Origin of the sequence: Brevundimonas sp. (assembly GCF_046295775.1) — a bacterium.
Lineage (GTDB): Bacteria > Pseudomonadota > Alphaproteobacteria > Caulobacterales > Caulobacteraceae > Brevundimonas.
This window is the reverse complement of record NZ_JBKBML010000005.1, coordinates 55,694-111,109: the sequence shown is the minus strand read 5'-3', so window position 1 is coordinate 111,109 and position 55,416 is coordinate 55,694. Positions and strand designations below refer to the sequence as shown.

The 55,416-nt window shown below is 67.5% G+C and carries 51 protein-coding genes, 1 tRNA gene and 1 riboswitch (2 of these 53 only partly in view); of the genes, 23 read left to right on the top strand and 29 right to left on the bottom strand.

The genetic code is table 11. The annotated features are described in order from the left end of the window. The 4 genes from ACK4I0_RS05115 to ACK4I0_RS05100 form a co-directional block, all read left to right on the top strand. Positions 1 to 1,881, top strand: the 3' portion of a protein-coding gene (locus ACK4I0_RS05115) for a capsular polysaccharide biosynthesis protein (protein WP_409608642.1). 189 nt of this gene lie to the left of the window's left edge; the window shows 1,881 of its 2,070 coding nt (coding positions 190-2,070); its start codon lies beyond the left edge, outside the window; the stop codon is at positions 1,879 to 1,881. Between the two features lie 34 nt (positions 1,882 to 1,915). Beyond that, complete coding sequence (locus tag ACK4I0_RS05110) at positions 1,916 to 3,061, top strand: beta-ketoacyl-ACP synthase III (protein WP_409608640.1); 1,146 nt, start codon at positions 1,916 to 1,918, stop codon at positions 3,059 to 3,061. A gap of 93 nt (positions 3,062 to 3,154) precedes the next feature. Beyond that, positions 3,155 to 3,439, top strand: a complete 285-nt coding sequence (locus ACK4I0_RS05105; RefSeq protein ID WP_409608638.1) for a hypothetical protein — start codon at positions 3,155 to 3,157, stop codon at positions 3,437 to 3,439. Positions 3,440 to 3,481: 42 nt separating this feature from the next. Continuing rightward, positions 3,482 to 4,627, top strand: coding sequence for an acyltransferase family protein (locus tag ACK4I0_RS05100; protein ID WP_409608636.1), 1,146 nt, complete (start codon positions 3,482 to 3,484; stop codon positions 4,625 to 4,627). Here ACK4I0_RS05100 and ACK4I0_RS05095 read toward each other — a convergent pair. From ACK4I0_RS05095 to flgB, 4 genes are read right to left on the bottom strand one after another with little or no spacing between them, the layout of a single operon-like run. Further along, the gene (locus ACK4I0_RS05095) at positions 4,624 to 5,001 is read right to left on the bottom strand and encodes a VOC family protein (protein ID WP_409608634.1); all 378 of its coding nucleotides are present in this window, start codon (positions 4,999 to 5,001) and stop codon (positions 4,624 to 4,626) included. The genes ACK4I0_RS05100 and ACK4I0_RS05095 overlap by 4 nt on opposite strands. 57 nt (positions 5,002 to 5,058) lie before the next feature. Continuing rightward, complete coding sequence (gene fliE / locus ACK4I0_RS05090; protein WP_409608632.1) at positions 5,059 to 5,364, bottom strand: flagellar hook-basal body complex protein FliE; 306 nt, start codon at positions 5,362 to 5,364, stop codon at positions 5,059 to 5,061. An 11-nt stretch (positions 5,365 to 5,375) separates the two neighbouring features. Continuing rightward, on the bottom strand, positions 5,376 to 5,795 hold the full coding sequence (flgC, locus tag ACK4I0_RS05085) for a flagellar basal body rod protein FlgC (protein ID WP_371682901.1): 420 nt from the start codon (positions 5,793 to 5,795) through the stop codon (positions 5,376 to 5,378). 13 nt (positions 5,796 to 5,808) lie between these two features. Further along, on the bottom strand, positions 5,809 to 6,213 hold the full coding sequence (gene flgB / locus ACK4I0_RS05080) for a flagellar basal body rod protein FlgB (protein ID WP_135064244.1): 405 nt from the start codon (positions 6,211 to 6,213) through the stop codon (positions 5,809 to 5,811). Positions 6,214 to 6,353: 140 nt separating this feature from the next. Between flgB and ACK4I0_RS05075 the strand changes: the two genes are divergently transcribed. The 3 genes from ACK4I0_RS05075 (at position 6,354) to ACK4I0_RS05065 (ending at position 7,841) form a co-directional block, all read left to right on the top strand. Continuing rightward, positions 6,354 to 6,629, top strand: a complete 276-nt coding sequence (locus ACK4I0_RS05075; protein WP_409608629.1) for a FliO/MopB family protein — start codon at positions 6,354 to 6,356, stop codon at positions 6,627 to 6,629. After that, on the top strand, positions 6,626 to 7,447 hold the full coding sequence (gene fliP, locus ACK4I0_RS05070) for a flagellar type III secretion system pore protein FliP (protein WP_409608627.1): 822 nt from the start codon (positions 6,626 to 6,628) through the stop codon (positions 7,445 to 7,447). Before ACK4I0_RS05075 ends, fliP begins: the two co-directional genes overlap by 4 nt. A 115-nt stretch (positions 7,448 to 7,562) precedes the next feature. After that, positions 7,563 to 7,841: an HU family DNA-binding protein gene (locus ACK4I0_RS05065; protein WP_409608625.1), complete on the top strand. Its 279-nt coding sequence runs from the start codon at positions 7,563 to 7,565 to the stop codon at positions 7,839 to 7,841. A 21-nt stretch (positions 7,842 to 7,862) separates the two neighbouring features. Here ACK4I0_RS05065 and ACK4I0_RS05060 read toward each other — a convergent pair whose 3' ends face one another. Then, the gene (locus tag ACK4I0_RS05060) at positions 7,863 to 10,733 is read right to left on the bottom strand and encodes a hypothetical protein (protein WP_409608623.1); all 2,871 of its coding nucleotides are present in this window, start codon (positions 10,731 to 10,733) and stop codon (positions 7,863 to 7,865) included. Positions 10,734 to 10,899: 166 nt separating this feature from the next. Between ACK4I0_RS05060 and ACK4I0_RS05055 the strand changes: the two genes are divergently transcribed. The 3 genes from ACK4I0_RS05055 (at position 10,900) to ACK4I0_RS05045 (ending at position 12,824) form a co-directional block, all read left to right on the top strand. Further along, on the top strand, positions 10,900 to 11,364 hold the full coding sequence (locus ACK4I0_RS05055) for a DUF983 domain-containing protein (RefSeq protein ID WP_409608621.1): 465 nt from the start codon (positions 10,900 to 10,902) through the stop codon (positions 11,362 to 11,364). Positions 11,365 to 11,413: 49 nt separating this feature from the next. After that, positions 11,414 to 12,154 carry a hypothetical protein gene (locus ACK4I0_RS05050; RefSeq protein ID WP_409608619.1) on the top strand — a complete coding sequence of 247 codons (741 nt, stop codon included), beginning with the start codon at positions 11,414 to 11,416 and terminating at the stop codon, positions 12,152 to 12,154. A 322-nt stretch (positions 12,155 to 12,476) separates the two neighbouring features. Continuing rightward, positions 12,477 to 12,824 (top strand): hypothetical protein, encoded by a 348-nt coding sequence (locus tag ACK4I0_RS05045; RefSeq protein WP_409608617.1) that lies wholly within the window; start codon positions 12,477 to 12,479, stop codon positions 12,822 to 12,824. Positions 12,825 to 12,886: 62 nt separating this feature from the next. Here the strand turns inward: ACK4I0_RS05045 and rpoC are convergent, their stop codons facing one another. Both rpoC and rpoB read right to left on the bottom strand, forming a co-directional pair. Then, positions 12,887 to 17,083: a DNA-directed RNA polymerase subunit beta' gene (rpoC, locus tag ACK4I0_RS05040; protein WP_409608615.1), complete on the bottom strand. Its 4,197-nt coding sequence runs from the start codon at positions 17,081 to 17,083 to the stop codon at positions 12,887 to 12,889. Positions 17,084 to 17,179: 96 nt separating this feature from the next. Next, a complete protein-coding gene (gene rpoB / locus ACK4I0_RS05035; RefSeq protein ID WP_409608613.1) occupies positions 17,180 to 21,295 on the bottom strand; it encodes a DNA-directed RNA polymerase subunit beta in 4,116 nt (1,371 codons plus the stop codon). Positions 21,296 to 21,627: 332 nt separating this feature from the next. Here rpoB and ACK4I0_RS05030 point away from each other — a divergent pair, with 332 nt between their 5' ends. The 4 genes from ACK4I0_RS05030 (at position 21,628) to ACK4I0_RS05015 (ending at position 27,180) form a co-directional block, all read left to right on the top strand. Continuing rightward, on the top strand, positions 21,628 to 22,167 hold the full coding sequence (locus ACK4I0_RS05030) for an FKBP-type peptidyl-prolyl cis-trans isomerase (RefSeq protein ID WP_409608611.1): 540 nt from the start codon (positions 21,628 to 21,630) through the stop codon (positions 22,165 to 22,167). Between the two features lie 88 nt (positions 22,168 to 22,255). Continuing rightward, positions 22,256 to 24,199, top strand: a complete 1,944-nt coding sequence (locus ACK4I0_RS05025) for a M61 family metallopeptidase (protein WP_409608609.1) — start codon at positions 22,256 to 22,258, stop codon at positions 24,197 to 24,199. Positions 24,200 to 24,285: 86 nt separating this feature from the next. After that, positions 24,286 to 26,268, top strand: a complete 1,983-nt coding sequence (locus ACK4I0_RS05020) for a M61 family metallopeptidase (RefSeq protein ID WP_409608607.1) — start codon at positions 24,286 to 24,288, stop codon at positions 26,266 to 26,268. 12 nt (positions 26,269 to 26,280) lie between these two features. Further along, positions 26,281 to 27,180: an alpha/beta hydrolase family esterase gene (locus ACK4I0_RS05015; protein WP_409608605.1), complete on the top strand. Its 900-nt coding sequence runs from the start codon at positions 26,281 to 26,283 to the stop codon at positions 27,178 to 27,180. A 14-nt stretch (positions 27,181 to 27,194) separates the two neighbouring features. Here the strand turns inward: ACK4I0_RS05015 and ACK4I0_RS05010 are convergent, their stop codons facing one another. From ACK4I0_RS05010 to ACK4I0_RS04945, 14 genes are all read right to left on the bottom strand, one after another. After that, positions 27,195 to 27,878 carry a type 1 glutamine amidotransferase domain-containing protein gene (locus ACK4I0_RS05010; protein WP_409608603.1) on the bottom strand — a complete coding sequence of 228 codons (684 nt, stop codon included), beginning with the start codon at positions 27,876 to 27,878 and terminating at the stop codon, positions 27,195 to 27,197. Between the two features lie 130 nt (positions 27,879 to 28,008). Continuing rightward, positions 28,009 to 28,392, bottom strand: a complete 384-nt coding sequence (rplL, locus tag ACK4I0_RS05005) for a 50S ribosomal protein L7/L12 (protein ID WP_409608601.1) — start codon at positions 28,390 to 28,392, stop codon at positions 28,009 to 28,011. A gap of 59 nt (positions 28,393 to 28,451) precedes the next feature. Further along, positions 28,452 to 28,967: a 50S ribosomal protein L10 gene (gene rplJ / locus ACK4I0_RS05000; protein ID WP_409608599.1), complete on the bottom strand. Its 516-nt coding sequence runs from the start codon at positions 28,965 to 28,967 to the stop codon at positions 28,452 to 28,454. 303 nt (positions 28,968 to 29,270) lie between these two features. Then, positions 29,271 to 29,777, bottom strand: coding sequence for a DUF2059 domain-containing protein (locus ACK4I0_RS04995; protein ID WP_409608597.1), 507 nt, complete (start codon positions 29,775 to 29,777; stop codon positions 29,271 to 29,273). A 69-nt stretch (positions 29,778 to 29,846) separates the two neighbouring features. Further along, positions 29,847 to 30,920, bottom strand: a complete 1,074-nt coding sequence (locus tag ACK4I0_RS04990) for an AI-2E family transporter (RefSeq protein ID WP_409608595.1) — start codon at positions 30,918 to 30,920, stop codon at positions 29,847 to 29,849. 62 nt (positions 30,921 to 30,982) lie between these two features. Next, entirely contained in the window at positions 30,983 to 31,531 is a 549-nt protein-coding gene (locus ACK4I0_RS04985; protein WP_409608593.1) for an NADPH-dependent FMN reductase, read from the bottom strand. A 92-nt stretch (positions 31,532 to 31,623) separates the two neighbouring features. Beyond that, positions 31,624 to 32,313 carry a 50S ribosomal protein L1 gene (gene rplA / locus ACK4I0_RS04980; RefSeq protein WP_409608591.1) on the bottom strand — a complete coding sequence of 230 codons (690 nt, stop codon included), beginning with the start codon at positions 32,311 to 32,313 and terminating at the stop codon, positions 31,624 to 31,626. 4 nt (positions 32,314 to 32,317) lie between these two features. Then, entirely contained in the window at positions 32,318 to 32,749 is a 432-nt protein-coding gene (gene rplK / locus ACK4I0_RS04975) for a 50S ribosomal protein L11 (protein ID WP_135064384.1), read from the bottom strand. Between the two features lie 180 nt (positions 32,750 to 32,929). Then, positions 32,930 to 33,508 (bottom strand): transcription termination/antitermination protein NusG, encoded by a 579-nt coding sequence (nusG, locus tag ACK4I0_RS04970; RefSeq protein ID WP_409608589.1) that lies wholly within the window; start codon positions 33,506 to 33,508, stop codon positions 32,930 to 32,932. Between the two features lie 15 nt (positions 33,509 to 33,523). Next, positions 33,524 to 33,820: a preprotein translocase subunit SecE gene (gene secE / locus ACK4I0_RS04965; RefSeq protein WP_409608587.1), complete on the bottom strand. Its 297-nt coding sequence runs from the start codon at positions 33,818 to 33,820 to the stop codon at positions 33,524 to 33,526. 70 nt (positions 33,821 to 33,890) lie between these two features. Beyond that, positions 33,891 to 33,966, bottom strand: a tRNA-Trp gene (locus tag ACK4I0_RS04960). An 87-nt stretch (positions 33,967 to 34,053) separates the two neighbouring features. After that, entirely contained in the window at positions 34,054 to 35,388 is a 1,335-nt protein-coding gene (locus ACK4I0_RS04955) for a hemolysin family protein (protein WP_409608585.1), read from the bottom strand. Positions 35,389 to 35,483: 95 nt separating this feature from the next. Continuing rightward, entirely contained in the window at positions 35,484 to 35,612 is a 129-nt protein-coding gene (locus tag ACK4I0_RS04950) for a hypothetical protein (protein ID WP_409608583.1), read from the bottom strand. Between the two features lie 139 nt (positions 35,613 to 35,751). Further along, a complete protein-coding gene (locus ACK4I0_RS04945; protein WP_409608581.1) occupies positions 35,752 to 36,789 on the bottom strand; it encodes an alpha/beta hydrolase in 1,038 nt (345 codons plus the stop codon). Between the two features lie 115 nt (positions 36,790 to 36,904). Further along, positions 36,905 to 37,001: riboswitch (glycine riboswitch) on the top strand. Positions 37,002 to 37,147: 146 nt separating this feature from the next. On the opposite strand from ACK4I0_RS04945, the gene gcvT reads away from it, so the two are divergent. The 5 genes from gcvT to ACK4I0_RS04920 all read left to right on the top strand — a co-directional run bounded on the left by gcvT (position 37,148) and on the right by ACK4I0_RS04920 (position 42,728). Further along, on the top strand, positions 37,148 to 38,263 hold the full coding sequence (gene gcvT / locus ACK4I0_RS04940; protein ID WP_409608579.1) for a glycine cleavage system aminomethyltransferase GcvT: 1,116 nt from the start codon (positions 37,148 to 37,150) through the stop codon (positions 38,261 to 38,263). Between the two features lie 11 nt (positions 38,264 to 38,274). Then, the gene (gene gcvH, locus ACK4I0_RS04935) at positions 38,275 to 38,640 is read left to right on the top strand and encodes a glycine cleavage system protein GcvH (protein ID WP_409608577.1); all 366 of its coding nucleotides are present in this window, start codon (positions 38,275 to 38,277) and stop codon (positions 38,638 to 38,640) included. A gap of 107 nt (positions 38,641 to 38,747) precedes the next feature. Continuing rightward, entirely contained in the window at positions 38,748 to 40,094 is a 1,347-nt protein-coding gene (gene gcvPA, locus ACK4I0_RS04930) for an aminomethyl-transferring glycine dehydrogenase subunit GcvPA (protein ID WP_409608575.1), read from the top strand. A 14-nt stretch (positions 40,095 to 40,108) separates the two neighbouring features. Next, complete coding sequence (gcvPB, locus tag ACK4I0_RS04925; RefSeq protein WP_409608573.1) at positions 40,109 to 41,677, top strand: aminomethyl-transferring glycine dehydrogenase subunit GcvPB; 1,569 nt, start codon at positions 40,109 to 40,111, stop codon at positions 41,675 to 41,677. Positions 41,678 to 41,804: 127 nt separating this feature from the next. Continuing rightward, the gene (locus tag ACK4I0_RS04920) at positions 41,805 to 42,728 is read left to right on the top strand and encodes an SDR family oxidoreductase (protein ID WP_409608571.1); all 924 of its coding nucleotides are present in this window, start codon (positions 41,805 to 41,807) and stop codon (positions 42,726 to 42,728) included. A 60-nt stretch (positions 42,729 to 42,788) separates the two neighbouring features. Here the strand turns inward: ACK4I0_RS04920 and ACK4I0_RS04915 are convergent, their stop codons facing one another. Next, the gene (locus ACK4I0_RS04915) at positions 42,789 to 45,650 is read right to left on the bottom strand and encodes a M16 family metallopeptidase (protein ID WP_409608569.1); all 2,862 of its coding nucleotides are present in this window, start codon (positions 45,648 to 45,650) and stop codon (positions 42,789 to 42,791) included. A 233-nt stretch (positions 45,651 to 45,883) separates the two neighbouring features. Here ACK4I0_RS04915 and ACK4I0_RS04910 point away from each other — a divergent pair, with 233 nt between their 5' ends. Both ACK4I0_RS04910 and ACK4I0_RS04905 read left to right on the top strand, forming a co-directional pair. Continuing rightward, entirely contained in the window at positions 45,884 to 46,297 is a 414-nt protein-coding gene (locus ACK4I0_RS04910; protein ID WP_409608567.1) for a hypothetical protein, read from the top strand. 138 nt (positions 46,298 to 46,435) lie between these two features. Then, entirely contained in the window at positions 46,436 to 46,906 is a 471-nt protein-coding gene (locus ACK4I0_RS04905) for a DUF6789 family protein (protein ID WP_409608565.1), read from the top strand. Between the two features lie 71 nt (positions 46,907 to 46,977). Here ACK4I0_RS04905 and ACK4I0_RS04900 read toward each other — a convergent pair whose 3' ends face one another. The 5 genes from ACK4I0_RS04900 to ACK4I0_RS04880 all read right to left on the bottom strand — a co-directional run bounded on the left by ACK4I0_RS04900 (position 46,978) and on the right by ACK4I0_RS04880 (position 49,671). After that, positions 46,978 to 47,493: a F0F1 ATP synthase subunit B gene (locus tag ACK4I0_RS04900; protein WP_409608563.1), complete on the bottom strand. Its 516-nt coding sequence runs from the start codon at positions 47,491 to 47,493 to the stop codon at positions 46,978 to 46,980. Then, a complete protein-coding gene (locus tag ACK4I0_RS04895) occupies positions 47,493 to 48,125 on the bottom strand; it encodes a hypothetical protein (protein WP_409608561.1) in 633 nt (210 codons plus the stop codon). Before ACK4I0_RS04895 ends, ACK4I0_RS04900 begins: the two co-directional genes overlap by 1 nt. A gap of 82 nt (positions 48,126 to 48,207) precedes the next feature. Continuing rightward, entirely contained in the window at positions 48,208 to 48,432 is a 225-nt protein-coding gene (locus tag ACK4I0_RS04890) for a F0F1 ATP synthase subunit C (RefSeq protein ID WP_135064578.1), read from the bottom strand. Positions 48,433 to 48,496: 64 nt separating this feature from the next. After that, entirely contained in the window at positions 48,497 to 49,261 is a 765-nt protein-coding gene (locus ACK4I0_RS04885) for a F0F1 ATP synthase subunit A (RefSeq protein WP_409608559.1), read from the bottom strand. Between the two features lie 59 nt (positions 49,262 to 49,320). Continuing rightward, on the bottom strand, positions 49,321 to 49,671 hold the full coding sequence (locus ACK4I0_RS04880) for an AtpZ/AtpI family protein (protein ID WP_135064572.1): 351 nt from the start codon (positions 49,669 to 49,671) through the stop codon (positions 49,321 to 49,323). 194 nt (positions 49,672 to 49,865) lie between these two features. Between ACK4I0_RS04880 and ispH the strand changes: the two genes are divergently transcribed. Both ispH and ppdK read left to right on the top strand, forming a co-directional pair. Beyond that, positions 49,866 to 50,837 carry a 4-hydroxy-3-methylbut-2-enyl diphosphate reductase gene (gene ispH / locus ACK4I0_RS04875; RefSeq protein WP_409608557.1) on the top strand — a complete coding sequence of 324 codons (972 nt, stop codon included), beginning with the start codon at positions 49,866 to 49,868 and terminating at the stop codon, positions 50,835 to 50,837. A gap of 145 nt (positions 50,838 to 50,982) precedes the next feature. Then, entirely contained in the window at positions 50,983 to 53,673 is a 2,691-nt protein-coding gene (gene ppdK, locus ACK4I0_RS04870; RefSeq protein ID WP_409608555.1) for a pyruvate, phosphate dikinase, read from the top strand. Here ppdK and ACK4I0_RS04865 read toward each other — a convergent pair. Together ACK4I0_RS04865 and ACK4I0_RS04860 are read right to left on the bottom strand one after the other, a co-directional pair. After that, the gene (locus ACK4I0_RS04865) at positions 53,670 to 55,217 is read right to left on the bottom strand and encodes an alpha-amylase family glycosyl hydrolase (protein WP_409608553.1); all 1,548 of its coding nucleotides are present in this window, start codon (positions 55,215 to 55,217) and stop codon (positions 53,670 to 53,672) included. The two genes, ppdK and ACK4I0_RS04865, sit on opposite strands and share 4 nt — an antisense overlap. A gap of 4 nt (positions 55,218 to 55,221) precedes the next feature. Next, positions 55,222 to 55,416: the 3' portion of a SemiSWEET family sugar transporter gene (locus ACK4I0_RS04860; RefSeq protein WP_409608551.1), read on the bottom strand. The gene runs 87 nt beyond the window's last position; only the last 195 of its 282 coding nucleotides appear in the window; its start codon lies off the right edge, out of view; it ends in the stop codon at positions 55,222 to 55,224.

The following is a 55,416-nucleotide window of genomic DNA, read 5'->3' as shown; positions in this document are numbered from 1 at the left end:
GCGGCGTCTCGCGGCCTGCCCTATGTGGCGCTGGAAGACGGCCTGATCCGTTCCATTGGATTGGGCGAGGCTGGCGCGGCGACCCTCAGCGTCCTGCCCGACGACCTGGGCGTCTATTACGACGCGACGCGCCCTTCGCGCATGGAGGAGGCCATCGCCTCAGGCCCCGACTGGTGCGATGCGGACATGCACGCGCGGTCGCGCATCCTGATCGACCGGCTGGTGGCGTCGGATCTGTCCAAGACCAATATGGGCGGCCCGCTGGATCGGTCTATCCTGAAGCCCGGACGGCGCGTTCTGATCGTCGATCAGACCCTGGGCGACGCCTCGATCGCCAACGGCCTAGCGGGGTCCGACAGCTTTGTCGCCATGGTCGAGACCGCACGGCGCGAGGAGCCGGACGCTCAGCTGATCGTCAAACGCCATCCGGCGGTGGCGGCGGGCAAAAAGCGCGGGTGCATTCCCGACCGCCTGCTGGACGGCCTGACCGTCATCGACGCCGACGTGCGCCCCGCCGATCTTTTGGCGGAGGTGGACGCGGTCTGGTGCGTGACCAGCGGCCTGGGGTTCGAGGCCCTGCTGCGCGGCCTGCCGGTGCGCTGCTTCGGCGCGCCCTTCTATGCCGGATGGGGCCTGACCACGGACGCCAAGCCCATCGCCCGACGCGGGACGGCGCGCGATATCGAGACTGTGGCCGCCGCCGCCCTGATCCGCCTGCCGCGCTATGTCGATCCGGTGACCGGAGAGCGTTGCGAGCCCGAGCAGGCGCTGGATCGGCTGATCGCCTTGGACGGGCGGGCGCGTCGGCTGGAGGGCTTCTGGGCCGGTGTGGGTTTCGCCCCGGCCAAGCGTCCGGCGATCCGTCGCCTGCTGAACGGACCGCGCACCGACCTGCGCTATTACTGGCGCGCCTCGGCGGCGGTGAAGGCCGCTCAGGACCACGCCGGCCGTCTGGTCTGGTGGGCCGGCAAGGAGAGCGAGAGGACGCGCCAGGCCGCCGCCGCCTTCGATGGCCCGACCGTGCGGATCGAGGATGGTTTCATCCGCTCGCGAGGCCTGGGGTCCGACTTCTTCGGCGCCCTGTCCGTCGCCCTGGACGATCAGGGGGTATATTACGATCCGTCGCGGCCCAGCCGGCTGGAAAGCCTGATCGCGGCCGGGGAGCCGGCGCCCGAGCGTCTGGCCCGCGCCGCGCGCCTACGCGCCCGCGTGGTCGACGCCGGCCTGTCCAAATACAATCTGAAGGGCGACGGCGCGCCCGCCGACTGGCCGACCGATCGCGAACGCCTGCTGGTCGTCGGCCAGGTCGAAAACGACCGCTCGATCCTGCTGGGCTGCGAGCCGGACATCCGCACCAACTCCGCCCTCGTCCAGGCCGCGCGGCGCGATCATCCCGACGCCTTCCTGATCTGGCGCAACCACCCCGACGTGCTGGCGGGCAACCGCCCGGGCCTGCTGGACGCCTCGGCCATGTCCGAGGTGGACGCCGTGGCCGACGGGCTGGACATCGTCGACTGCCTGAACGCCTGCGACAGGCTGGCGACCTTGACCTCACTGTCCGGCTTCGAGGCCCTGCTGCGGGGCAAGCGGGTCAGCGTCTATGGCCGGCCTTTCTACGCGGGCTGGGGCCTGACTGAGGATCAGCTGGACTTCCCGCGCCGGGGCCGCGCCGCCAGCCTGGACGCCCTCGTGAACGCCGCCCTGATCGACTACCCGATCTATGTCACGCCGGATGGTTGGCCGTGCGAGGCCGAGGACTTGGTCGAGGCCCTGATCGCGGCGCGCGACCGCCCCCTGCCGCCGCCGCCGCGCGGCCGCGTGCGCCGTTGGTGGCGCGGGTTGATGGCGAGCCTCGACCGGACCCCGCCGCCGTCCTATTGAGAGGGTTCGCCATCGAAATGGACAGAGCGCCCGCGTGACCCAAACTCAGCCTCAGGCTCAAACTCGAGCCGTGATCGCCGCCACCGGCCTGTTCACGCCGGAACAATCCATATCCAACGCCGAACTGGTGGCCGCCTACAACGCTTGGGCCGAGCGCTGGAACGCGGCCAACGCCGACGCCATCGCGGCGGGCGAGGCCGAGGCCAAGACGCCGTCCTCGGTCGAGTTCATCGAAAAGGCCTCGGGCATCAAGCGCCGCTTCGTCATGGACAAGGCGGGCGTCATCGACCCCGAGCGCATGGCCCCGAACCTGCCGGAACGCTCCAACGACGAGTTGTCAGTCCTGGCCGAGATGGCGGTGAAGGCCGCGCGTCAGGCGATCGAGGCCTGGGGCAAGCCGGTCAGCGAGATCGGCGCGGTCCTGTGCGCGGCGTCCAACATGCAGCGCCCCTACCCCGCCATGGCGATCGAGGTGCAGCAGGCCCTGGGCATCGACGGTTTCGCCTTCGACATGAACGTGGCCTGCTCGTCGGCCACCTTCGGCATCAAGACGGCCGCGGACTTCATCGCCTCTGGCTCGGTCAAGGCGGTGCTGATGGTCAATCCCGAGATCTGCTCGGCCCACCTGAACTTCACCGACCGCGACAGCCACTTCATCTTCGGCGACGTGGCGACCGCCGTCATCGTCGAGGCCGAGGATCAGGCCGGACCGGGCGGCTGGACGGTGCTGGGCACGCGGCTGAAGACGGTGTTCTCCAACAACATCCGCAACAATTTCGGCTTTTTGAACAACGCCGCGCCCGAGGGCATCGGGGCGCCGGACAAGATGTTCGTTCAGCAGGGCCGCAAGGTCTTCAAGGACGTGGTGCCCATGGTCGCCGAGATGATCGTCGATCACGCCCGCGACCTGGACATCGAAGCCCCGTCGCTGAAGCGGCTGTGGCTGCACCAGGCCAACATCAACATGAACGAGCTGATCGGCAAGAAGGTGCTGGGCCGCGAGCCGACGCCGCAAGAGAACGTCATCATCCTGGACGACTACGCCAACACCTCGTCGGCCGGGTCGATCATCGCCTTCCACCTGCACCAGGACGGCTTCGAGCCGGGCGACAAGGGCCTGATCTGCAGCTTCGGCGCCGGCTATTCGGCCGGAACGGTGTTCGTCGAAAAGCGAGCCTGATCAGAACTTTCCCTCGAATCAGTCTGCGGGCTTGCACTTTTCTACTTATTTTGCGACGCCTTTCGCGTCTGTCGAGAACGAGGGGTTTCCCGAATGACTCTGACGCACGATCAAGGCCAGAAGGGCCCCTGGAGCAGCAGCCCCGCGCTCGACCCTCTGGCTCGAGACGTCGCGACGGTGCTGAAAAGCATGGGAGGTTCGGCGCATCAGACCGTCGTGGTGGACTGCGTGGCCGCCATGAAGCGCCAGCGCGGTGAATCGATCACCCAGGATCTGGCGGCCCGGATCGTCGAAGTCTTCGAACGCTATCGCGACCTGTTCTTCCGCCCCTTTGGCGAAGGCTCCCAACGCTGGGCACTCGCGCCAGGCGTCGCCTGACGGCCCAAAGATTGCGACGCCTCCTGCGAAGGAGCCGTCGTCATGGCCTGGAGCGCGATTTCGTCCCGGAATGAACCACCGCCGATCATGCGCGGCGGCTGGCTGGACGCGCTGCGCTTCATCGTGGCCTCGCTGATCATCCTGCACCACTTCCAGGCAGCCGGGCCGCACGCCCTGGCCGAGACCATCCACCCGGTGTTCGAGCGCGGCGGCTTTCTGCTGACCAACTTCTTCCTGATCGATTCCGGCTATGTGCTGATGCGCGTCTATGGCGCGGCGGTCGGTCAGGGCCGACTGTCGCCCACTGACTTCTTCCTGAAGCGCGCGCTGCGAGTCTGGCCGGCCCACTTGATCATGGGGCTTAGCCTCGTGGCGCTGGTGATGCTCGGCACGGCCGTGGGCGCCCCGCCGCGCAATCCGGAGTGGTTCGCCTGGGATCAGCTGCCGGCGCAGCTGGCCCTGGTCCAGTCCTTCGGCGTGCATGGCGGCCTGGGCTGGAACGCGCCCAGTTGGTCCATCTCGGCGCTGATCGGCTGCTACCTGGCCTTCCCCTGGATCCTGCGCGGCTTGATGCGCCTGGGCCCCTGGGCGGTGCTGGGCCTCGGCGTCGGGGTCTATCTGCTGGCCAATCAGATCACTTGGGCGCTGTTCGACCTGCCTGTCTATCAGATGCCGCTCAGGCTGGGGTTCTGGCGCGCTCTGCCTCTGTTCTTCCTGGGCATGTGCCTGGCCGGGTTCGCCCAGAGGGTCTGGATCGCGCCGCGGCTGGCCGGCTGGGCCGGGATCGCCGCCGCCACGGGTCTCGCAATCGCGCAGTATTTCGACAAGAACGCCCTGATTTCGCTTGTCTGGATCAGCCTCATCATCCTGGCTGCGGGCGCCGTTCCGGTCAAAAAGCCGTCGCGCCTGATCGAGCTCTCGGCCGTGGTCTCGTTCTCGATGTTCATCACCAATGAGGTGGTCCGGATCGCCTGGTTCGGCGCCACCAACGTGGCCGTCGCGCGGCTCTCGCTGTCGGAGCCCGTGCAATGGGCGCTTTGGGGCGCGGGCGTGGCTTCAGCCTTCGTGTTCGCCTTCGCCTTCCACTACGTGATCGACCAGCCGCTTCAGAACCGGATCAAGGGCTGGCTGAAGCGCGAGGGCCGCGCCGTGCGTGTGCGTCAGCCGCTGGTCTCGCTCGAAGGCTAGTCGCCGCTGTTAAGGTGCAGGATGTTGCCGTCCGGATCCTTGAACCAGGCCATCCGGAACTCGCCGGAACGATGCAGTCCGTCGGCAAAGTCCACGCCGTCCAGGTCGTAGTGTTCGAAACTGACGCCCTTGCCGCGCAGGTCGGCGACGATCGCCTCGATCTCCTCGCCGACCCCCCAGACCACCGCATTGGCCCGATTGGTCCCGGCTTCGTCCGATCGATAGACCACCAGATGCGTGCCTCCGGTGGCGAAGGAAAGCACCTCGCCCATGTCGTCGGCCACGGTCAGACCAAGGGTCTGTTCATAGAAGCGGCGGGCGCGATCAAGGTCGGCGACGGCGATGATGGCCGAAGAGTTGCGGTCCTTCAGCATGACAGGCCTCGGTTGCAGTCAGCTGGCAAACCGGCTGGCCTGAACGCAGTTCCCGCCTCAGATCGGCATGCGCATGATTTCCTGGTAGGCCTGGATCACCTGGTCGCGCACGGCCATGACCGTCTCCAGCGACGCCTCGGCCGAGGAGATGGCGGTGACGACGTCGATCAGACTGCCCTGCCCCTGGATCGACTGAGCCATCTGGGTCTCCGCGCCGCGCGTGGCCTGGGTCACGTCGCCCATGACGCTGGACAGCATCTGCGAGAAATCCGGCCCCGAAGCCGGCGGCGCGGCGTTCGTCGCGGACGGCAGGGCGCCGCCCTGAACCGCCGCATAGGCCTTGGCCGCCATCATCGGATTCATGGCCTAGCTCCTCAGCGCTTCAGTATGTCGAGGGTGCGGGTCTCCATCGACCGCGCCGTCTCGATGACGTTCAGATTGGCCTCATAGGCGCGCTGCGCCTCGCGCATGTCCATCGCCTCGACCAGGGTGTCGACGTTGGGCCGCTGGACATAACCCTCGGCGTTGGCGGCCGGGTGCGACGGGTCGTACTCAACCCGGAACGGGCGCATGTCGGGCCGCACCTGGGCCAGGGTGACGCCGGTCACGCCGTCGATCTCGCGGGCCTGGAACACAGGCACCTGGCGACGATAGGGCTGGCCGTCGGCGGTCGGGGCGGTCGATTGGGCGTTGGCGATGTTTTCGGCGATCACGCGCATGCGGGATTGCTGGGCCTTGAGCGCCGAAGCGGCCACGGCCATGGCGTTGTTTCTCGGCGGAACCGGATCAGGCATGGCTCAGTCCTTCTCAGCGACCGGGGGGCTTGGCGGCCATGCGGATCATCTGCATGGACTTCTGGTAGAAGCCGATGGCGGCGTCATAGGCCATGCGGCTCTCGGCCATCTTGAGCATCTGCTCTTCGACCACGACCGAATTGCCGTCCAGCGTCGTCTCGGAATCCGGCGCATCCGACGCGGTGAAGCGCGTCACCGGCCCGGGCGGCGAGATGTGGGCGGCCGAGGTCCGCGTCATGCGAAGCCCCCCGCCCTCGGCCATCGCCCGCGCGAAATCGGTCGGCGCCTTGAGATCGCGCGCCACATAGCCCGGGGTGTCGGAGTTGGCGACGTTCTGGGCCACCACGCGCTGGCGCTCGTCCAGCCAGCCCAGGCGGCCCTTGATCTGTTGCAGCAGCGGCAGGTCGGCGACGCCCATGGTTCGCTCCGGCGAATCTCAACCTTCGATTCTCACTGGGTCGAAAATGCCGGGTGCATGGTAAACGCGCCGTTAAGGATGTTGAGACAGTCTGGCCTGGTCGGCGGCCTCACAGTGAGGCCCTGCGGCACGGGGCCTTCATGAACTTCCTCGATCTCGCCCGCGCGGTGTTCGGCCTGGCCATCACCCTGGGCATCATTGGCCTGGCCGCCTGGGCGGCCCGCCGCTATGCGCCCCAACTGATGGCCAGGCTGCAGGCCGACCGCGGCGCCCGGCGCATGCAGGTCGTCGAAACCCTGGTGCTGGACCCCGCGCGCCGCCTCGTTCTGGTGCGCGTCGATGACGAGGAACGCCTGATTCTCTTGGGCGAGGGCAAGGAGCTGATCGAGCCCCGCAGCCCTGGAGCGCCGCGATGAAGCCGGCCCGCGACGGCCTGCTCAAAATGCCTTCGCGCGCCGAACTGAAGCGCGCGGCCGTCCTGTCGCTGATCACCACCCTTCTCTGCCTCGTGTGGCCGCTCGGCGCCCTGGCGCAGGACGTGGCGTCGTCTGGATCCGCCATCAACATCGACCTGGGCACCGGCGCGGGACTGACCGAACGGGTTATCCAGCTGGTCGGGCTGATGACGGTGCTCAGCCTGGCGCCGTCGATCGTCATCATGACGACCAGCTTCGTGCGGATCGTCGTGGTGCTGTCGCTGCTGCGCACCGCCCTGGGCATGCAGCAGTCGCCGCCGAACGCCGTGCTGGTGTCGCTGGCGCTGTTCCTGTCGGCCATCGTGATGGCCCCGACCTGGCAGGACGCCTATGATTCGGGCATCCGCCCCCTGCTGGATCAGCAGATGGAGCTGCCTCAGGCCTTCGATGCGGCCTCCGAGCCCGTAAAGACCTTCATGCTGTCCCAGGTGGACCGCTCCGACCTCGCCCTGTTCACCCGCCTGAGCCAGATCGAGGCGCCCCAGAACGCCCAGGACCTGCCCCTTCGCGTGGTCACCCCGGCCTTCATGATCAGCGAGTTGAAGCGGGCCTTCACGATAGGATTTCTCCTTTTCGTTCCGTTCCTTGTGATCGATCTGGTGGTCGCCAGCGTGCTCATGTCCATGGGCATGATGATGCTGCCGCCAGTCATTGTTTCACTGCCGTTCAAGTTGATCTTCTTCGTGCTGGTGGACGGCTGGCGACTGGTCGCTGGGAGCCTGGTCGAGAGCTTTCAGCGGGCCTCCGGATCGGGCTGAATCCCCAGCCTCAAAGGCTTTCCTCGGCGCCGCGTCTTGCCAAGACCCCCGAAAAGCGTGTTGATCCCCAGGTCATCGCCCGGGAATCGGGCGACCTATTCGGGAAACGACCCTCATGACCACTCAAGCCGAACTGATCGCCGCCGTCGCCAAGGACACCGGTGTGTCGCAAGCCGACGCCGGCAAGGTTCTGACCTCCATCGTCGAGAACATCCACGCCTCGCTCAAGTCGGGCGGCGACGTGCGCATCTCGAACCTGGGCGTGTTCGACACCGCCGACCGCGCCGCTCGCGAAGGCCGCAACCCGGCCACGGGCGCGACCATCAAGATCGCCGCCTCCAAGGCCGTGCGCTTCCGCGTGTCGAAGCCGCTGAAGGACGCCGTGAACGGCTAAGCCAGTTCACGAAACGATGGATCAGGCGGCGGCCGGCCCAGCGGCCGGCGTCGCCTGGTCAGCCTGTTGACGGGCGGGGGCCGCAGGACGGTCCCCGCCCGTTTTCTGTCTGAGGTCCACCTTCATCGCCGTAACCCAGCCGGTGAAGGTGTCGGCGCTGGACGCCAGAGCGGCGTAGTCCTGAGCCTGGGCCAGCTCTCCGCCATCCAAGGCAATGCGCAGGGCGGTCGCCTGACGCGCGCCGCCAACCAGCCCCTGATAGTTACGCGACAGGCGCGACAGGCCGGCGGAATCGCCCGCCAGCGAATAGGCGACGCCGGCGCGGATCAGCCGGCTCTCTTCCTCGGGCGTCAACGGCGTGGCCGCATCGCGCCAGCGGTCGCCCAGCAGGCCGTCATACAGCCCCGCCGCGCCCGGCCATTGCTGCTGCTTCCAGGCGATGTCGGCCCGCACGGCGCGCGCAGCGGGGCTCTGATCGCGATCCAGCACCTCCAGCGCGTGCTCATAACGCCCAAGATCCGACAGGGCCCGCGCCTCCAGCGCGCGCCGCTGCAGGTTCATCGCCGTAGGCAGCAGGGTGGTGCGCGAGCTCCAGATGGCCTGCAGCGCCTGCTCGGGCTGGCGGTTCATCAAATAGACGGTGGCCAGATCGGTCGCGACCTGCGCCTTGGCGACCCCCTCCAGGCGATTGTCGACCTGATACTTCAAAAGCTCCGCCGCCTGGCCCAGCAGGTCCACGTCCACCAGCCGGCGCGCCAGCCGGCGCACCATGTCGTCGCCATCCGCGCCGACCGGCGTCAGTTCGCGGAAATCATAGAACAGGCCCAGCGCCTGGATCGGCTGCAGGCCGTCGGCGCCGCCGTCCAAGAACAGGGCCCGGAAGGCGTTGGACAGGTCGGCCTGTATCTCCACCGCGCCCGGCAGCTGCGCCATGCGCTTGCCGGCCCCGCGCAGGGCGTCCAGCGCCTCGCGGTAGCGTCCCTGAGACAGATAGATGTCGCCCAGTGAGCGGATCACGGCCAGTTCGGTGGCGTCGCCCCGCCAGCGCCACTTGAGCTGCTCCAGCTCGCCGGCGGCGGCGTCAGGCTTCATCTCGCCGCGCGCCATCTGAAGCTTGATGACGCCCAGCCGCGCGGGCGTGGCCACGCCGTCCAGCGGCGCGCGGGCGACAGCCTTGTAGACCGCCAGGGCGCGATCGCCCTGCCCTTCCAGCTCGAACAGGCGGGCCTGCACCAGACGCGCGGTCAGTTGGTCAGCCGCAGGGGCCGGCTGGCTGAAGCTGAAGGCGAGCAGCGCCCGCGCAGCCGGCAGGTCGCCAGTCTCAAGCGCCGCCAGGGCGTGCGCAGCGCCGAAGCGAGCCTTCCAAACGGCCGGGAAGGCGTCGATGGCTGGCGCGCCGGCGGCGAAGGCCTGACGCGCCTCGGCGAACCGGCCCTGTTCGGCGGCGATATAGCCGCGCCAGACCTGTGTGGCCGCGTCCCCCGACAGGGCGCCGACCGCGAAATCCGCCTGCGCCTCGTCAAGACGCCCGATAGCCACGCGCGCCGCGCCCCGCAGGCCGCGCAGCTCTGGCTCGCCCTGCATCGCCGGATTTTGCTTGGCCAGGGCGTTCAGCACGCCGACAGCCTCGAAGCCCAGCCCCGAACCGACCAGGAAGCGTGCGAAGGCCAGCCGCGCCTCCGCAGGCGCGCGCACATCATCGCCGGCGCGTTCGCTCTCCTGCATCGCCGCCTGTTGGAGACGAGCGTAGCGGCTCATGAAGCCCTCGTCGCCGACGTCGCTCCACTCGCTCAAGATCAAAGCCGGGCGCGGCGCGCGGCGCGGTGCATCGACCTCGACGGCCCGCTCCAGGGCGGCGCTGGGCGCCGACAGGTTGAGCCCGCGCGGACGCCCGATCGTCACCAGATCGCCGTCGGGCTGGATCGTCAGATCGTCAGTCAACGTCTCGACGGCCAGGCCCTGGGCCGTCGGCAGCAGGGTCAGATCGATCAGTTGCCGCCGCGCGGCGAAGCCCTTGCCGGGCGCCAGGGCCGTGACCGCCGCGAACCGGTCGCCGGCCAGCGGATCGGTCAGCCAGATCGTCTTGGTCGCGCCGGCCATGCGAGCCACCAGAGCCACCCGCGCCCCGTCGTCTCGACCGACATCGACGCCCGTCGAAGCCGCGCCACCCACGCCGCTGCGCGGACCGCCCAGGGTCACAGTCCAGCGTCCGCCTTCGCTCGACGCCTCGACCGCCACATCTTCCGGCGCGGCGATTCGCAGAACCGTATAGTCAGGCCCCGCCGCCCATCGCGCATCACTGGCCGGGCCCAGCGCGCGCGCGCCGGCCATGTCAAGCCGCGCGGCGGCGTCGAACACGATCCAGACGGCCTCGCCGCGACGGAAGACCGCTGCGCCCACCGGCGCGGCCCACTGGAAGTTCAAGACCGCCTTGTCGTCCGAAACCTCGGCGCGCACGGGCACGACAGCCGACTGCACGGCAGCCCGAGCGGGCGCAGCGCCTGCGCTTTCGTAAAGGTTCAGCCAGACCGCGCCGTCGGCCGAGCCCCAGCGAGCGCCCGCCCCTTCAGCCAGGCTGATGACCAGTTCGACGCCGCCGGCCGTCGGGCGCGTCTGCACCGACGCGACGCCGGCGGGCGGATCGACGCGCAGGCGCGAAACATCCGGCGCGGCAGTCGTTCCGATTCGGACAATGACCTGATCGCCGTCCTGCCGCACGCGCGCGCGCGAGCCGACGACGCCGCCGAACTCGACCCGCGTGAACTCGGCGTTGGCCCCGATGCGGATGGCGACGGGATCAAGAGAGGCCGCGCCGCTTTCGGGTCCCCGCACGGCCTGGGCCAGCGGCGCCAGCGGCGTGAACACGACGGCGCCCGCGGCCGCGGCGGCCACGGTCGTCTTCAGAACGCGCTTTCTGGCCAATGCCCCGGACATGCCCGCCGACCCTGCCCGACGCCGCCTTTCATCGCGGTTAACGGTTGGTGAGCTCGGCGATCGGCCGCTTGCATTCCCTGGTTCAGAGGCCGACATCCATGCGACCGCGTCAGGACCTCATCCCATGGCTTCCGATCCCGAATATCCTCGCCTCAGCACCTGGTCGACGGGGCTGCGCTGCCGCTGCCCGCGTTGCGGCAAGGGTCCGCTGCTGCATCGCTATCTGAAGATCCGCGACCACTGCCCCGAGTGCGGCCTGGACTATGGCTTCGCCGAACCGGCGGACGGTCCGGCCTTCTTCGGCATGTCGATCGTCGGCGTCGTCGGCATGATGGCCTTCATGGCGTTTGAGTTCACGGTCCAGCCGCCGATCTGGGTGCATATGGTGGTGACCCTGCCCCTGCTGGCGCTGAGCTGCCTGGCGGTGCTGCCGCCGCTCAAGGGCTGGCTGGTGGCCGAACAGTATGTCCACAAGGCCGCTCCGCCCGAGTTCGAGAGCCTGGGGCGCCACGGCGAGGGATACGGTTGGAAGGGGCAGGCCGAACGTGCGGCGCGGCGCGCGCGCAAGGACGAAACGCCCAGCGCCTGAAAGTCGCCATGCTTTCCCGCTCAGCTTGCAGCCAGCCTAGGGAGGGCGGATGGCGGCGGCACGGCGCGCGATCGACCAGGGAAGGGGCGCGGCCGTCATCACGGCCTCGGCGTTGTCCCACGCCCTTCTCATCGCACTTCTGGTGTGGCGTGCGGGCCAGGAGGCGATCCTGCCGCCGCTGGTTCAGCCGCCCGCCATCCTGATCGAGATCGAGCCCAGGCCGCTGATCCGGGAGGAGACACCTCGACCGCGGCTCGCCCCGCCTCAACCCACGCCCGCCACGCGGCCGGCGGTGTCGGGCCTGGCGAACCCCATTGCGCCGCCGCGCCCGCGCGAAGATGAGGACGAGCGCCCCAGCGCGCCCGCGCCGCGTCAGGCCGCCTCGGCGCCCGCCGGGACGCCGGCCCCGGCCGCGGACGACGCTTGGCGACTCCGTCCCGAAACGACCGGCCAGGCCGTCGCTCGATCCCTGAGAACCAGTCCGATCGGCTGCGCCAATCCCAGCCGGCTGAACAGCGTCGAACAGGCTGTGTGCGCCGAGCGGCTGGGCGAGGCCGCCGACCGCGCCGCGCCCATCACCGGCAGCGGCAACGCCGCGCGCGACGCCCGCTTCGCCAGAGACGGCGCCGCCGCCCTGGCCGCATACGAATCGCGCCGCCGTCCGGCGTCGGGCGGGGTGGGCGTCAGCGGCATGGCGCCAGACTGTCCCGGAGGCAATCTGCGGGGCACCTGCGCCGGTGCCCATCTTCCTGGCCACTATCAGTTGGATGAAAGCAATCCGCGCCGGTGAGTTCGCGCGCATCAGGCCTCGCCTGGGCGCAGTCGCCCTGGTCGTTCTGGTGCATCTGGCCGTGCTGGGGCCGATGGCCTGGCGTGTCGCTACGCCCTCCAGGTCTCCGCTTCCGCCCGTCATGCAAATCGAGTTGGAGCCCCGCCCTCGCCGAGCCATCGAAAAACCACGGGTCGCAGTTGCGCCCGCTGGCTCAAGCCATCTGGCTCCGGCTGTGCCTCAAACATCCCGCCCGATTAGCCCGGAGGCGCTAAAGGCCGGGCCCGCCTACCCTCTGCCGTCGGACCAAACGCCCGCCGCGACAGGCCCGGACCACGCCGCTGTGGCTCGCGGTCTGGCCGGCCTGTTCGGCTGCCGCGACCGCAGCCGCCTGACGCCGGAGCAGCGTGACCGCTGCGATGCGCGTCTGGCCGCCCGGGCCGATGGGCCGCCGATACGCGACCCAGACGCCGACGCGCGCTTCATGGCCGACGGGCGGCGCGCCCTGTCCGCCCATGCGGCGCAGCGAGAGCCGCTGGCTGGGGGCGTCGGCGTCATGGGGCCCGCCGACTGTGTCGGCTCAAACCTCGGGACCGGATGCGCCGGCGCCCACCTGCCCTCGGCGCCGGGCGTCGACATGCGCCAAGGCGCGACGACCAATATCCGCCAGCGCAGCAACAAGCTGGACTGAGGCGCAGCAAAAAGGGCGGCGCCTTTCGACGCCGCCCCTTCAGTCAGGTCGTCCGAAACCGATCAGCCTTCCGACTTCTCCAGCTCCAGAGCCAGGTCCGCCGGCAGTTCCTCGACCGCGTCTTCACGGGCCTGGGTCAGTTCGGCGTCACGCTCGTTGGCGATCTTCTGCATCGAGCGCAGGTAGGCGCCGGTGCCGGCCGGAATCAGACGACCGACGATGACGTTCTCCTTCAGGCCTTCCAGCGTGTCCTTCTTGCCGTTGACCGAAGCGTCGGTGAGGACGCGGGTGGTCTCTTGGAAGGACGCCGCCGAGATGAAGCTGCGGGTCTGCAGCGAGGCCTTGGTGATGCCGAGCAGGACGGGCTGGGTGATGGCCGGACGGCCGCCACGCTTCTCGACCTTCTCGTTCTCGGCCACGGCCTCGGCCACCTCGACCGTGTCGCCACGGATCAGGGTGGTTTCGCCCGAGTCGATGATCTCGACCTTCTGCAGCATCTGACGGACGATCACCTCGATGTGCTTGTCGTTGATCGGCACACCCTGCAGTCGGTAGACCTCCTGCACTTCGTTCACCAGGTATTCGGCCAGCGCCTCGACGCCCTGAATGCGCAGCAAATCGTGCGGATCGGGGTTGCCGTCGATGATGTAGTCGCCCTTCTGGATCAGATCGCCGTCGTGGACGGAGATGTGCTTGCCCTTGGGGATCAGGAACTCGACCGGTTCCGCCTGGTTGCCGTCGGCATCCGGCTCCGGCGTGATCTTGATGCGACGCTTGTTCTTGTAGTCGCGACCAAATTCGACGCGGCCATCCATCTCGGCGATGACTGCGCAGTCCTTCGGACGACGCGCTTCGAACAGTTCGGCGACGCGCGGCAGACCGCCGGTGATGTCGCGGGTCTTGGCGCCTTCGGTCGGAACGCGGGCGATGATCTCACCCGGCTTGACCTCGTCACCGTTCGACACGGACAGAACCGCGCCCACCGGCAGCAGGTAACGGGCGTCGGAGCCCGAGGCCAGCTTGGCGTAGGCGTCGCCCAAGGTGACGCCCATGGCCGGACGCAGGTCCGAACCGCGTGGGCTGGCGCGCCAGTCGCTGACGACGCGCTGGGCGATGCCGGTGGCCTCGTCGGTCTCTTCCTTGACGGACAGACCCTCGACCAGATCCTCGAAACGGACCACGCCGCCGACTTCGGTCAGGATCGGCGTGGTGTAGGGGTCCCACTCCGCCAGACGCTGGCCCTTCTTGACCTCGGCGCCCTCGGCGACACGGATGCGCGCACCATAGGGAGCCTTGTGGGTCTCGCGGTCCTTGCCGTCCACGACCACGGTCACGACGACGTTGCGGCTCATGGCCACCAGATCGCCGTGGGCGGCCTTGACGGTCGGGCCGACGATCTTGATCACGCCGGCGTTCGTCGCTTCGAAGAAGGAGGTCTCGGCCACCTGGGCGGTGCCGCCGATGTGGAAGGTCCGCATCGTCAGCTGGGTGCCCGGCTCGCCGATCGACTGAGCCGCGATGACGCCGACGGCTTCGCCGATGTTCACCTGAGTGCCGCGCGCCAGATCACGGCCGTAGCACATGGCGCAGATGCCGGCTTCCGCCTCACAGGTCAGACCCGAGCGGACCTTGACCGACTGAACGCCGGCCGAGTCCAGAACCTCGATCTCTTCTTCCTGCAGATAGGTGTCCGCCGGGAACAGGACGGTGTCGCCGCCCGGCTCCTTGATGTCCTCGGCCGCGTAACGGCCCAGGACGCGTTGGCCCAGCGAGACCAGGACATCACCGCCCTCGACCACCGCGCGCAGAGTGATGCCGCGCGTGGAGCCGCAGTCTTCCTCGGTGACGATCGAATCCTGCGCCACGTCCACCAGACGACGGGTCAGGTAACCCGAGTTGGCGGTCTTCAGCGCGGTGTCGGCCAGGCCCTTGCGGGCGCCGTGGGTGGAGTTGAAGTACTCAAGGACGGTCAGGCCTTCCTTGAAGTTCGACACGATCGGCGTCTCGATGATTTCGCCCGAGGGCTTGGCCATCAGGCCGCGCATGCCGCCCAGTTGCTTCATCTGCGCCTGCGAGCCGCGGGCGCCGGAGTTGGCCATCATGAACACCGAGTTGACGTCGGGAGCCTGTCCCTCGATCAGCACGCGCGGTTGCGCGATCTCGGCCATCATGGCGTCGGCGATCCGGTCCGTCGCCTTGGCCCAGGCGTCGACCACCTTGTTGTACTTCTCGCCCTTGGTGATCAGGCCGTCGGCGTACTGTTGCTCGTACTCTTCGACCTGAGTGCGGGTCTCGGCGACGAAGGTCACCTTCTTGGCCGGAATGACGATGTCGTCCTTGCCGAACGAAATGCCCGCCTTGGCCGCCTCGCGGAAGCCCAGGCCCATCATCTGGTCGGCGAAGATCACCGTCGCCTTCTGACCGCAGTGGCGATAGACCACGTCGATCAGGTTGCCGATTTCCTTCTTGGTCAGGTTCTTCTCGAGCAGGCGATAGCCGACGTTCGGGTTTTTGGGCAGCAGGGCGCCCAGCTTCATCCGGCCCGGGGTCGTATCAATGACCTTGGTGACCAGTTCGCCCGACGAATCCATCTCGGTCCAGCGAGCCTTGATGCGGGTGTGCAGGCTGACCACGCCGGCGTCGAGCGCGGCGTCGATCTCGCCGATGTTGGCGAACAGCTTGCCCTCGCCCGGCTCGCCGTCCTTGACCAGCGACAGGTAGTAAAGACCCAGGACGATGTCCTGCGACGGCACGATGATCGGCTTGCCGTTGGCGGGCGACAGGATGTTGTTGGTCGACATCATCAGCACGCGCGCTTCCAGCTGGGCCTCAAGGCTCAGCGGGACGTGCACGGCCATCTGGTCACCGTCGAAGTCGGCGTTGAACGCGGCGCAGACCAGCGGGTGCAGCTGGATGGCCTTACCCTCGATCAGCTTGGGCTCGAACGCCTGGATGCCGAGGCGGTGAAGCGTCGGCGCCCGGTTCAGCATGACCGGGTGCTCGCGGATCACCTCTTCCAGGATATCCCAGACCTGAGGCTGCTCGCGCTCGACCATGCGCTTGGACTGTTTGACAGTGCCCGACAGGCCCTTGGCGTCGAGGCGCGCATAGATGAACGGCTTGAACAGCTCCAGCGCCATCTTCTTTGGCAGGCCGCACTCGTGCAGCTTCAGCTCGGGGCCGACCACGATGACCGAACGGCCCGAATAGTCGACGCGCTTGCCCAGCAGGTTTTGACGGAAGCGGCCCTGCTTGCCCTTCAGCATGTCGGCCAGCGACTTGAGCGGACGCTTGTTGGCGCCGGTGATGACCCGGCCGCGACGGCCGTTGTCGAACAGGGCGTCGACCGATTCCTGCAGCATCCGCTTTTCGTTGCGGATGATGATGTCGGGCGCGCGCAGCTCCATCAGCCGCTTCAGGCGGTTGTTGCGGTTGATGACGCGGCGATACAGGTCGTTAAGGTCCGAGGTTGCGAAGCGGCCGCCGTCCAGCGGCACCAGCGGGCGCAGTTCCGGCGGGATCACCGGCACGACCGTCAGGATCATCCACTCGGGCTTGTTGCCGCTTTCAAGGAAGGCCTCGATCAGCTTCAGGCGCTTGGAAGCCTTCTTGGCCTTCATTTCCGAGGGGCTGTCGGCCAGTTCGGCGCGGTGCTTCTCGGCCTCGGCGTTCAGGTCGATGCCCATGAGCAGGTTGCGCACGGCCTCGGCGCCGATCTCGGCGGTGAAGCCGTCATCGCCGAACTCTTCCTGATAGCGATAGAACTCGTCCTCGGTCAGCAGCTGGTTCTGCTTCAGCGGGGTCAGGCCCGGCTCGGTGACGATGTAGTTTTCGAAGTAGAGCACGCGCTCCACGTCCTTCAGCGCCATGTCCAGCATCAGCGAGATGCGCGACGGCAGCGACTTCAGGAACCAGATGTGGGCGACCGGGGCGGCCAGTTCGATGTGGCCCATCCGCTCGCGGCGAACGCGGGCCAAGGTGACCTCCACGCCGCACTTCTCGCAGATGATGCCCTTATATTTCATGCGCTTGTACTTGCCGCACAGGCATTCGTAATCCTTGGTCGGGCCAAAGATACGGGCGCAGAAAAGGCCGTCACGCTCGGGCTTGAACGTGCGGTAGTTGATGGTTTCCGGCTTCTTGATCTCGCCGAACGACCACGACCGGATCTTCTCGGGCGCAGCCAGAGCAATGCGGATCTGGTCGAAGGTCGGAGCGACCGGGACCGGGTTGAAGATGTTCAGGACTTCCTGGTTCATCTTGGTTCCTTCTGCGGCAGACGCCGCGCAAATCATTCAGAGAGGCGAACAGGCGGACCGCCCTCCCCGCCTTCGCGGAGAGGGCCTTGATCCAACTCAGCTGTTCTCCAGCTCCACGTTCAGGCCCAGCGAGCGCATTTCCTTGACGAGCACGTTGAAGCTCTCGGGAATGCCCGCCTCGAAGCTGTCGTCGCCGCGGACGATCGCTTCGTAGACCTTGGTGCGGCCCGCCACGTCGTCGGACTTCACCGTCAGCATCTCCTGCAGGGTGTAGGCCGCGCCGTAGGCTTCCAGCGCCCACACCTCCATCTCGCCGAAGCGTTGTCCGCCGAACTGCGCCTTGCCGCCCAGCGGCTGCTGGGTGACCAGCGAATAGGGGCCGATCGAGCGGGCGTGGATCTTGTCGTCCACCAGGTGGTGCAGCTTCAGCATGTAGATGTAGCCGACGGTGACCGGACGCTTGAACTGCTCGCCGGTCTGGCCGTCGAACAGGATCGACTGGCCCGAACGGTCCAGCCCGGCCGAGGCCAGCAGGTCCTCGATGTCCGAAATGTGCGCGCCGTCGAACACCGGGGTGGCGAACGGAACGCCCTTGGACAGGTTGCGGGCCAGCTCGACCAGGTCGTCCTCATCGTCGGGCAACGGGGTGTCCGCGCCGTAGATTTCGGTCAGCCGCTCGACCAGGGCCTGCTTCTGCCCGCCGTGCTGCCAAGCCTCCATCAGGTTCTGGATCTGCTTGCCCAGACCGGCCGAGGCCCAGCCGAGGTGGGTTTCGAAGATCTGGCCGATGTTCATGCGCGAGGGCACGCCCAGCGGGTTCAGAACCACGTCGACCGAAGTGCCGTCCTCCAGGTGCGGCATGTCCTCGATCGGAAGGATCTTGGAGATGACGCCCTTGTTGCCGTGACGGCCGGCCATCTTGTCGCCGGGCTGAAGCTTGCGCTTCACGGCCACGAAGACCTTGACCATCTTCATCACGCCGGGGGGCAGTTCGTCGCCGCGCTGCAGCTTCTCGACCTTGTCCTCGAAGCGGCGGTCGAGCGCCTTGCGGGCGTCCTCGAACTGCTTCTTCATGGCCTCGAGCTCGCCCATGGCCTTTTCGTCGTCGAGCGCGATCTGCCACCACAGGCCGCGCGACAGCTCGCCCAGCTTCTCTTCGGTGACTTCGCCGCGGCCCAGGCCCTTGGGACCCGACACGGCGGTCTTGCCCAGAACCAGCGGCTTCAGGCGGCTGTAGACGTTGCGCTCAAGGATCTTGAGCTCGTCGTCGCGGTCCTTGCCCAGACGCTCGATCTCCGACCGCTCGATGGCGACCGCGCGCTCGTCCTTGTCGACGCCGTGACGGTTGAACACGCGCACGTCGACGATGGTGCCAGCCACGCCGGGCGGCAGGCGCAGCGAGGTGTCGCGCACGTCCGAAGCCTTTTCGCCGAAGATGGCGCGCAGCAGCTTTTCTTCCGGCGTCATCGGGCTTTCGCCCTTGGGCGTGACCTTGCCGCACAGGATGTCGCCCGGCTGGACCTCGGCGCCGATCGCCACGATCCCGGCCTCGTCGAGGTTGCGCAGGGCTTCCTCGCCGACGTTGGGGATGTCGCGGGTGATCTCTTCCGGCCCCAGCTTGGTGTCGCGGGCCATGACTTCGAACTCCTCGATGTGGATCGAGGTGAAGACGTCGTCGCGCACGATGCGCTCGGAAATCAGGATCGAGTCTTCGAAGTTGTAGCCGTTCCAAGGCATGAAGGCGACGAGGGCGTTGCGGCCCAGGGCCAGTTCGCCCAGGTCGGTCGACGGGCCATCGGCGATGACGTCGCCGGCCTTCACCTGATCGCCCACGCGCACGATCGGGCGCTGGTTGATGCAGGTCGACTGGTTGGAGCGCTGGAACTTCGACAGGCGGTAGATGTCGACGCCCGAACGGCCGGCGTCCAGGTCGCCGGTGGCGCGCACGACGATGCGGGTGCCGTCGATCTGCTCGACCACGCCTTCACGACGAGCCACGACCACGGCGCCGGAATCGACGGCCACGACCGCTTCCATGCCGGTGCCGACCAGCGGCGCGTCGGCTTGCACCAGCGGCACGGCCTGACGCTGCATGTTGGCGCCCATCAGCGCGCGGTTGGCGTCATCGTTTTCCAGGAACGGGATCAGGGCCGCGGCGACCGAAACGACCTGCTTCGGCGACACGTCCATCATGTCGACCGCATCCTTGTTCAGGAGCTGCGAGTCGCCGTTGATCCGGCCGGGGACCAAGTCTTCGACGATCTGGCCGGCGTTCAGTTCGATGTTGGCCTGGGCGATCGTGTACTTCGCCTCTTCCATGGCCGAGATGTAGACCACCTCGTCCTGGGCCTGCCCGTCCTTCACGCGACGGTACGGGCTCTCGATGAAGCCGTACTTGTTGACGCGCGCGTGGGTGGCCAGCGAGTTGATCAGGCCGATGTTCGGGCCTTCCGGCGTTTCGATCGGGCAGATGCGGCCGTAGTGCGTCGGGTGCACGTCGCGCACCTCGAAGCCGGCGCGCTCGCGCGTCAGACCGCCCGGGCCAAGCGCCGAGAGGCGACGCTTGTGGGTGATTTCCGACAGCGGGTTCGTCTGGTCCATGAACTGCGACAGCTGCGACGAACCAAAGAACTCGCGCACGGCCGCGGCGGCCGGCTTGGCGTTGATCAGATCGTGCGGCATGACCGTGTCGATATCGACCGAGCTCATGCGCTCCTTGATGGCGCGCTCCATGCGCAGCAGGCCGACGCGGTACTGGTTTTCCAGCAGTTCGCCGACCGAACGCACGCGGCGGTTACCCAGGTTGTCGATGTCGTCGATCTCGCCGCGACCGTCCTTCAGGCCCACCAGGATCTGCAGCACCTTCAGCACGTCGTCCTTGCGCAGGACGCGGATCTCGTCAGAGACCTCGGGGGTTTCCAGACGCATGTTCATCTTGACCCGACCGACGGCCGACAGGTCGTAGCGCTCGCTGTCGAAGAACAGCGAGTTGAACATGGCTTCGGCGGCTTCCGGGGTCGGGGGCTCGCCCGGACGCATGACGCGGTAGATGTCGAACAGCGCGTCCTCGCGGTTCGTCGCCTTGTCGATGCGCAGGGTGTTGCGCATGTAGGCGCCGACCGTGACGTGGTCGATGTCCAGCACGTCGATGGTGGTGAAGCCGTTCTCTTCCAGCAGCTCGATCGTGGCCTGGTCCAGCTCATCGCCCGCCTCGGCGAAGATCTCGCCAGTCTGCATGTTGACCGCGTCTGCGGCCAGATACTTGGTCAGCAGGGCGTCAGCCGCCAGCGACAGCGCCTTCAGGCCGCCGTCAGCCAGCTTCTTGGCCTGACGGGCGCTGATCTTGGTTCCCGCCGGCGCGACCACTTCGCCGGTGTCGGCGTCGACCAGGTCGAACTCGGGTTTAACCCCGCGCCAGCGCTCGGGCTTGTAGGGCGTGACCCAGCCTTCGCCGCGCTTCTCGTAGGGGACGGTCTCGTAGAAGGTCTTGAGGATCTCTTCGCCGTCCATGCCCAGGGCCGACAGGAAGGCGGTGGCCGGCAGCTTGCGACGACGGTCGATGCGGACGTAGACGATGTCCTTGGCGTCGAACTCGAAGTCGAGCCACGAGCCGCGGTACGGGATCACGCGGGCGGCGAACAGCAGCTTGCCCGAGGCGTGGGTCTTGCCCTTGTCGTGGTCGAAGAAGACGCCCGGCGAACGGTGCATCTGCGAGACGATGACGCGCTCGGTGCCGTTGACGATGAAGGTGCCCTTGTCCGTCATGAGCGGGATGTCGCCCATGTAGACGTCCTGCTCCTTGATGTCCTTGACCGAACGGGCGCCCGTTTCTTCCTCGGTTTCGAACACGATCAGGCGCAGCTTGACCTTCAGCGGCGCGGCATAGGTCATGTCGCGCTGGATGCATTCTTCGACGTCGTACTTGGGCTCCTCGAACTCGTAGGAGACGTATTCCAGAACGGCGCGTTCGTTGAAGTCCTTGATCGGGAACACCGACTTGAAGACGGCCTCGATACCCTCGTCCGTGCGCTGGCCCGGACGGCCGTCGCGCTGCAGGAACTGTTCGTAGGACGCGCGCTGAACCTCGATCAGGTTCGGCATCTGCACCGCCTCGGGGATGCGGCCGAACGAATAGCGGATGCGCTTTTTGCCGGTGAACGAGGTGGCGGAGGCGATCTTACCCAGGGCGAGACCGTCGTTGGACTTGGCCATTCTGTTTTCCCATCGGCGGCGCAGGCCGCCTTCAAATGCAGCAGCCACGGGCCTGCCGACCGGCAAGTCCGTGACCATCGGTTTCGGCGTCCACCCTCGATCCGATCCGGATCAGGACGCCTGAAATCATTGAAGCTCCTGGGAAAGGAGCCAGCGCCTTCGCTCGGTCGGAGGGCGACAAACCGAGCCTCGGCGCTTGCGCGCGAATTCCATGGAATCTGCGGGAGGCGCATATATACGCCGATCTCCGGCGAAATAAAGGCCCCGCCGCCGGGATTGTCGCGCCCGAAATCGAGCGTGACAGCGACCGGCGGCATGATAAGCGTGACGGCATGATCCGTCGCCTGGCCCCCCTCGCTCTCGTCCTCCCGCTGGCTGCCTGCGGCCACACGCCCGTGACCTATTCGGAGACGGTGATCGCCGCCGAGCGGGCCGCCGCCGCCGTGGCCACGCCCGGCACTCAGGAGGGCTGGGAGGCCGGCAACCGTGCCTATCTGGACTGGAACGGCGCGCGCCGCGGCTGGACTACCACTGAAAGCGGGCTGCAGTATCGCCGCGTGGGCCGCGACCAGCCCAACGCCCCCCAACCCGCCGAAACCGACACCGTGCGCGTCCACTATCGCGGCAGCTTCATCGACGGGCGCGAGTTCGACAGCTCCTATTCCCGCAACGAACCCACCAGCTTCCCGCTGAACCGCGTGATCAAGGGCTGGACCGAGGGCGTGGCCTTGATGCGCGAAGGCGAGACGTTCGAGTTCGTCATCCCCCCCGACCTCGCCTACGGCCAGCGCTGGGTCGGCGGCGACAAGATCCCGCCCGGCTCGACCCTGCGCTTCACCGTCGAACTGCTGGACGTCAATCTCGAACCTTGACGACGCTGCGGCGGGTTGACGCAGGGCGTCAGGCGCTGTGATCTGCGGCCGCCGCGCCGACGCGGCGCGTTCTGCCGAAAGCCCGTCCATGAAGCGTCTCGCCCTGGCCGCCTGCGCCGCCGCCGTTCTGCTGCCTCTCGGCGCGCCCGCCCTCGCCCAGGTCGCCGCGCCGGCCCTGCCGGTCGCCCTGGTCCCGATCCCCGCGCCGCGCGACGCGCCCTACCCCGGCGTCATCGGCATCGACGTGGACGCGACCGACATCGGCCGCCGCATCGTCTCGGTGCGCCAGACCATTCCCGTCGCCGGACCCGGTCCGCTGGTTCTGTTGTATCCTCAATGGATCCCCGGCAATCACGGCCCCGTCGGCCCGGTCGATGACATCGGCGGCCTGACTTTCACGGCCAACGGCCAGCGGCTGGAGTGGGTGCGCAACACCCTGCAGCCCTGGGCCTTCCAGATCACCGTCCCCGCCGGCGTCGGCCAGGTCGACGTCGCCTTCCAGTGGCTGACGCCCCTCGACGGGGCCCAAGGCCGCGTTGTGGTCACGCCAGACATGCTGAACATCCAGTGGGAGAAGGCGCTGCTTTATCCGGCGGGCTATTACAGCCGCCAGATCACATTCAAGCCGACGCTGCGCCTACCGGAGAGCTGGAACTACGGCACGGCGCTGGACACCGAGGGCTTTCAGAACGGGGTGGCCACCTTCGCACCCATCACCCTCGAGCATTTCGCCGACAGCCCGCTGTTCGCCGGGCGGCACTATCGCCAGGTCGATCTCGATCCGAACGGCCGCTCGCCGGTGCGGCTGAACATCGTCGCCGACGAGGCCGCAATGCTGGCGATCGACGACGCGCATCTGGCCCAGCACCGCGAACTGGTCCGCCAGGCCGACCGCCTGTTCGGCGCGCGCCATTTCAACCACTACGACTTCCTGCTGGCCGTGTCGGATCGTCTGGGCGGGATCGGGCTGGAGCATCAACGCTCGTCCGAGAACAGCGTCGACACCAAATACTTCACCGACCGAGAGGCCACCCTGGTCGACCGCGACTTGCTGGGCCACGAATACGTCCACAGCTGGAACGGCAAGTGGCGCCGTCCGGCGGACCAGCTGACGCCCACGCTGAACGACCCGGCGCAGAACTCCCTGCTGTGGGTCTATGAGGGCCAGACGCAGTACTGGGGCCTGGTCCTGACGGCGCGGGCCGGTCTGATGTCCAAACAGCAGGCGCTGGACGTGCTGGCCATGACGGCGGCGACCTATCTGAACCCGCCGGGTCGCCAATGGCGCGCCCTGCAGGACACGACCAACGATCCGATCATCGCCCAGCGCCGGCCCCAGCCCTGGCCCAGCCAGCAGCGCAGCGAGGACTACTATCGCGAAGGCTCGCTGATCTGGCTGGACGCCGACACCCTGATCCGCGAGCGGTCGGGCGGGCGGCGCTCGCTGGACGATTTCGCCAAGGGCTTCTTCGGGGTCGAGGACGGGAACTGGGATCCCGCGCCCTATACGTTCGAGGACGTGACCGGCGTGCTCAATACAGTCGAGCGCAACGACTGGGCCGCCTTCCTGCGGACCCGCTTGGACGCGGTCGGCCCGCAGTCGCAAGGTCCGCTGGCCGGCATCGAACGCGGCGGCTACCGCCTGGTCTTCGCCGAGACGCCCTCGGACTACATGAAGACGCTGTACGGCGAGCTGGGACGGCACGACTTCATCTATTCGCTGGGCCTGATGACGAACGCCCAGAACCGCATCACCTCGGTCGTCTGGGGCGGGCCGGCCTTCGAGCAGGGCCTGACGCCGGGCTGGGAGATCGTCGCCATCGGCGGCCGCGCCGCCACCCCGGCTGGCCTGGCCGCCGCCATCACGGCCGCCAAGGGCGCGACCCAGCCGATCGAGCTGATCATGAAGAACGGCAGCGAGTTCCGCACCGTGCGCTTCGACTACCATGACGGCCTGCGCTACCCGCGGCTGGAGCGCATCCCCGGCACGCCGGACCGGCTGGGCGACATCCTGGCGCCGCGTCGGCGCTAGACGCGGATCAGGGGAAACGCGGGCTTGGCGTTTCCCCGTCAGCCGCTAGGGTTGGGCAAATCCTGCTTTCAGACCCTCGAGGCCTCATGACGTCTGCCCTGCGCGCCGCTCCGCTTGCCCTGCTCATGCTGACCGCGGCGCCCGCCGCCTTCGCTCAGGACTGGAGCGGCCCCCAGGCGCCGACCGCGCCTACGGCCCAGAACACGCCGCTGGCCCTGCCCCGCGCCCTGCCGCCGATCCCCGAGCCGACGGCCGAGACCTATCCCGGCGTGATCCGCTACGAGGTCGACGCCACCGACGTCGAGCGCAAGATCGTGCGCGTGCGCCAGACCATCCCGGTCGCCGCCGGGCCGCTGGTTCTGCTGTATCCGAAATTCCTGCCCGGCAACCACGCCGCGACCGGTCCGATCCAGCTGCTGTCGGGCGTGACCGCGACGGGCGGCGGCCAGCGCATCGAATGGCTGCGCGACACCATCGACCCCTACGCCTTCCACTTCGACATTCCGCAGGGCGTGTCCGAAATCCAGGTCGAGTTCCAGTGGCTGACCCAGCCCGACAACTCGACCTGGCGCGTGGTCATGACGCCCGAGATGCTGAACCTGCAGTGGGAAAAGGCGCTGCTCTATCCAGCCGGCTATCGTTCGACCGGCATCACCTTCCAGCCCTCGATCCAGCTGCCCGAAGGCTGGAGCTATGGCGTGGCGATGGACACCGTCAGCTTCGAGAACGGGCTGGCGACCTTTGCGTCGACGGACCTCTACACCCTTATCGACAGTCCTCTGTTCGGCGGCGCCCACTACCGCCGTGTGGACATCGACCCGCGCGGCTCGGACATCCATATGCACATCGTGGCCGACGAGGCCCGGCACATCGCGCCTACGGCCGAGCAGCTGGGCTGGTTCGAGAACATGGTCACCCAGGCCGACCGGCTATTCGGCGCGCGTCCCTTCGACCGCTACGAGTTCCTGGTGGGAATGACCTCTCGCATGGGCGGCATCGGGCTCGAGCACCATCGCTCGTCCGAGAACACGGTGCCGACCGACTTCTTCTCCAACTGGGGCCGCAGCCTGGGCAGCGTCGGCCTGCTGCCGCACGAGTTCGTGCACGCCTGGAACGGCAAGCGCAGCCGGCCCGTCGATGAGCTGACCGCCAACCACAACATCCCGACCCAGAACACCCTGATGTGGGTCTATGAGGGCCAGACCGAATACTGGGGCGACGTCCTGACGGCGCGCGCCGGCCTGGCGTCGAAAGACGACATCCTGACCAGCTTCGCCGAGATCGCGGCCTTCTATGACAACCAGCCCGGCCGCGAATGGCGCGCGTTGCAGGACACCAACAACCACAATCTGCTCGGCTATCGCACCAGCAATCCGTACGCCTCGTGGATGCGCGGGACGGGCGACTACTACCGCGAGGCCCTGCTGATCTGGCTGGACGCCGACACCCTGATCCGTGAGCAGACGGGCGGGCGGCGCTCGCTGGACGACTTCGCCAAGGGCTTCTTCGGCGGCGACGACGGCTCCTGGGCGCCGCGCGGTTATACGTTCGAGGATGTGGTGACGGCCCTGAACGCGGTCCATCCGCACGACTGGGCGGCCTTCCTGCGCCAGCGGCTGGACGCCGTCGGCCCCGACGCCCGCGCGCCGCTGGATGGTCTGGAGCGCGGTGGCTACCGGCTGACCTACACCGACGAACTGACCGCGGCCGAGAAGCGCATTCAGTCCGGCTGGGCCAATGACTTCCAGTATTCGCTGGGCTTCACCCTGTCGGGCGCGTCGAACCGGCTGTCGGGCATCCGCTGGGGCGGCCGCGCGTTCGAGGCGGACATCGGGCCGGGCTGGGACCTGGTCGCCGTCAACGACCGCGCTGCCTCCGCCCAGGTGCTGCGCGAGGCGGTCACCGCCGCCAAGGGGACCGACCGGCCGATCAGCCTGCTGATCCGAAACGGCGACCGCTACCGCACCGTGGTCTTCGACTACCACGACGGCCTGCGCTACCCACGCCTGGAGCGGATCCCCGGCGCGCCGGACCGCCTGGGCGATATCCTGACGCCGCGCCGGCGCTAGGTGAGGTCAAGCATGGCCCGCCTGCTCTCGCTTCTCGTCGCCGCCCTGACTCTGGCATGGGCGCCGGCCGCCTTCGCCGCCTGCGGGCCGGGTCAGCCGGGCAGCACCTTCCGCTTTCCGGTCGCGGACACGGGACGGTCGCTGGTCGTGCATCTGCCGCGTGGGCTGGACGCCGCCCGTCCCACCCCGCTGGTGTTTGTCCTGCACGGCAGCGGCGGGACTGGCGAGGCAATCCTTCGGGACTCTCGCCTCGCGGACACGGCGGACCGGCACGGCTTCATCGTCGTCGCGCCAGACGCCGGCATACCGGTCGAGCGGGGCTTTGTGTGGAACATCCCCGGCGTGCCGACCATCACCGGCGAGGTTCCCGGCGCCGCCGACGCCGACGACGTCGCCTATCTGACGTCGGCCATCGACGCCCTGGCGACCCAGGGCTGCGTCGATCCCGCGCGTGTCTATGTCACCGGCCTGTCGGGCGGCGGACGCATGGCGTCCTGGCTGGGCTGCGTCGCCGCTGACCGCTTCGCCGCCATCGCCCCCGTCGTGGGGCTACGCGCCGGAAATCCGGACGCGCACGACCCGGCTCGGCCCGACCCGACGACCTGCACGCCGTCGCGTCCCATGCCGGTCATGGCCTTCGCCGGCGACGCCGACACCGTCAATCCGATCCAGGGCGGCGGCGCGGGCTACTGGAGCTACACCATGCACGCCGCCGAACAGCGCTGGGCCCAGATCAACGGCTGCGCGACCGTCCGCCCGACCCGCTGGGTTGCGCCCAATGTCTACGAGGAAGGCTATGCGGCTTGTCGCGCCGACGCCGATGTCCTCGCCCACGTCACTCGCGACGGCGGGCACAGCTGGGTCGCCGACAATGAGGCGATGTGGGCGTTCTTTTCAACGCGCTCGCGCTGACGCCTCGCCCGCGCTCAGTCCCGCTTCAGCACGGACAGCAGCGCGTCGGCGGCTTCGCGTGACGAGGCCGGGTTCTGGCCGGTGACCAGGGTTCCGTCGGTCACGACAAAGGACAACCAGTCCTCGCCGCGCACATACTCGCCGCCGTTTTCGGCCAGCATGTTCTCGACCAAGAAGGGCACGACGTCGGTCAGGCCGACCGCCTCTTCTTCGCTGTTGGTGAAGCCGGTCACCTTGCGGCCCTTGACCAGCGGCGCGCCATCGGCCGCCTTGACCGACTTCAGCACACCCGGCGCATGGCAGACGAAGCCGGTGGGCTTGCCCGCCTTGGCGAAGGCTTCGATCAGCGCGACGGATTGCGGGTCTTCGGCGAGGTCCCAAAGCGGGCCGTGGCCGCCGGGGTAGAAGACAGCGTCAAACTCGCCGGCGTCGATCTCGGACAGCTTGACCGTATTGGCCAGGGCCGCCTGTGCATTGGCGTCGGCCTTGAAGCGGTGAGTGTCTTCGCTCTGCGCGTCTTCCGCGTCGCTCTTGGGATCCAGCGGCGGCTGCCCGCCCTTGGGCGAGGCCAGCACGATCTCGGCGCCGGCGTCTTTCAGCGCATAGTAGGGCGCGGCGAACTCCTCGAGCCAGAAACCGGTCTTCTTGCCGGTGTCGCCCAGCCGGTCGTGGGACGTCAGGACCATCAGGATCTTCATCGCGCTCGCTCCATGTGTCGAAGGCGGCACATGGGGGCTGTGCGCCCGCGCCGCGAGGGCCAAACGAAGAAAAGGCCCGGCGGTTTCCCGCCGGGCCCTTCCCGATCTTCAGCGTCAGCCGAAGGCCAGATTACTTGATCTGGACCTTGGCGCCGGCGTCTTCGAGCTTCTTCTTCAGCTCGTCGGCGGCCTGCTTGGAGACGTTCTCGACGACGTTCTGCGGAGCGCCTTCGACCAAGTCCTTGGCTTCCTTCAGACCCAAGTCCGAACGGACGCCGCGGACTTCCTTGATGACGTTGATCTTCTTGTCGCCGCCGTCAACCAGGACGACGGTGAACTCGGTTTGCTCTTCAGCGGCTTCAGCCGGAGCGCCCGCGCCACCGGCCGGCATGGCCATGGCGACCGGAGCAGCGGCGCTGACGCCCCACTTTTCTTCCAGCAGTTTCGACAGTTCGGCAGCTTCCAGAACGGTCAGGGCGGACAGGTCTTCGACGATCTTGGCGAGGTCGGCCATTGTCAGTTTTCCTTCGGAGGATGAGGTTTAGAGAGGAATGCGGAGATGAAAGGTGCGGCTTACGCCGCGTCCTTGGTGGCATAGGCGTTGAACACCCGGGCCAGCTGACCGGCGGGTGCTTGCAGCACGCCGGCGATCTTGGTCGCGGGCGCGTTGAGCAGGCCGATGAGTTGGCTGCGGACTTCGTCCAGCGTGGGCAGTTTCGAGAGAACCTCGACGCCCTTCTGGTCGACGACGGTCGCGCCCATGAAGCCGCCAACGATCTTGAAGCGATCATTACCTTTGGCGAATTCGGTGACGACCTTGGCGGCGGTGCCGGGGTTTTCAGCGTAGGCGATGCCCACCGGACCCTTGAACAGGGGGTGGTATTCGCTGCCGTCCTCGGCCTCGAGCGCCTTCAGCGCCAGGCGGTTCTTGACCACCTTGAACGCGCCGCCTTCTTTACGAAGACGACCACGCAGGTCTTCCATTTCCGCAACGGTCAGACCCAGGTTGTGGGTCACGACCACGCTGCCGGCATCGGCGAAGACGCCCTTGAGCGACTCGATCGATTCGGCCTTTTGTGCGCGATCCATTGCGGTCTCCAGTCTTGGCATTCGCCGCCAGGCTTATTCCCGACGACGGATTGGCCAAAGCGCGCCGCATCGCTGCGAAACGTTAGGGCCGGTCGTATTGTCCGAAGGAAGCGACTGACGGGCGTCCATCCCGGAAGGCCGGGCCGACATCGGTCAGTTTGCGTCCCCATCTCCCCACGGCGTCAGAGGGCTCTCTGACAGTTACGATCTGGGCGGCCCCCAGACCCCGAAGTTCTCGGACAGGACCGTCGTCGGCGAACCGGCGACGGGAAGCCGCGCTCTATACACGGCTTTGCGCGGAAATCAACGGCGTGCGGGCTTGTTGGCCGGCGCGGTGGAAGAGCCCTCGTCCTCGCAGTCGAATTCGGCGCAGAACTTGGTCAGCAGTTCAGTGACATAGGCCGTTTGAAACTCCGCCGTCTGCACGCCGGCGGCTGCTCCGGATTCCATCTGCTTGAACGCGATGCGCCGGCCCTGCGGCGTGTCGTAGAAGGCTATCAGCGCCTCGAGTTCGTCTCGCGTGAAGCGTTCAGCATAATCGGCCGCCATCCAGTCGATCAGCGGGCGCATGTGGCGCATCAGGATAGGCTGCGCATTGACGGTGAACCAGCGTCGATGCTCGGCCTCCATGTCCTCGGGCAATTCGCCGATCACGCCGTTGACCGCGTTCTGCAGCACCTTGTCCATGCCGGTCAGACTGATCTCGACAAAGCGGCGCGCCAGCGGCTCGGAGCCCGCGTCCTGGGCTGCGCCAGGCGTAGCCCAGGCCATGGTCAGCGCCGTGACAGCGATAATGATCAAACGTTTCATGATGTGTCCCCCGCCACCTGCTTACCAACCTTGGCGAGCATGCCGCAAGCGGGCGCATCACACAGGGCGTCAAGGCATTTCCCCGGGGGCTTCGGCCTCGTCGTCCTTCAGCACATCCTGACGATACAGCATGGTGACTAGCACATAGAGGGTCAGCGCCAGCGGCGCCGAGAACAGCACGCCCAAGGGGCCGAACAGGCTGCCGAAGGCCACGACCGCGAAGACGGTGATGATCACCGGCAGGTTGGCCACGCTTTTCTGCGCCAGCGGCATGATCAGAACGCTCTCGACCTGCTGGACGACGATGTAGAGCACCAGTGTCAGCGCCGCCTGCTCCCAGCCGACCGTGGCCGCCATTAGCAAGGCCGGGATGGTCGCCGCGATCGGTCCGACGATGGGCACGAAGTCCAGTAGGCCAGTCATGACGCCCAGAGCGACCGGCGACGGCACGCCGATCAGCGCCAGGCCGATGCCGGACAGCAGACCCACCAGCGTCATGGCGATCAGCTGCGCCCGGAGCCACCCCTTCAGCGCGCGCCCCGTGGTGTTCAGCACCTCGCGGATGCGCGGACGACGATCCATTGGGAACAGGCCGATCAGCCCCTCGCGCGCCTTGTCGGGCGACAGGGCCAGATAAATGCCGGCCACGAACACCAGTAACAGGCCGGTTAGCGCGGCGGCGACCCCCATCGCAAAGGTTTGGGCCCAGCCTAGGGCGCGCTCGGCATAGCCGCTCAACTGATCCATGCTGCCCATCAACTGCTGGCCCCAGGGCTGGGACTCAATGGCAGTCTCTACGCGGCTCCAGCCCAAGGGTAGGCGCTGAGCCAGATCGGCGACCTGGGCCGAAATCTGCGAGCCGAACAGATAGAACAGGGCGGCCAGACCGCCGATGATCAGCACGACCGCCAGGATGACCGCCACGACCGCCGGCAGGCGGATCAGCTTGATGATCGGGTCCGCGACAGACCGGATCAGGACGGCCACCACCACCGCGGCGAACATCATGACCCATAGCTGCGACAGGGCGATCGCCAGCTGGAACGCGAAATAGACGCCGACCAGAGCCACGGCGGCGAAGACGATCTTGGCCGGCGACCAGCCTGGCGAGGCGATGTCGCCCCGTCGTCCGAACAAATTCATGAGATGACTCCGGCCCTTCGAGCGGCTGCAACGCGCCAGCCCCGCGGCGGTTCAACCTCGATCTAACGACGAAGCCAGGCGTCAAAGGCCTCGACGAAGAGGGCCTGGCGACGCTGGACGGTGGGGTCGGCGAAGCCGCCCTCCGGCGTGAAGGCGTCCTCGCCTAGCTGAAGGTAGGCTTCAGGCTGAGGCATCATCTCGACGCCCAGGGCGACGACGATCTGGCGCAAGTGCATCTGCGACATGTCGGCCCCGCGCGTTCCGGGCGAGCCGCCGCAAACCGCCGCGCGCTTGCCCAGCCACGAGTTCCGACCGGCGGGCCGGGACGCCCAGTCGATGGCGTTCTTCATCAGGGCCGTCACCGACCGGTTATGCTCGGGGCTGACGAACAGCACGCCGTCGGCCGCCTCGATCCGTGCCTTGAAGTCCCACAGGGGGTCGGGCGGGCTGACCTCCAGGTCGCCGTCGTACAGCGGCAACGCACGCATGGGCAGCAGGTCGAAGTCCAGACGGCCGCGCGCCAGCCGCGCAAGGGCCCCAGCCAGGGATTGATTGATCGACCCCGCGCGCGTGCTGCCAACCGCCACGGCGACCTTGAGAACGTCCGCCATCATCAACTCCCAAAGCAAAACGACCCCGGAGATGGCTCTCCGGGGTCGTCTTTATAGCTGGCCAGTCGCGCTTGCGCGCAACAGGTCTGACATCAAGCGCCCAGCGAGGCCGGGTCGATCTTGAAGCCCGGGCCCATGGTGGACGACAGGCTGATCTTCTTGACGTAGGTGCCCTTGGCGCCCGACGGCTTGGCCTTGTTCAGGGCGTCGACGATCGCCTTGACGTTGGCTTCCAGCGCGTCCTGCGTAAACGAGGCCTTGCCGATGCCGGCGTGCACGATGCCCGCCTTCTCGACGCGGAACTCGACGGCACCGCCCTTGGCGTCCTTGACCGCCTGAGCCACGTTCGGGGTCACGGTGCCGACCTTGGGGTTCGGCATCAGGCCGCGCGGGCCCAGCACCTTACCCAGACGGCCGACCAGGGCCATCATGTCCGGCGACGCGATGACGCGGTCGAAGTCCATGAAGCCGCCGTTGATCTTTTCGTACAGATCCTCGGCGCCGACGTGTTCCGCACCGGCGGCGCGGGCTTCATCGGCCTTGGCGTCCTTGGCGAACACGGCGACGCGAACGTCACGGCCCGTGCCCGACGGCAGGTTGACCACGCCGCGGACCTGCTGGTCGGCGTGACGCGGGTCGACGCCCAGGTTGACGGCGATCTCGATCGACTCGTCGAACTTGGCCTTGGCGTTGTCCTTGACGGCCTTGATGGCGTCGGCGAACGGCAGGGCCGCTTCGCGGTCGCCGGTCCAGGCTTGAATGCGCTTGGCTTGCTTGGCCATGTGCTTAGCCCTCCACCACGTTCAGGCCCATCGCGCGGGCCGAGCCTTCGATGATCTTAGTCGCCGCGTCGAGGTCGTTGGCGTTCAGATCCTTCATCTTCTTCTCGGCGATCTCACGCAGCTGGCTGCGCTTGATCTTACCGGCGGTCTCGCGACCCGTCAGCTTGGCGCCCGACTTCAGGCCAGTGGCCTGCTTCAGGAACCAAGTCGCCGGCGGCGTCTTAGTGACGAAGGTGAAGCTCTTGTCTTGGTAGACGGTGATGACGGTCGGCAGGGGCGTGCCCTTGCCTTCCTTCTCGGTCCGCGCGTTGAACTCCTTGCAGAAGCCCATGATGTTGACGCCGCGCTGACCCAGGGCCGGCCCGATCGGCGGCGACGGGGTCGCGGAGCCGGCGGGGACCTGCAGCTTGATGTAGCCGAGAATCTTCTTGGCCATTGGTCTCTCCTATGAATGACCCGGACGCTGTGCCCGGGCCGGTGAGCCGTGGTGCGGCATGGCTGCCTCCCACGGATTTGCCCCATCGAAACGGGAGGCGCGCCTATAGCGGAGGGCGGCCCCAAACGCAAACGGCGGCCCCTGTCGGAGCCGCCGCGTGAATTCTGATTGTCAGAAGGCCTAGCCCGAGACTTTCTCGACCTGATTGTATTCCAGATCGACCGGCGTGGCGCGGCCGAAGATGGAGACGGCAACGCGCAGGCGGGCGTTGTCCTCGTCCACGCTTTCGACTTGGCCGTCGAAGCTGGCGAACGGGCCGTCGATGACCTTGACCGTCTCACCGATGTCGAAGCGGATCGTGGGCTTGGGACGTTCGACGCCCTCTTCCACGGCGCCGATGATGTTCTGAACTTCGCGTTCCGAGACAGGCAGCGGCTTGGTGCCGCCCGCGGCGCCCAGGAAGCCGGTCACCTTCGGGGTGTCCTTGACCAGGTGGTAGGCGTCGTCGGTCAGCTCCATCTTCACCAGCACATATCCGGGGAAGAATTTGCGCTCGGAGTTCACCTTTCGGCCGCGACGGACCTCGACGACTTCCTCGGTCGGCACCAGGATTTCCGAGAAGTGGTCCTGCAGCCCGCGCTGGCGAGCCTGCTCGCGCAGTTGCTCGGCGACCTTCTTCTCGAAGTTCGAATAGGCCTGGACGATGTACCACTTATGGCGCGGGTTGGCGGCGGGCTTTTCGGGCGCGGCGTCAGTCATTTCGCGCGTCTCCTGTTATCGGCCGAGGCCGAGGATGAATTCGGAAGCGAAGCCCAGACCCATGTCCACGATCCAGAAGAAGGCGGCGGCGATGACAACCATGATGAACACCATCACCGAGGTGATCCAGGTCTCCTTGCGCGACGGCCAGGTGATCTTGCGGCCTTCGGCGCGAACCTGACCCACGAACTGAGCCGGCGTCACGCGCGGCTTGGCGACGGCCGGCTGATCGACGGTGACCGTCGATCCGGCCGCGGGACCGGATTGTTTCCCCGCCGGGCGGCGTCCGCCGGGGGTCTTCGCCTTCGCCATCGAATGCTCTTCTAACGGTTGATGCCTTCGCCCTCAGATAGGATGCCCCACCCGAAGGCGACAGAGGGAATGGCAGGAGTTGAGGGACTCGAACCCACGACCCCCGGTTTTGGAGACCGGTGCTCTACCAGCTGAGCTAAACTCCTAGCATTGATCGCGGCCCCGGAAGGCCGCGCTCGCCAGACCGGGGCGTATGCCCGACCCCGCCGGGCTTTTCAAGCGGCGTGGACCTTTCAGGCTTCGGCTTTTTCTTCTCGCGCCTGCGCCTCGGCCTCGGCGGCGATCAGCGTCTTGAACAGCAGCTTGTCGATGCGGCGATCGTCCATGTCGATGATCTCCACCTCGAAACGCCCCAGCTGAAGCACCTCGCCTTCCACCGGCACGCGCGACAGGTGGTGTAGGACCAAGCCCGCCACGGTGTGAAAGCCTTCGTGCTCGCCGAAGTCCTCGCCCAGCACGTCTTCCAGCTCGTCCAGATCGGTGCGGCCATCGACGATCCAGGTGCCGTCGTCGCGGGCGCGGATCAGGGCCTGGCCCTCGTCGTGGCCCTCATCGAAGTCCCCGGCGATCATCTCAAGCAGGTCGGTGGCGGTCACGACGCCCTCGAAGGCGCCGTACTCGTCAACCACGAAGGCCATGTGAACCTTGGAGCCCTTGAGGATTTCCAGCGCCTTCAACACCGAGGTCGACTGCGGAATGAAGGCCGGCGTCTGGACTAGGGTCTCGACGTTGAACTCACCATTGTCCAGCAGGCTGTCCAGCAGGTCCTTCTTGTGCACCACGCCCAGCGGATTATCGACGTCGCTGTCGCGGGCCACCACGATGCGCGAATAGGGGCACGAGCGGATCTCGCCGCGCAGAATTTCCTCAGAATCGTCCAGCGCAACCCAGAAGACCTCGTGGCGCGGCGTCATGGCGACGCGGATCTGGCGGTCGCCCAGGCGCATGATCTCTTCGATCATCTCCTGTTCCTCGGGCTCGATCAGGCCGGCCGAGGTGCCTTCGGCGAGAATCGTCTCCACCTCTTCCTGGGTGACGTCCGAACCGTCGCGGTCCTTGACGCCCATGAGCTTGAGGATGCCCGAGGTCGAAGCCGTCAACAGCAGAACGAAGGGCTTGAGCAGGACCGCCAGCGCGGAGATGGGCGCAGCCATCTTCGAGGCGATGGTCTCGGGGAAGATCAGCGCCAGGCGCTTGGGCACCAGCTCGCCGACGATCAGCGACACATAGGTGATCAGCACGACCACTACGGCGGTGGCGAAGAATTGCGAATAGGGTTCAAGCGCCGGGAAGGCCGTCTCGATGATGCGGTCCAGCTCGCCAGCGATGGTCGCCTGGCCGTAGGCGCCCGCCAGAATGCCGATCAGGGTGATCCCGACCTGCACGGCCGACAGGAACTGCGTCGGCTCTTCCGAGAGCTTCAGCGCCTTGCGCGCGCCTCTGTCGCCCTTTTCAGCGCGGCTCTGCAGTCTGGATTTTCGGGAGGACACGACCGCAAGCTCGGTCATGGCGAACAGGCCGTTCAGCACCACAAGCAGCAGCACGACGACGATAGCGATGGTCAACATCGAGGTGGGAAAGACCCGAGACGCGGCGCATCATTCGGCGTCCGCCCGGCGATACTAGGCGAGGAATCCCCCCCGCGCCACGAGATTCATAGACCTCAGCGGGTCCGCCCGACTTCGACAGATCCGTAAGCGCCCGATTCCGGGCCGCCTTCGGGCAAGGCGGCGCACGCGCTCATGCCCAAGACGATGCCGATGAAAAGGCCGATGCGAATGGCGCGCAGCATGGTTACCCAAATCTTAATGTCTGGGTTCACCTAAGTCGGAATCGCTGGAAAGGTTCAATGCCGCTCGCCTGTCGGGCGAGCTCGGGCGCAAAGAAAAGGCGGGCCGAAGCCCGCCTCTCCGTTGTTTCGCCCTTACCGCTCAGATCGGCAGGATCGCCGTGCCGAAGGCCCGCTTCAGCTCGTGGGCGGCGAAGGTCTGGGCCGCCATGGCGTCGGGGACGACCGTGGCCATGCCATAGAACTCGTGTGTCGAGCCGTTGAAGGTCTTGTGGCGCACGTCCACGCCCGCCTGCTCCAGCTTCTCGGCCAGTTGCTCGCCTTCGGTTCGCAGCGGGTCGATCTCGGCCAGGATGACCGTGGTCGACGGCAAGCCCGCGAGATTGGCCGCGCCGACAAGATTGACGCGCGGGTCCTGGGCCTCGGACTGATCGTTGAAGATGTGCTTCACGAACCACTCCATCATCGGCTTGTTCAGCGGCTTAGCGTTCGCATTCTCGCGGTAGGACTCATTGTCCATGTCGACGCCGGCGACCGGATAGACCAGCACCTGATGGACCGGGACCGGCAGGCCTTGGTCGCGCGCCGCCATCGAGACGTTGATCGCCAGGTTGCCCCCGGCCGATTCGCCCATGACCGCGATCTTCTGCGGGTCGCCGCCGAAGCTTTGAGCGTTTTCGGTCACCCACTTGTAAGCGGCGACGGCGTCCTCGTGGGCTGCGGGGAACTTGTTCTCCGGCGCCTGGCGATAGTGGCACGACACGAAGATGCAGTCGGCCATCTTGGAGGTGCCGCGCGGGCCGCCGTCATAGACGTCCAGGTCGGCGAAGACGAAGCCGCCGCCGTGGAAATAGACCACCACCGGCGACAGCCGGTCGTTCGGCTTGTCCAGATCAGGTCCATACAGCCGCGCCTGGATGGCGCCCGCGGGACCGGGGATGGTGAAGTCACGGGTGGCGACGCCGAGGTCGTCGTCAGGGTTCTTGCCGTCCTTGCGCAGCAGCGACTTGACCGCATCGGTCGGCGTCGGTTGGCGACGGGCCTCTTCGGGGCTCAGCGTCTCGATCGGCTTGGGGCCCAGCGCGGCCAGCTCGTCGAGCACCTTCTGCATATCGTGATCGGGCTTGGCGGGGGTGTCGCGGGGTTCGTCGTTGCCGAGAATCTTGTCGAGGATGGACATTCGTTTTCCTGAGGGGCTTTGCGGGGGTGTGAGACAGCCTTGCGATCATCAACCGCGACCGCGTTTGCCCGGTTCCGCCGCGCTTGACTTCGCGCCGGATTGCGGCACAGGGTCCGGCGCTCTCGCGGGAGAGATCGGACCAGGAAACTGGCCCCGACGCCGAAGGCGCAACCGCCCCGGAAACGCTCAGGCAAACGGACCGCGACGGCGCACGGACGCTGGAAAGTCGCCCAGGATCTTGCGGTCTGGGGGCGCGCCGACGGAGCAAGGTGGCGACACCGGAATCTCTCAGGCTTCAGGACAGCGGGGGCGCGACCACGGCGGAGCTGTCCGCCCCAACACGCGACCGAGTGATCCGATGGCCGACGCGCAACTGAAAACCACGCCCCTGAACGCGGCGCACCGGGCCGCCGGCGCGCGCATGGTGGGCTTCGGCGGCTACGACATGCCGGTCCAGTATGAAGGCGTGCTGGCCGAGCACCGCTGGACCCGCGAGCACGCCGGCCTGTTCGATGTCTCGCACATGGGCCAGTGCAAGATCACCGGCGCGGACGCCGTCAGCCAGTTCGAGCGCTTCGTCCCCGGCGACTACGCGATCCTGAAGGCGGGCCGGCAGAAATATTCGCTGCTGCTGAACGAACAGGGCGGCGTCATCGACGACCTGATGGCCGGCCGCCCCGATCATGACGGCCTGTTCGTCGTCGTCAACGCCGGCAACAAGGACGAGGACTTCGCCTTCTGGTCCGCCAACTTGCAGGGCGACGCCACGCTGACGGTGCTGGACGACCGCGCGCTCTTGGCCATCCAGGGCCCCGAGGCGGCCGAGGTCATGGCCGCTCACGAGCCGGTGCTGGCGGAAATGGGCTTCATGGACTGCGCCCGGCTGATGCTGTTCGGCGCCGACTGCTACGTCTCGCGCTCGGGCTACACCGGCGAGGACGGCTACGAGATCTCGGTCCCGGCCGACCAGGCCGAGCGCGTCTGGAACACTCTGCTTGAAGACGCCCGCGTCAAGCCGATCGGCCTGGGCGCACGCGATTCGCTGCGGCTTGAGGCCGGCCTGCCGCTGCACGGCCACGACATCGATCCGACCACCAGCCCGGTCGAGGGCGCCCTGACCTTCGCCCTGTCCAAGTCGAGGAAGGAACGGGCGGACTTCAACGGCGCCGACCGCCTGCTCAATGAACTGGCCGACGGCCCCAGCCGCGTCCGCGTCGGCCTGATCGTCAAGGAAGGCGCCCCGGCTCGCGAGGGCGCAGAGATCGCCGACGACGACGGCCAGGTCATCGGCAAGGTCACTTCGGGCGGCCCCTCCCCTACCCTCGGCAAGAACATTGCCATGGGCTACGTCCCGCCGGCCTTCGCCGAGTTGGGAACCGAGCTGAAGGTCATCGTGCGCGGCAAGCCCGCCGCCGCCGAGGTCGTCGCAATGCCCTTCGTGGCCCAACGCTACTATCGCAAACCCAAAGCCTGAGAGATCAGACCATGAAGTTCACCAAGGATCACGAGTGGGTCAGCCTGGACGGCGACATCGCCACCGTCGGCATCTCCAAGCACGCCGCCGACGCCTTGGGCGACGTGGTGTTCGTGGAAGTGCCTGAAGTCGGCAAGACCGTCTCCAAGGGCGACAGCTTCGCCGTGGTCGAAAGCGTCAAGGCCGCGTCCGACGTCTACGCTCCCGTTTCGGGCGAAGTGGTCGAGGCCAACGACGTCCTGTCCGGCGCGCCCGAGACCGTCAACGCCGCGCCCGAAGCCGACGGCTGGTTCGCCAAGATCAAGGTCAGCGACACGGCCCAGCTGGACGGCCTGATGGACCAAGCCGCCTACGACGACTTCCTGAAGACGCTCTGATTATCCGGCCTTCACTCTCGGGCTCGCCCCGAGGGTCCAGCCGCACCGCCGCCTGAGTTGCCGGATGCTCGGCTCACGACCGAGCATGACGGCAGAGAGAGACACCCATGCGCTACCTCCCCCTGACGCCCGACGACCGCACGGCGATGCTCGCCGCCATCGGCGCGAAATCCATCGACGACCTGTTCGTGGACGTGCCCCAGTCGGCGCGGCTTGACGGGCCGGTCGATCTGCCGCGCGTGGCGGGCGAGTTGGAGGTGGAGCGCGCCCTTTCGGCCATGGCGGGCAAGAACGCCACGGCGGGGACGACGCCCTTCTTCTGCGGCGCCGGCGCCTACAAGCACCATGTGCCAGCGACCGTGGACCACATCATCCAGCGGTCGGAGTTCCTGACCAGCTACACGCCGTACCAGCCGGAGATCGCACAGGGCACGCTGCAGTATCTGTACGAATTCCAGACCCAGGTCGCGAACCTGACCGGGATGCCGGTCGCCAACGCCTCGCTGTATGACGGCTCGACCGCCATGGCCGAGGGCGTGCTGATGGCCACGCGCGTGACCCGCCGCAACAAGGCGGTGATCTCGGGCGGCGTGCATCCCCACTATGTCCAGGCGACCGAGACCGTGGTGCACGCGGTCGGCGTCGAGACCCAGGTGCTGCCGGCGGCCGTCGACGCGGAAGCCGACGTCATCGCCCAGATCGGCGCCGACACCGCCTGCGTCGTCGTCCAGACCCCCAACGTCTTCGGCACGGCCACAGATGTCACGAAGATCGCCGAGGCCGCCCACGCCGCCGGCGCCCTGCTGATCGTCGTGGTCACCGAAGCGGTTTCGATGGGCCTGCTGAAGTCGCCCGGCGAAATGGGCGCCGACATCGTCGCGGCCGAGGGCCAGTCGATCGGCAATGCGCTGAACTTCGGCGGCCCCTACGTCGGCCTGTTCGCCACGCGCGAAAAGCTGATCCGCCAGATGCCAGGCCGCCTCTGCGGCGAGACGGTCGATGCGGAAGGCGAGCGCGGCTTCGTCCTGACCCTGTCGACGCGCGAGCAGCACATCCGCCGCGACAAGGCGACGTCGAACATCTGCACCAACTCGGGTCTCTGCACCCTGGCCTTCACCATCCACATGAGCCTGCTGGGTGAGACGGGCCTGCGCAACCTGGCCCTGCTGAACCATGAAAAGGCCGTCGCCACGCGCGACGCCCTGGCCGCCGTTCCGGGCGTCGAAGTGCTGACCCCGCGCTTCTTCAACGAGTTCGCGGTGAAGCTGCCCAAGCCGGCGGCCGAGGTGGTCGAGCGCCTGGCCGAACACCGCATCCTGGCCGGCGTGCCCTACAGCCGCCTGGCTCCCGACGCCGGCATGGACGACGTCCTGCTGGTCGCCGCGACCGAGACGACGCTGGACGCCGACATCAAGATCCTGGCGGGTGCGCTCGCCAAGGTCCTGGCCGCCTGAACGGAAGACAGACCATGAGCACCATGAACACCGTCGGCCGTCCGACCACTCCGAACGCCGTCTCCGAGAAGCCCGCCACCCTGACCGGCGGCCGCGGCCTGCTGCAGAACGAAGCCCTGATCTTCGAGGGCGACGGCTGGGGCAAGACCGGCGTCGATCTGCCGAAGCCTAAGACCGACGGCGCCGACTTGGGCGATCTGGTCCGCAAGGATCCGATCGGCCTGCCCGGCCTGTCCGAGCCTGAGGCCATGCGCCACTATGTGCGCCTGAGCCAGAAGAACCATGCCATCGACCTGGCCATCTATCCGCTGGGTTCGTGCACGATGAAGCACAACCCGCGCCTGAACGAGAAGATGGCGCGCCTTCCCGGCTTCTCGGACATCCACCCGCTGCAGCCGCAGTCGACGGTTCAGGGCGCGTTGGAGCTGATGGACACGCTGTCCCACTGGCTGACGACCCTGACCGGCATGCCCGCCGTCGCCCTGTCGCCCAAGGCCGGAGCGCACGGCGAGCTGTGCGGCCTGATGGCCATCCGCGCCGCGCATGAGGCGTCCGGCGAACACGCCAAGCGCCGCAAGGTGCTGGTGCCGACCTCGGCCCACGGCACCAATCCGGCGACCGCCGCCTTCGTCGGTTATTCGGTGGTCGAGGTCGCTCAGACCGACGACGGCCGCGTGGATGTGGCCGATCTGGCGTCCAAGCTGGGTGACGACGTGGCCGCCATCATGGTGACCAACCCCAACACCTGCGGCCTGTTCGAGCGCGACATTCTGGAGATCAGCCGCCTGACGCATGAGGCGGGCGCCTATTTCTACTGCGACGGCGCCAACTTCAACGCCATCGTCGGCCGGGTGCGCCCTGGCGACCTGGGCGTCGATGCCATGCACATCAACCTGCACAAGACCTTCTCGACGCCCCACGGCGGCGGCGGTCCCGGCGCGGGTCCGGTAGTGCTGTCCGAAGCCCTGGCCCCCTTCGCTCCGGCTCCGTGGGTCGTGTCGGACGGCGACGGCTTCAAGCTGCTGGAGCGCGCCGAAGAGGATGCCGCTCAGGCCTTCGGCCGCCTGTGCGCCTTCCAGGGTCAGATGGGCATGTATGTCCGCGCCCTCAGCTACATGATGAGCCATGGCTCGGACGGCCTGCGTCAGGTCGCCGAGGACGCGGTGCTGAACGCCAACTACATCAAGGCCCGCCTGTCGGACCTGATGAGCGCCGCCTTCCCCGACGGCCCCTGCATGCACGAGGCCCTGTTCGACGACGAATGGCTGAAGGGCACGGACATCACCACGCTCGATTTCGCCAAGGCGATGATCGACGAGGGCTTCCACCCGATGACCATGTACTTCCCGCTGGTCGTTCACGGGGCCATGCTGGTCGAGCCGACCGAGACGGAGTCCAAGGCCGAGTTGGACCGCTTCATCGAGGCCATGCGCGCGCTGGCCGGCGCGGCCAAGGCCGGCGATGTTGACCGCTTCAAGGGCGCGCCCTTCCACGCGCCCCTGCGTCGCCTGGACGAAACCCGCGCCGCCCGCTCGCCCGTGCTGCGCTGGACCGCGCCCGAAGGCTCCAACCAGGCGGCCTGATCGCGCGCTTTTCGGTCGCGTCGCCAGCGTCGGATCGGAGTTCGTCTCTTGGACGTTGACCGTCGGCTCCATCATGCCGACGGGCGCGCCCTTGCGCCTCCCCGTCCCCAGCGACAGGACCGCGCCGATGACCGACTGGACCACGAACGACATTCCCGACCAGAGCAGGCGACTGGCCGTCGTCACCGGAGCCACGGGCGGCCTGGGGCTTGAGACCGCCCTCGTCCTGGCGGGCAAGGGCGCCGAGGTGGTGCTGGCGGCGCGCAACCTCGACAAGGGCGCCGAGGCCGAACGTCTGATCCGCGAGCGTCACCCGTCGGCCGAGGTCCGGTTCGAGATGTTGAACCTGGCCGACCTTGGCTCGGTCGCAGCCTTCGCCGATCGTCAGCTGGCGTCTGGCCGGCCCATCGACCTGCTGATCAACAACGCCGGCGTGATGGCCCTGCCGCGCCGCCAGACGACCGCCGATGGCTTCGAAATGCAGTTCGGCGTCAACTACCTCTCTCACTTCGCCCTGACCGGGCGGCTGCTGCCCCTGCTTGAGGCAGCCAATGCGCGGGTGGTCCAGCTGTCGAGCGTGGCGCATAGGGGCGGCGCCATCCGTCTGGACGACCTGAACTATCAGACCGGCTACCGCCCTTGGCCTGTCTATCAACAGTCCAAGCTGGCCATGCTGATGTTCGCCATCGAACTGCAGCGACGAAGTGACGCCCACGGCTGGGGCCTGACCAGCGTCGCCGCCCATCCTGGCTTCGCCCGCACCGACCTGATCGCCAACGGCCCCGCCAGCCCGGGCGGCGCCCTGTTCGGCTGGGCCGTCGGCCTGTTGGAAAAGGTCATGAGCCACTCAGCCGCCGATGGCGCCCTGCCCATTCTTCTGGCCGCCACAAGCCCCACGGTGACACCCGCCGGCTACTATGGACCCCAAGGCTTTCAAGAGATGAAAGGCCCGCCCGGCGTGGCCGAGATCAAGCCTCAGGCGCAGGACGTCGCGGTCGCCGGCGCCCTCTGGACCGCGTCCGAAAGGCTGACCGGCGTCCGCTTCGGCTAAAGCGAAATCGGTTCGGATGCGATCGCATCCGAACTCAGATCTTCGCTCAAAAGCCCAATCTCAGCGCGTCGCCGCCAGCCGGTCGTTGACCCGCACCGGCGCGCCATAGCCCAGGCCTTCCAGCCGCGCTTCCTGGCTCGCCGCGTCGCCGACCACGACGTAGATCATGCGGTCGGTGTCGATGTAGCGGTCGGCCAGGGCCTGCACCTGCTCGATGGTCAGACGATCGATAACCTGGGCTTCAGCGCTGAGGTAGTCGGCCGGCAGGCCATAGTCGCCGATGGCTTCCAGCACGCCCAGCTTGGCGCCGGAGGTTTCGAAGGCGCGGGCCCGGCTGCGCGACAGGGCGCTCTGCGTCACGGTCAGGTCGTCGGCCGTGAACGTCGAGCCGTAGTCGCGCAGGATGTCGCGCGCCAGGGTCGCGGCCTCGAGCGTCACATTGGAGCGCACCGAGCTGCGCAGCGCATAGTCGCCCAGCGTCCGCCGCGCCTGGAAGCCCGAACCGACGCCATAGGTGTAGCCGGCCCCCTCGCGCAGCTGCTGGGTCAGGCGCGAAGCGAAGCCTCCGCCGCCCAGGCGATAGTTGGCTGCCACGCCCGGATAGTAGTTTGGGTCCTGCCGGGTCAGCGACGGCGCGCCGAACATCAGCACGGACTGGGCCGCGCCGGGCACGTCGTAGAAGAAGACCTGCGACCGCTCGGGCGGCTGCGGGCTGGCGTAGGCCGGGACCTCGACCGCGCGATCGGGCCAGCGCGCCGACAAGCCGGCCAGCGCTCCCGTGGCGCCTGCCTGATCCACGTCGCCGACGACACGGAAGCGGGCGTTGGACGGCGACCACAGGGCCAGCATCGCCTTCAGATCGTCCATGTCCAGCGCGGCCACCGAGGCCGCCGTGCCCAGGCGGTTGCGCGACAGGATGTGGTCGTCGCCATAGGCCACGACCTCATAGACGCGCTGGGCGATCTGGGTCGGCTGTGACTGCTGCGCGGCCAGCTGGGCCGTAATCGACGGCTTCAGCAGCGCCAGCTCCGCCTCGTCCCAACGCGGCTCCAGCAGCATCTCCTCGACGATGGCCAGGGTGGCGTCAAAGTTGCGCGACAGGGTCGTGCCGGTGATCAGGAAGCGCTCTTCGCCCGAGGCGACGTTGACCGAGGCGCCCAGGGCCTTGAGCGCATTCTCCAGCTCGGCGGGCGTGCGGCGGGCCGTGCCGCGGTTCATCAGGGCCGCCAGCATGTTGGCGGCGCCCGGCTGCTGCGGGTCGTCGAACAGCTGGCCGCCATCGACCGACAGCTGGAAGGTGACCAGGGGCACTTCGTTGTTGCGGATGCCCGAGACCTTCACTCCGTTGGCGAGGTCGGCGTTCCAGATCGTCGGCGACGCCACGACGGGTGCCGGACCGGCCGGCGGCTCGACCGTGCGGTCGATGGCCGAGGGGGTGCGCTCGACCACCGCCTGGGCGGCGTCGGGGTCGACCTCGGCCTCGGCGCCCTGGACGATCGGCTCGACCACCACGCGGGCGACCTGTGATCCCTCCAACGCAAGCTCGGCCTGTCCGCGCGGGACGAAGCTGGTGGCCACGAACGGCCGGTCCTTGACGTAGGTGCGATAGACCCGCGCCACGTCCTCGGCCGTCACGGCCTGGATGGCGGCCAGGTCCGCATCGGGCGTCGTGGCGTACAGGTCGTAGCGCGCCAGGGCCGAGCCCTTGCCCAGCACCGAACCCAGCGAAGCGTAGAAGCCGGCCTCCGCCTGGGTCTTGACCCGTTCCAGGGCGGCGGCGTCGACCCCGTCGCGCTCGAACCGCGCCAAGCCTTCGTCCAGCCGCGCCTTGACCGTGTCCAGATCGGTCCCGTCGAAGCCGGTGACCTGAAGCTGGACCATGCCCGCGATCTGCTGGCTCATCGACGCGCCGCCGACGGCGTCCGTGATCTGGGCCTCTTCGACCAGCAGCTTGGTCAGCGGCGAATCGCGGCCATCCGTCAGCAGGGTCATCAGGGTGTCCAGCGCCGCCTCGTCCGCATGGCCGCGCTCCACCCCCGGCCAGGTCAGGGTCAGGCGCGGCAGGCGGGCAAAGTTGTCCTCATGCATCAGCCGCCGGCTCTCGCTCAGCTGGGCCGGCTGCGGACGGACGGCCGGCGGCTCTTCCCCGCGCGGAATCTCGGCGAAATAGCGCTCGACCCAGGCACGGGCCTGGTCGGGATCGAAGTCGCCGGCGATGACCAGGGTCGAGTTGTTGGGCGTGTACCAGCGGCGATAGAACTCCTGCACGTCCTCAAGGGTCGCGGCGTCCAGGTCGGCCAGCGACCCGATCACTGGCCAGCTGTAGGGGTGCCCCTGCGAAAACAGGTTCTCCAGAATCACCGTGAAGGTGTGGCCGTAGGGCTGGTTGTCGTTGGACTGGCGCTTCTCGTTCTTGACGACCTGCTTTTCCTTGGCGAGCACGGGCTCGGTCACGGTGTTGATGAAGAAGCCCAGCTTGTCCGCCTCGGCCCAGATCATCTTCTCCAGAGCGTCATTCGGCACCGTCTGCAGATAGTCGGTCAGGTCGAAGCTGGTCGATCCGTTGGCGCCCGAGCCGCCGATGCGGGCGCTCATGGCGTCCAGACCACCGGGGCCGAGGTTCTCGGAGTTCAGGAAGAACAGATGCTCGAACAGGTGGGCGAAGCCGGTGCGGCCCGGCGTCTCGCGCGCCGAACCGACGCGCGCTGCCAGCACGACGGCGGTGACGGGGTCCGACCTGTCGACGTGGAAGATCACCCGCAGGCCATTGTCCAGTTCGAAGGTCTGGACCGGGATCAGCCGGCCGGTCGTCGCGGTCGAGGCAGCCGCAGCGGCGGATGGGTCGACGCTTTGCGCCAGGACAGGGCCGGACAGGGCCATCAGGGCTGCGGCCGCAACCGAGGCGATCAGGATCTTGCGCATTGTGGTGTTCCCCATTCCCGAGACGCAGATGTTAGCCGCGACTGCATCGAACATGCACGCGCGTGTCGCCGCATGACGGCGAATTCATCAATCCGCCACGCTGACGCCGCGGAAAGAGGTCAATGGCAGGTTGTGGCAGGCTCGCCACGCTCCCGGCATGTTTCGCCGTGCGGGGAGCCTTCGAGCCCCGCCTCGGTTCTGTAATCTCAGCCCGCCCAACTTGGATCGACCGCGTGACCCTGGTCCCCGTCCTGCCTCATCCGTTCGAACCTCGACCCCGCAAGGGCGAGAGCCTGCTGCGGCGCCTGCGTCGCTGGGGCGTGATGGGCGTGGGGGCGGTTCTGGTTCTGCTGGGCATACTGATCGCGCCTCTGCCCGGCCCTCTGGGCGTGCCGGTGTCGCTGTTGGGTCTGGTTCTGATCCTGCGCAACTCCTACTGGGCCAAGCGGCAGTTCATCCGCGCCCAGCACGCGCGGCCGAAATGGGTCTATCCCTTTCGCCGGTTGATGCGGAAGAAGCCGGAGTTCGCGCCGGTCTTCTGGCAACAGGCCCTGCGGGCGGAGAAGCTGGTCGTCAAACGCCCGCGTCGTCGCCTGGCCCGACTGCGCAAGGGTTTGCGTCGCTACGCTCGCAAGCTGTTTCGCTGATCTCTTCGCGAACGCGAAGGTCCCGCGCATCCGTCTCGCACTCGCGAAGCACGGGAATGTGAACGCCGTCGCCTGTCAAAGGCGTATCCTCCCCTTGCGTAATCGGAACGACCAACGGCGTTGGGAGGCGCTATCGTTATGATGTCACGCGTAAAAAAGGGCATGATCGCCGGTTTCGCGGCCACGCTCGCAGTATCAGTACTTGAACTTGTGAACATGATGCTCGGCTCGCCGGTCATGTCGTTCCCGGCCATCGTCGCCAGCATGCTGGGAATGCCTGGAAACCTCGCCGTCGGCTGGATCGCCCACCTGATCTCCGGCACCGTGATCCTGGGCGGACTCTTCGGCTACCTGTGTCCGCGCATTCCGACCACCACGCCCGCGACCAAGGGCATCGCTTTCGCCATCGGCGCCATGGTGGTGATGATGACGGCGGTCTTCCTGTTCGGCGACCCCCGCATGTTCCGCGGATCGGACGGGTTCGGAACCATCGCCTGGGTGCTGTTCACCCATGCTATCTTCGGCGTGGTGCTGGGCAATGTCTATGCGGCCCTGGTGCAGCGCGAACGCCGCGCGGCCTCCATGGCCCACGCCCAACCGGCGCACTGAGGACGCCCCCGAACGACAAAGCCCCCGCCGTCACCGGCGGGGGCTGAAGTCGTGGCTGGACCTGCGGGGGCCTAGTTCAGGCGCTGGCCGATCTGGCCGATGGCCTGATCCAGGATCGGATCGGCGGCCTTGGTTTCGACCCGGGCAGCCAGGATGCGCTCGGCGGCGGCGACGGCCTGATCGACCGCGGCGGCCTTCACGTCGGCGGCGGCCTGAGCCTCGGCCTGGGCGATGCGGCGCTCGGCCATGGCCTGACGACGCTGCAGGTTTTCCTCCAGCTTGATCTTGGCGTCGGCTTCCAGACGGCGGGCGTCCGCCTCGGCGGCGGCCAGCATCTCGGCGGCCTGAGCCTCGGCCTCGATTTTCTCCTGACGGATCTGGGCCAGCAGGGCTTCGGCCTCGGCGCGAAGGCGGGCGGCCTCGTCCAGTTCGGCCTGGATCTTGGCGGCTTGGCCATCGAGCGCGCCGGTCAGCGCCCTGGGCGCCTTGGCCATCACCACGATGGCGAAGAACAGGACCAGGCCGACACCGACCCAGAAGTCGGCGCTGGACAGGCTCCAGAAAGCGGGGTCGAAGAACTTGGGCATCAGACGGCTCCCTTGACCGAGGCCAGTTCGGACGCACTGGCGTCCTTGCCGGTCAGGCGTTCGACGATGGCGCGGGTGGTGTCTTCGGCGATGGACGAGACATTGGCCATGGCCGCGTCACGCGTCTGTGCGATGCCGGCTTCGGCCTCGGAGATGCGGGCGTTCATGGCGGCTTCGTCGGCGGCCTGGCGAGCGTTGGCCTGCTCGTTCACGCGCGCCTTGGCGGCGGCGGCCGTGGCGCGCGAATCGGCGCGCGCCTTGGCGACTTCGGCCGAAGCGGCTTCGGCCTGGGACTGAGCCTCGGCCTGGACCGCGCGAGCGGCGCTGACAGCGCTGGTGATGGCGCCCTCGCGCTCGTCGCGGACGGCGCGCAGGCGCGGCAGGAAGACCTTGGAGAGCAGCAGGTACAGAACCACGAAGATCAGCAGCAGCCAGACGATCTGTCCGGCCCAGTACTGCATCTCGAGTTGCGGCAGGCCGCTGGAGCCGTGCTCGCCGCCATGCTCGACGCTGGCGGTGTAGGCCGCGGCGTCGGTGCCGCTCGGCGTCACCGCGTCCTCGCGGATGGCGACGGCCGTTTCGGGCAGCAGTTCGTTTCGCGCCGAGACGGCGCTCGGATCGGGGGCGGCCATGGGCTCTATCCGCTGTTCTCGAAATGACATGAGCGGCGGCGCGGCCGTCAGGCTGCGCCGCCGCCCGGGTAGACGTATTCGCTTACGCGAACAGGCAGAGCAGGCCGATCACGAAGGCGAAGATGCCCAGAGCTTCGGCCAGGGCGGCGCCCAGGATCAGGTTGGTGAACTGGCCCGGCGCAGCCGACGGGTTGCGCAGCGCGCCTTGCAGGAAGCCCGAGAAGATCAGGCCCACGCCAAGCGCCGAGCCGATCATGCCGAGAGTGGCCAGGCCCGCGCCGATGTATTTAGCAGCTTCAGCTTCCATGATGTCGTTTCCTGAGTTGGAAGTTTGAGAAGAAGGTTAGAGAGGGTGAGCGGTCCGAACCGGCCTAGTGCTGGTCCAGGTGCACGACGTCGTTCAGATACACAGTGGTCAAAACGGCGAAGACGAAGGCCTGAAGGAAGGCCACGAGGAACTCCAGGGCGGTGATCGCGACCACGCCGCCCAGCGCCAAGATGGCGCCCGGAATGCCGACCAAGCCGAACGCGCCCAGCGAAACCACGAAACCTGCAAAGACCTTCAGCGCCACGTGGCCGCCCAGCATGTTGCCGAACAGACGAAGCGCCAGCGACACCGGCCGCAGCAGGAAGGAGATGAACTCGATCGGGGTGACCAGGATCAGCAGGTACCACGGCACGCCCGACGGGGCGAAAAGCTTGAAGAAGCCAATGCCGTTCTTGGCGAAGCCGACGCCGATGACCAGCAGGATCGTCAGGGCCGCGAAGCTGGCCGTGACCGCCACCTGCGAGGTCGCGGTGAAGACGGTGAACATGCCCAGCAGGTTCAGCGCCAGGATGAAGACGAACAGCGTCAGGATGAACGGGAAGAAGGCGCGGCCTTCCTTGCCCATGATCCCGGTCGCGAGATTGTCGATGAAGGAGAAGGCCCCCTCGCCCACCACCTGCATCCGGCCGGGCACCACCTTGGGCCGGGCCGTCACGGAGGCGAAGAACAGCACGATCAGGCCGGCGGCAACCAGCATGGCCATGACCGAATTGGTGATCGACAGGTCGATCGCTCCCAGGCCGGGCACGTGGACGGTCGGAAGGTCGACGACCTTCTTGACCTGGAACTGATACATCGGATCGGCCATGCCGCCCGGTCTCCTAAGTCAAAGCGCCACACCGCCGGACGACGGTCTGGTTAGCGTTCCTATTCGCTCTCGATCTCGTCGGGCAGATCGCGCGGGGGTCCCAGTTCCTGAGCCGCCTTTGCGCTCATTTTCCGGGCCGAGCGAAGCGCCAGCCAGATCGACAGGCCGAAACCGATGAGGGTTCCAGCGATGATTCCCGCAGGCATGGTCCCGACCAGAAGGTCGAAACCCCACCCAAGGCCCAGACCGATGGCGAGGCCGCCGATCATCTCGCCCATCAGGCGATAGCCATACCCCGCCGCCTTCGCCCCATAGTCGGAGACCGGGGGCACGGCCCGCGTCTTGAGCGCATCGGCCTGCTCGTTGAGGCGTTTGATCGCCTCTTCGCGCGATTCCGGTGGCAGGGACATAGGGGCCTCAGCACTTCGACAGGGATGCCGAAGGGGGTCTGAATTCGGCGCGGAACCTATAGGCGAGGCCGGATTTGGTCAAGGCGAGTTCGCCCCTTATCAAGCCGTTGTTCTGCAATGATTTTCCTTGATGCGCCCGACCGCGCGGCGAACGGTCGCTGGCGAGGACGGTCCGCAGAGACTAGGTTCGCCCCATGAATGCGCCCTTTCCGATCTCTGAGACGCCACGCCGCCCCCTGTCGGTGCGCCTCGCCACGCCTCGCGGCTTCTGCGCCGGGGTGGACCGGGCCATTCAGATCGTCGAGCGCGCGATCGAGAAGTACGGCGCGCCCGTCTATGTCCGCCACGAGATCGTTCACAATCGCCATGTGGTCGAGCGGCTGAAGGCTAGGGGCGCCGTGTTCGTCAAGGAGTTGGACGAGTGCCCGGACGACCGGCCCGTGGTCTTCTCGGCCCATGGCGTGCCCAAGGCCGTGCCCCAGGCGGCCCGGTCGCGCGACATGCTGTATCTGGACGCCACCTGCCCCCTGGTCTCCAAGGTCCATGTCGAGGCCGAGCGCCACCACGCCAACGGCCGCCACATCATCCTGATCGGCCACGCCGGCCACCCGGAGGTCGTCGGCACCATGGGCCAACTGCCGCCCGGCGCGATCAGCCTGGTCGAGACGGTGGACGACGCTGAAACCTTCCAGCGTCCAGGAGAACAGCCCCTGGCCTACGCCACCCAGACGACCCTGTCGGTGGACGACACGGCAGGCATTCTGTCGGTGCTGAAGCGTCGCTTCCCCGAGCTGCCCGACCCCCACAAGGAAGACATCTGCTACGCCACCACGAATCGCCAGGAGGCCGTGAAGCGGCTCGGCGAGGGTTGTGACCTGGTGCTGGTGATCGGTTCGGCCAACTCGTCCAACTCCGCCCGGCTGGTCGAGGTGGCGATTCGCGCCGGGGCGCGCGATGCGCGCCTGATCGACGACGCCTCTCATGTGGACTGGTCCTGGCTGGACGGGGTGCAGACGCTGGGCGTCACCGCCGGCGCCTCCGCACCCGAGCGTTTGATCGAAGAGCTGATCGCCGCCGTGGCCGCCCGATTCGACGCCGACGTCACCGAGGACGACGGCGCGCGCGAGACGGTGACCTTCAAGCTTCCGCGCGTGCTCACCGCCTGACGAGGCGGAACCGCTCGCGGCCTCACGTTTTGTAACGCCCGCCCTCGCCTTCGTGTTCTCTGCACGTTAGTCAGGGGGCCGCTCGGAGCGGGGATCGCCCGCCCGGGACGTTGCGATTCCAAGGGCTCAGGGGCTCGGTACCATCATGACCAAGTGGGTGTACGGCTTCGGCGGCGGATCCGCCGATGGCGATGCGTCGATGAAGAACCTTCTCGGCGGCAAGGGCGCGAACCTGGCCGAGATGTCGTCCCTGGGTCTGCCCGTGCCCCCCGGCTTCACCATCACCACAGAGGCCTGCGTCCACTACTATTCCAACGGCCAGTCCTATCCCGACGGTCTGACGGGTCAGGTCGACGAGGGGCTGAGGGCTGTGGAAGGCGTGGTCGGCAAGCGATTCGGCGACGCCGAGAACCCGCTGCTGGTCTCGGTCCGCTCGGGCGCCCGCGCCTCCATGCCGGGCATGATGGACACGGTCCTGAACCTGGGCCTGAACGATCAGACGGTCGAAGGCCTGGCCAAGCTGTCGGGCGACCGCCGCTTCGCCTTCGACAGCTACCGCCGCTTCATCACCATGTATTCCAACGTGGTCCTGGGCCTGGGCCACGATCAGTTCGAAGAAATCCTGGACGATCACAAGGACCGCCTGGGCGTGTCGGTCGACACCGAATTGACTGCGGCCCACTGGGAAAAGGTCGTCGGCGACTACAAGGCCCTGGTCGAGCGCGAGTTGGGCCGTCCCTTCCCGCAGGACCCGGCTGACCAGCTGTGGGGCGCCATCAGCGCCGTCTTCGCCAGCTGGATGAACGACCGCGCGAAATTCTATCGCCGCATGCACGACATCCCCGAAAGCTGGGGCACGGCCGTGAACGTCCAGTCCATGGTGTTCGGCAACATGGGCGAGACCTCGGCCACCGGCGTGGCCTTCACCCGCAATCCCTCGACCGGGGAAGCGCGCCTTTACGGCGAGTTTCTGATCAACGCCCAGGGCGAGGACGTGGTGGCCGGCATCCGCACGCCTCAGTCCCTGACCAAGGCCGGCCGCGAGGAGATGGGCGAGACGGCCCCCTCGATGGAAGAGGCCATGCCCGAGGTGTTCGGCCAATTCGTCGACGTCGTCGGCCGGCTGGAAAGCCACTATCGCGACATGCAGGATATCGAGTTCACGGTCGAACAAGGCCGGCTCTGGATGCTGCAGACCCGCAACGGCAAGCGCACCGCCAAGTCCGCGCTGAAGGTCGCCGTCGACCTGGCCGCCGAGGGCGTCATCAGCCAGGAAGAGGCCATCAGCCGCGTCGAGCCGTCCGCGCTGGACCAGCTTCTTCACCCCACCCTGGACCCCAACGCCGTGCGCAGGGTGGTGGCCGCCGGCCTGCCCGCCTCGCCGGGCGCGGCCACCGGCAAGGTAGTGTTCGACGCCGACGAGGCCGAGCGCCTGTCGCAACTGGGCGACGCCGTCATTCTGGTGCGCGAGGAAACGAGCCCTGAGGACATCCACGGCATGCACGCCGCGCGCGGCATCGTCACGGCGCGCGGCGGCATGACCAGCCACGCCGCCGTGGTGGCGCGCGGCATGGGACGCCCCTGCGTTTCCGGCGCCGGGGAAATCCACATCGACGAGAAGGCCGGAACCTTCACCGCGCGCGGCCGCACCTTCAAGGCCGGCGAGGTCATCACCATCGACGGCGGCAAGGGCGAGGTGCTGGACGGCGCCGTGGCCATGATCGAGCCGGAGCTGACCGGCGACTTCCAGACGCTGATGGGCTGGGCCGACAGCGTGCGCCGCCTCAAGGTCCGCGCCAACGCCGAGACCCCCCTGGACGCCAAGACTGCGCGCGGCTTCGGCGCCGAGGGCATCGGCCTGTGCCGCACCGAGCACATGTTCTTCGACGACGCCCGCATCGCCGCCGTGCGCGAAATGATCCTGGCCGACGACGAGGCCGGCCGCCGAGCAGCGCTGGCCAAGATCGCGCCCTTCCAGAAAGCCGACTTTGTTGAGCTCTTCGACATCATGGCCGGCCTGCCGGTCACCATCCGCCTGCTCGATCCGCCGCTGCACGAGTTCATCCCGCACTCCGACGCCGACATTGACGCCCTGGCCTCAGGGTCCGGCCTGGACGCCGCCAAACTGAAGCGGCGGGCCCGGGAACTGCACGAAACCAACCCCATGCTGGGCCATCGCGGCTGCCGCCTGGGCGTCGCTTATCCCGAGATCTACGAGATGCAGGTCCGCGCCATCCTGGAGGCGGCGTTGGAGGTGAAGGCCAAGTCGGGCCAGGCGCCGATCCCCGAGATCATGCACCCGCTGGTCGCGCTGGGCCTGGAGATGAAATACCTGCGTGAACTGACCGACCGCACGGCCGAGGCGGTGTTCGCCGAGGCTGGCGACCGCGTTGAATACCTCGTCGGCACCATGATCGAACTGCCGCGCGCGGCGCTGCGGGCCGCCGACCTGGCCGAGCACGCCCAGTTCTTCAGCTTCGGCACCAACGACCTGACCCAGACGACGTTCGGCATCAGTCGCGACGATTCCGGCCGCTTCCTTCAGGCCTATATGGACAAGGGCATCTTCGAGACCGACCCCTTCGTCCGCCTGGACCAGGAAGGCGTCGGCGACCTGATCGGCATCGCAACCGAACGCGGCCGCGCGGCTCGGCCCGACGTCAAGCTGGGCATCTGCGGCGAGCACGGCGGCGACCCGTCCTCGATCGACTTCTGCGAGCGGACGGGTCTGGATTACGTCTCCTGCTCGCCCTACCGCGTGCCGATCGCCCGCCTCGCAGCCGCCCAGGCCGCCCTGTCGGCGCGCTCGGGCGAGGCCCGAGAGAAGGACCGCTAGGCCTCAGCCCGCTCGGCGATGGCCCAGCCCCATGGGCCGCCGAAGTCGCCGTCGATGATGCGCCAGTCGTCGGAAGGCCGCCACGCGGTCGTATTCGACGACGGGTTGAACGCGCACAGCAGCCGCCTGTCGCCCTCACCGCGCTCGAAGACGATCAGAGGGTCGGGCGCATCGACCCAGCGGAAGGCCCCGGAGCGCAGGGCTTCGTGGAATCGGCGAAACGCCAGCAGTCGCCGGGTCCGGTTCAGGATCGATCTGGGATCGGCGTCCTGAACGTCGGCGGCCAGGGCGGCATGACGCGGGTCGACCGGCAGCCAGGGTTCCGTGGTCGAGAAGCCCGCGTACGGTTTATTAAACGCCCACGGCATGGGCGTGCGCGCGCCGTCGCGGCCCAGGGTCATGGGCCAGTTGGCGATGGCCTCGGGATCGACCAGCCGGTCGAAGGGCACTTCGGCCTGAGGCAGGCCTAACTCCTCGCCCTGGTACACGAAGATCGTGCCTCTCAAGCAGGTCAGCAGGGCCAGCAGCATCTCGGAGGCGGGCCTGCGCTCATCCTCCGGGGCCCAGCGCGAGACCGCGCGCGGCGCGTCGTGGTTTGAGAAGGCCCAGGCGGGCCAGCCGTCATCCCAGGCCTGGACGCTGTCGCGTATCAGTTCTGGCGTCAGACGGTCGGCGTACAGGAACTGGAACCCATAGGCCGTCGACAGCCGCCCGGGGGCGGTGAAGGCCCGCATCTCGGCCTGCGCGTCCGCCCCGACCACTTCGGCCACGGTGAAGGCGTCGCCGATCTCGGCCTTCAGCTCGGTCAGGAAGTCGGCGATGCCAGGCTGGGATTGATTGTGGAGATGAAGCTGAAAGTCGAAGGGTCGGGTGCGCGGCCCCGGCGGAGCGGGCGGATTGTCCGTCAGGTCCGGGTCGAACAGGGCGAAGTTGATGGCGTCCAGCCTAAAGCCGTCCACCCCCCGATCGCGCCAGAAACGGGCCACATCCAGCATCGCGCGGCGCAGCGGCGGATGATGCAGGTTCAGCTGCGGCTGCTGGGGCAGGAAGTTGTGCAGATAGTACTGGCCGCGCCTCGCATCCCAGGTCCAGGCCGGGCCGCCGAAGACGGACTGCCAGTTGTTGGGCGGCGAACCGTCGGGCTTGGCGTCGGCCCAGACGAACCAGTTGGCATAGTCGCCATGCCGAGCCTCGCGGCTCGCCTGGAACCAGGGATGATGATCCGAGGCGTGGCAATAGACCTGATCGACGATGACCTTCAGCCTCAGGGCGTGAGCCCGCTCGATCAGGGCGTCAAAGTCCGCGAGCGTGCCGAACACCGGGTCAACGTCGCAAAAGTCGGAGATGTCGTAACCGAAGTCCGCCATCGGAGAGCGGTAGAAGGGCGACAGCCAGATCGCATCGACGCCCAGCGAGGCGACGTGGTTCAGCCGCGCCGTGGTCCCCCTCAGGTCGCCCACCCCGTCGCCATCGCTGTCGGCGAAGCTGCGCGGATAGATCTGATAGACCGCCGCCCCAAACCAGGGATCATCCTCGGGCCGCATTCGCTCAGGCCTCCTCGGGATCGCCGTCGCGGAACCGCCACTTCATGATCAGCACGCCCGACGCCATGACCAGGGCGCAGCTGTTGGCGAAGGTCACGGGCCAGGCGCCGGTCATGACGCCGTAGACGACCCATAGGATGAAACAGGCCACCGTCAGCGAATAGGTCTTCAGACTGACCGACGAGGCGTCGCGCTCCTT

What these genes read in the sequence shown, in the direction of transcription:
- ACK4I0_RS04865 (WP_409608553.1), bottom strand. Translation starts at nt 55,217, where the DNA reads ATGCGGCCCGAGGATGATCCCTGGTTTGGGGCGGCGGTCTATCAGATC.
- ACK4I0_RS05050 (WP_409608619.1), top strand. Translation starts at nt 11,414, where the DNA reads ATGGCGGCGGCACGGCGCGCGATCGACCAGGGAAGGGGCGCGGCCGTC.
- gcvPA (WP_409608575.1), top strand. Translation starts at nt 38,748, where the DNA reads ATGCGCTACCTCCCCCTGACGCCCGACGACCGCACGGCGATGCTCGCC.
- rplA (WP_409608591.1), bottom strand. Translation starts at nt 32,313, where the DNA reads ATGGCCAAGCAAGCCAAGCGCATTCAAGCCTGGACCGGCGACCGCGAA.
- nusG (WP_409608589.1), bottom strand. Translation starts at nt 33,508, where the DNA reads ATGACTGACGCCGCGCCCGAAAAGCCCGCCGCCAACCCGCGCCATAAG.
- ACK4I0_RS04995 (WP_409608597.1), bottom strand. Translation starts at nt 29,777, where the DNA reads ATGAAACGTTTGATCATTATCGCTGTCACGGCGCTGACCATGGCCTGG.
- ACK4I0_RS05100 (WP_409608636.1), top strand. Translation starts at nt 3,482, where the DNA reads ATGGCCTGGAGCGCGATTTCGTCCCGGAATGAACCACCGCCGATCATG.
- rpoC (WP_409608615.1), bottom strand. Translation starts at nt 17,083, where the DNA reads ATGAACCAGGAAGTCCTGAACATCTTCAACCCGGTCCCGGTCGCTCCG.
- ACK4I0_RS04885 (WP_409608559.1), bottom strand. Translation starts at nt 49,261, where the DNA reads ATGGCCGATCCGATGTATCAGTTCCAGGTCAAGAAGGTCGTCGACCTT.
- ACK4I0_RS05015 (WP_409608605.1), top strand. Translation starts at nt 26,281, where the DNA reads ATGGCCCGCCTGCTCTCGCTTCTCGTCGCCGCCCTGACTCTGGCATGG.
- ACK4I0_RS05105 (WP_409608638.1), top strand. Translation starts at nt 3,155, where the DNA reads ATGACTCTGACGCACGATCAAGGCCAGAAGGGCCCCTGGAGCAGCAGC.
- ACK4I0_RS04880 (WP_135064572.1), bottom strand. Translation starts at nt 49,671, where the DNA reads ATGTCCCTGCCACCGGAATCGCGCGAAGAGGCGATCAAACGCCTCAAC.
- flgB (WP_135064244.1), bottom strand. Translation starts at nt 6,213, where the DNA reads ATGGGCGTCGCCGACCTGCCGCTGCTGCAACAGATCAAGGGCCGCCTG.
- gcvH (WP_409608577.1), top strand. Translation starts at nt 38,275, where the DNA reads ATGAAGTTCACCAAGGATCACGAGTGGGTCAGCCTGGACGGCGACATC.
- fliE (WP_409608632.1), bottom strand. Translation starts at nt 5,364, where the DNA reads ATGAATCCGATGATGGCGGCCAAGGCCTATGCGGCGGTTCAGGGCGGC.
- ACK4I0_RS04945 (WP_409608581.1), bottom strand. Translation starts at nt 36,789, where the DNA reads ATGTCCATCCTCGACAAGATTCTCGGCAACGACGAACCCCGCGACACC.
- gcvPB (WP_409608573.1), top strand. Translation starts at nt 40,109, where the DNA reads ATGAGCACCATGAACACCGTCGGCCGTCCGACCACTCCGAACGCCGTC.
- rplL (WP_409608601.1), bottom strand. Translation starts at nt 28,392, where the DNA reads ATGGCCGACCTCGCCAAGATCGTCGAAGACCTGTCCGCCCTGACCGTT.
- ACK4I0_RS04990 (WP_409608595.1), bottom strand. Translation starts at nt 30,920, where the DNA reads ATGAATTTGTTCGGACGACGGGGCGACATCGCCTCGCCAGGCTGGTCG.
- ACK4I0_RS05095 (WP_409608634.1), bottom strand. Translation starts at nt 5,001, where the DNA reads ATGCTGAAGGACCGCAACTCTTCGGCCATCATCGCCGTCGCCGACCTT.
- ACK4I0_RS04955 (WP_409608585.1), bottom strand. Translation starts at nt 35,388, where the DNA reads ATGTTGACCATCGCTATCGTCGTCGTGCTGCTGCTTGTGGTGCTGAAC.
- ACK4I0_RS04920 (WP_409608571.1), top strand. Translation starts at nt 41,805, where the DNA reads ATGACCGACTGGACCACGAACGACATTCCCGACCAGAGCAGGCGACTG.
- rpoB (WP_409608613.1), bottom strand. Translation starts at nt 21,295, where the DNA reads ATGGCCAAGTCCAACGACGGTCTCGCCCTGGGTAAGATCGCCTCCGCC.
- ACK4I0_RS04905 (WP_409608565.1), top strand. Translation starts at nt 46,436, where the DNA reads ATGATGTCACGCGTAAAAAAGGGCATGATCGCCGGTTTCGCGGCCACG.
- rplJ (WP_409608599.1), bottom strand. Translation starts at nt 28,967, where the DNA reads ATGGATCGCGCACAAAAGGCCGAATCGATCGAGTCGCTCAAGGGCGTC.
- fliP (WP_409608627.1), top strand. Translation starts at nt 6,626, where the DNA reads ATGAAGCCGGCCCGCGACGGCCTGCTCAAAATGCCTTCGCGCGCCGAA.
- ACK4I0_RS05030 (WP_409608611.1), top strand. Translation starts at nt 21,628, where the DNA reads ATGATCCGTCGCCTGGCCCCCCTCGCTCTCGTCCTCCCGCTGGCTGCC.
- ACK4I0_RS04915 (WP_409608569.1), bottom strand. Translation starts at nt 45,650, where the DNA reads ATGCGCAAGATCCTGATCGCCTCGGTTGCGGCCGCAGCCCTGATGGCC.
- ispH (WP_409608557.1), top strand. Translation starts at nt 49,866, where the DNA reads ATGAATGCGCCCTTTCCGATCTCTGAGACGCCACGCCGCCCCCTGTCG.
- ACK4I0_RS04900 (WP_409608563.1), bottom strand. Translation starts at nt 47,493, where the DNA reads ATGCCCAAGTTCTTCGACCCCGCTTTCTGGAGCCTGTCCAGCGCCGAC.
- ACK4I0_RS05065 (WP_409608625.1), top strand. Translation starts at nt 7,563, where the DNA reads ATGACCACTCAAGCCGAACTGATCGCCGCCGTCGCCAAGGACACCGGT.
- ACK4I0_RS04890 (WP_135064578.1), bottom strand. Translation starts at nt 48,432, where the DNA reads ATGGAAGCTGAAGCTGCTAAATACATCGGCGCGGGCCTGGCCACTCTC.
- rplK (WP_135064384.1), bottom strand. Translation starts at nt 32,749, where the DNA reads ATGGCCAAGAAGATTCTCGGCTACATCAAGCTGCAGGTCCCCGCCGGC.
- ACK4I0_RS04950 (WP_409608583.1), bottom strand. Translation starts at nt 35,612, where the DNA reads ATGCTGCGCGCCATTCGCATCGGCCTTTTCATCGGCATCGTCTTGGGC.
- ACK4I0_RS05055 (WP_409608621.1), top strand. Translation starts at nt 10,900, where the DNA reads ATGGCTTCCGATCCCGAATATCCTCGCCTCAGCACCTGGTCGACGGGG.
- ACK4I0_RS05025 (WP_409608609.1), top strand. Translation starts at nt 22,256, where the DNA reads ATGAAGCGTCTCGCCCTGGCCGCCTGCGCCGCCGCCGTTCTGCTGCCT.
- ACK4I0_RS05020 (WP_409608607.1), top strand. Translation starts at nt 24,286, where the DNA reads ATGACGTCTGCCCTGCGCGCCGCTCCGCTTGCCCTGCTCATGCTGACC.
- ACK4I0_RS04985 (WP_409608593.1), bottom strand. Translation starts at nt 31,531, where the DNA reads ATGGCGGACGTTCTCAAGGTCGCCGTGGCGGTTGGCAGCACGCGCGCG.
- flgC (WP_371682901.1), bottom strand. Translation starts at nt 5,795, where the DNA reads ATGCCTGATCCGGTTCCGCCGAGAAACAACGCCATGGCCGTGGCCGCT.
- ppdK (WP_409608555.1), top strand. Translation starts at nt 50,983, where the DNA reads ATGACCAAGTGGGTGTACGGCTTCGGCGGCGGATCCGCCGATGGCGAT.
- secE (WP_409608587.1), bottom strand. Translation starts at nt 33,820, where the DNA reads ATGGCGAAGGCGAAGACCCCCGGCGGACGCCGCCCGGCGGGGAAACAA.
- ACK4I0_RS05010 (WP_409608603.1), bottom strand. Translation starts at nt 27,878, where the DNA reads ATGAAGATCCTGATGGTCCTGACGTCCCACGACCGGCTGGGCGACACC.
- gcvT (WP_409608579.1), top strand. Translation starts at nt 37,148, where the DNA reads ATGGCCGACGCGCAACTGAAAACCACGCCCCTGAACGCGGCGCACCGG.
- ACK4I0_RS05075 (WP_409608629.1), top strand. Translation starts at nt 6,354, where the DNA reads ATGAACTTCCTCGATCTCGCCCGCGCGGTGTTCGGCCTGGCCATCACC.
- ACK4I0_RS04895 (WP_409608561.1), bottom strand. Translation starts at nt 48,125, where the DNA reads ATGGCCGCCCCCGATCCGAGCGCCGTCTCGGCGCGAAACGAACTGCTG.